This window comes from Frigoribacterium sp. CFBP 8766, assembly GCF_014841435.1.
Lineage (GTDB): Bacteria > Actinomycetota > Actinomycetes > Actinomycetales > Microbacteriaceae > Frigoribacterium.
In genome coordinates this window covers 53,121-107,563 of sequence record NZ_JACYTX010000008.1, presented here as the reverse complement: position 1 = coordinate 107,563, position 54,443 = coordinate 53,121, and the positions used below count along the sequence as shown (strand labels likewise).

Below are 54,443 nucleotides of genomic sequence, written 5' to 3'. Positions count from 1 at the left end.
GTCTGATGGCTCAGCGCGAGGTGTCGCCCGTCCGAGGTGAACTGCGCAGCAGGTCCCGTCTGGTTGTAGCTGAACCGGTCGTCGACGGGAAGCTCGGTGACTGAGCGCCCATGGGTGAGGACGTACTTCCAGTGCGTCGAGTGATCCGGTCCGCTTGCCGTCATCGTGACGTCGAGGACTTCGCCGTTCGGTCCATAGGCTGGCGGATGAGACCTGGGCGCCTTGGTCGTCTGTCGTCCCGTCAGGAGGTCGTGTTCGACGTGCTCGTCGGCTTGAGGAGCTAGGTCACGGACTCGACGCTCGAACCGGAGGCGCGTGCCGTTCGGATCGAGCGAGGACGACGACAAGCGAACGACCCTCCTGTCGCCGATGTCGGTCAACTCGAGCAGGCCACCGTGTGAGCCCCAAGCCCAAGCCCGGCCGGTGCCCCAGATCATCCACGGAATGGGACTGCTGGGCCGGCCAGCGAACGTCCTCGAGGCCCGCGGCCCACCCGCCACGGCTCTTTTGTCAGTCACCATGTCTTCCTGACTCCTGGTCATAGTTGGACATTAGGGGTCTCGAGCAACGACTCTCGAGTCGGCTGGTGCCCGGTGGCCGGTGTATGCAGCGGTGCTGGTCGCCAGGGAGTTGGTTCCTCTACGACGGGCCGGACGCGGAGCAGCCCTTGCGGGTGTCCCGCAAGGGCTGCTCCTTAGCGACTAGACGAGGGTCTAATGCTTCGCGTCGAGAAGGGCTTGGTTCCAGGCGGTGATGTCGAGAGGTTGCGTGGCCAGCAGGTCGATCGAGTCGGGCCGGATGGCCGGCGCAGATCCAGCCGTGGGCATCAGCATTGGAACTCGCTCACGCCGGTGACGACGCAGCCCTCGTCATCCATGGCGCCGTTGGGGGTTCCGCCCTCCGGGGCCGTGTCCGACACGGTGGTGCTGCTCGAGGTCCACGTCGTGGTCGTTCCGGCAGGCATGCCCGACTCGGGACTCAGGAGCACGCGGCGTTGGCCGATGAAGTCACCGGTCGATGGGTTCACGATCATCTCCTGGCGCGTGTTTGCCCTGCCCTCAGTTCGCCCGATCGCCACTCCGGTCCTGCCGTTCAAGGTTGCGCGGTCGTCCTGGATCTCGACGTCGGGGATGAGCGCCGCGGCCTCGTACAGGGCCGATCGCGTCTCAGCGGGCACCGGGTTCTGGGCGAGCGTGTCGATGATGTAGGTCAGAGCTTCGTCGTCTGAGGACACGCCCTGGCCGGCGGTATCGTCACGGATGGCGGCCAGAAGGGCATGAGGCTCCGTGGGCCACGTTTCAGCTTCGGTCGGCCCGCTGCGGGGGCTCCCGGCATAGAACGTGCCACCTGCGGCGCGCACCAGCTCAGCGGTGCCGGCCGGCGCCGTTGCTGCCGCAGCCTCGGAGGCGGGTCCGAAGGTTTTGTAGGGCTTCGTGGCACCTCGGGCCCAGACCCACTCGTCGGCCTGATTTGCGGGGATGAAGAGGCTGTCCGTTGCAATGGTCAGGTAGCTGGTATCGCCGTCGTCACCCGCGGTGGTCGTGGAATTGACGGCCGTGGTGTCGATGCGGAGGTACTGTCCGGGGCCCACCACGGGATCGGTCGTGCGGATGGCAGCCTCGGCCGACTCGTGAAGCACCGACGCCACGGCTGAGTCAGTGGCACCGAAGCCCACGACGTCCGTAGCGACAAGGCCCGTCACGACTGCCGCGGCGGCCAGGCTCATACCGACAGCCCAGCGGACCTTCGGGCGGGCCGGCACGCGTCGAGGCTGCGCCGTTTGCTCAGTCGCAGCGGCGTGCAGCAGTGCTGCGCGGCCGCGGTCCAGAGTGGACTGGTCGGGGGGAGTGACGTCTGTGCGGGTCTCCCGGAGGAGAGTCAGCTCGTCCACGGGGCACCTTCCAATCTGAGGGTCATGTCGTGCTGGGTGGATGCGCGTAGCAGGCGGCGTGCGCGGTTGAGGCGTGACCGGACGGTCCCGACTGGGATGTTCAGGGCTTGGGCGATGCCCTCGTAGTCGAGGTCGGCCCAGGCGTAGAGGAGCAGCGTTTCTCGGTCCCGGGCGTGCATCTTGCGAAGTGCATGCCCGAGGTGTTCCATCGCTCGGTGCGCATCGGCCCTGCCGTCGGCTTCCGAGAAGGCGTCGATTGTGATGTGGGAGGCGTGGTCGGCGTTCAGGCCGTGCCAGGCGCGCGCTTCGGTGCGTGCGTGCTTGCGCAGCAGTGTGGAGGCGATGCCGTAGAGCCAGGGCAGAGCGGTGTCGCGTTCCAGGTTGTAGTCGCGGCGTCGTTCAAACGCCACGAGGAACGTTTCGGACATGACGTCATCAGCGACGTCTGATCCGGCACGTCGGCCCACGAATCGATGGATGGCGGTGGCGTGCCGGTCGTACAACTCGCTGAAGGCTGCACTCGCGGAGAGCGAGCTGCGGATGATGTCACTGTCGGTGGTCACACTCGTCTTTGTTCAAAGGCTCGATTCCGGTTCACGGAAAGTAGCAGCGAGGAGTGTGATGGCGACTTCGCCCAGAAAGGATCGTTTCTGACTACCCGCTAGGGGATCGTGCAGGGAGCTGGCCACAAGGTGGTCTGATACTTAGGGGTGGCCATGAACAAGTACGACCCTCTTCCGGGAAAGACTCACCGCGGGGTTCGTACTGCTGGTTTGACCATGGCTGCGATGGGCGTGCAGGGGACGTTCCTGTACCGAGCCATCTTCGACGTGCCCACCTTTGCCTCGTGGATGCTCTGGCTAGGCGTCTTTGTCGTCCTCCTCGCCGGCTTCATCTACAGAGGCATTAAGGACGCTCGTCTGAATCGGGCAGAACAAGCGGCTTGGGACGCAAAGTTCGAGGAACAGGAACGGCAAAAACGCACCTCGTCATCGCGAGACTCCGAGAAGCGGCTTGGGACAAGCCTGCCTGACGACTGGACCTAGTCAGCCACGATGCCCGATAGGGGATCGTCTAACGAGACTGTTCGGCGCACCTAGTCGCGCCGTCGCCCGTATCTAGCGAGTCGATCACGGTGCAGCTCAGCCGATCTCTTCGTCGTACGCCTCATACGGGAGCGCCCGGAGGTACTGAAAAAGCTTCATCAGGATTAGTACGGCAAAACCACCTGTCACAGTTCCGATCCAGAAGAACCACAGCCCTGTGAATACCGCGGCGAAAGTCACCAGCCCCGTCGCGATGCCGCCGAACATTGCTGCGTAATAAGCAATTTCTCGGGGCAGTAGCCCCCAGATTTTGCGCTCCTCGAGAATTGTCAGACTCATTTGCTCAGTCTCCCCGACGCCTCCCTAAGGCTACGGCCGGCCAGCCATCGTTTCTTGGATACGGCCTCCGACTCGATCGCACTTGCCGCGACGATTGCGTCGATCTTTGTCGACTGACTGGACATGCGGGCCCTTGTCCCTATCGGGGAGCGTTGACCGAAACCGAGCTGTGTTCAAGGAGGCAGCTCGTTGCAGTGCACTTACTTTCCGAGACGGGCTTGTCGGATTCCCAAGAACAAGATGAATCCGCCAATGATCGCGAGTGCAGCTCCGAGACCCCATGTCGGTATGCCAAGCGCTGCGGACCAGGTGCCTCCCTCGGTACCCCCGCTGCCCGGCGCGACAACGAGCAGCATGCCGAGAGCAAGAAAGACTGATCCGATCGCGATTCCGTGCTTTGCGCTCTTGAAATGCTTTCCCTTTTCGGCCATCAGGCGCCTTTCGTTTCGCGAATCGTAACGGTCTAACGCAAACCCGGACGGCTGCCCGCGGATACGCGCGATGAACGACCGTGCCCGAGGTGATCGCCGGAAGACCTAGCGGCCCCTGACCGATCGCTTATCGGACTCCGCACTGCCCATTGCGGCAGTCGACATTGGGGCAAAATGTCACAGGGGTCTCATCTCAAACACCTCTTATGTGGAGGTGAGAGGTGGAGAGAAAAAGTCAGGCTTCGGCACAGCCGGGAGATAGCGATTTGGTGGCCCGTGTGGCGCGGGGAGACGCCACTGCGTTTCATGCCCTGTTCGACCGACACACAAAGACTATTTTTCGCTACGCGTGGGGTCTGGCCGAGAACCGGACCGACGTAGACGATCTGGTCCAAGAAACATTCTTGGTGGCCTGGAAGAAACGCGCTGACCTTCGAGTCATTTCTGACTCCCTGCTTCCATGGCTTCTGGTTACTTGCCGCAACGCTTCACTCAATCTTGCTCGGTCACGTCGACGGCACGAGTCATCTGAGCTCGTCGACGAACTCCCGAACAGTTCCGCGTGGCATCAAAAACAGGACCGTGACAGCGCGCTCGACCAACTCGAATGGGTGCTCGCAGAAATTGAGGCACTCCCTGCTGTGGACCGTCGCCTTTGTGAGCTGTGCCTGATCGACGGCCGCAGCTACGAAGAAGCAGCCACATTCCTCGGGCTCACTCCCGCATCGGCGCGAAAGCGCATTCAACGATCTCGGCAGCGGCTGCGAACAGCTCGCGCCACCGACTACTAGGAGAAGTCATGCGTGATGAATTTGCACCCCCTGTTGGCTCAGCACTCGAAGAAGCAATCACCCCGATCCGCCGAGCCACGTTCAAGGCAGTGACGGACACCAGGCACAAGGCTCGCCGCCGTTTCGTGAGCCTGAGCGTCGTCGCGGCCGTTGCCGCGGGTGCTCTTGTCGCAGGCAGCGCCACCGGCTTCTGGGGCACCTCAACCGGGGGAGCGAGCGCAGAAGCCGCAGCCCTGTTGAATCAGGCTGCGTCGTCAACCATTGAAACGTCGGACTTCGTGGTGGGGCCCGGCGAGTATCTGAAAGTCACGACCAAGGAAGTCTCGATCAGTTTCAGCGGTGTCGGCGAGGCTGACGACCCCGAGAAAACGGTGGCATCGCTGAATCCCCGTACCTCCACCGTCTACATCCCCTACGACCGCGAATCAGGAGTGTGGGTGAAGGAGCAGGAGTGGCCGAAACCAACTGTCTTTTTCGGTTCGCGAGGCGGAGAGAAGGCGCTGGCTGAGTGGGCGTCTCGCCCCGGTGCAGGTCTTTCGCAGGTGATGACTGGTCCCGGTGGGCATCTCGCCTGGACCAATGCCGCGGGGCTCCCACAGTCGGAAACCCTCAGCTCCTACGACTTTTCCGACCTTCCTCGTAACCCGGCGGATTTGCTTTCGCACTTCGGTGTCACTGACTCGATGAAGTCACCATCAGCTACTGAGAAGGCTTACGCCCAGATTGGTGACCTTCTCCGACAAGGCGACGTGCCCGCGGATCTGCGAGCGGCAGCCTACAAAGCTCTCGCCGCCCTCCCTGGTGTGGAGGTTGTTAGTCGAAGCGCGAATTTGGATGGTCGCCTCGGAGTGGCCTTCGCCCTAACCACGGCCAACGGCTCGCTTCGGGACGAGCTGCTGGTCGACCCCGAGTCGGGCTTGTTCATCGGGGAACGATCCGTGTCACTGGAGGCATCTGAGATCGTTCCCGCAGGAACGGCATGGGAATCGACGAGCATCGAAACTTCCGTCAGTTCGACTGCGCCCTAGGTCGCTCACACAGGGCATCGCGGACCAGGCGCGAAGTGTCTTCCTCTTAACTACTCGACGGCCGGCGCGAGGAAGAATCCAACGGCAAAAATAGCGAAAGAGATAAGGAGCACCGGAAAGATGACCTTCTTGTTCCGGTACAGGACGCCAGTCCTCTTGTAGTCGATAAGTGAGTAAATGGCCGCAACCGTGAGGCTGCCGCCGCCGATGATCAAAAGGGCGATCGCGAGAACGGTCATGTCTCTCCTTTTCCCAGGATCATGCTCAGTGTGGCGGACGCCGGGGAGCAGCCTATGGCGCGCCCAGTGACGGAGGGTCGATCTACGCTCCCGCCGTGGGAGTTCGAGGGTCTGGTGAGGCCGCGGCGAAGATTCTGCGCCGGCCGATCCCGACGCACCCGCTTGCGGTGCCGCCGGCACCGGGACAGTTCGGTGTCTGGCAGGTCCGCCGGGTGCGCTCTGCACCCCTTGGTTACGTCCTCTCGCGCCCCGAGCTGGGCGGCATCGCGTACCACTGCTACGCCCACGGCCGAGACGATGCCGGCGGCCGGCCCTGGCTGCGCCGAGAGGGCAGCCTGAACAGCGCCGTTGCGTGGATGATCCAGCACGAGGCCGAGCTGTCAGCCCTGACGGGTCGCCTGCACCCCGAGCCGGATGAGTGGCCGTCGTGACCGCGGGTAGCGCCCGGGCATGAGCTGGTTCGTCAGGCACCGCCCCAAGGGCGACACGAGCGCCGAAGCCGTGGCCGTCGAAGTGAACGCCCAGACGCCGGCCGACGCGATCGACCAGGTGCGCGCCACGCTCCCTGAGGATCGCATCGTGACCTCGGTTGCTCCCTACTGAGCCCGAGAGAGCCGTCAGGGGCCGCGCGTAGCTTGGCTCCGGTCAGCTTCCCCCCGAGCTGACCGAGAGCTGCCGGGCGGTCCCTAATCCGCTAGGCAGCAGCAGCCCCCGCATTCCGGCTCCCCCCCCAGCCGGGCGGGGGCTTCTTCGTGCGCGCGGGCCGTTCTCGAGTCCGGTGCCGGCCAGCGAGGACTGACGTCAGATGACGGCGTAAGCGGTACCGGCTAGGGCAACGAGTACACACGCACCGAGCGTGACGTACGCCCGCCGAGATATCTTCCGGCCGCCCCTCGTGTCAACGACTGCGAAGGCAACTGCGATGAACGCAAGAACGATGGAAATTGCCCAGCAGGTGAGGATCACGGTCACGGGTCGACCGTAGCGGAGGGCCCGCTTTGCGGTCCGGGGGAGTCGCTGCGCTCCCGGGGGAGCCGCTGCGCGGCGCTCAATGCCCTTCGGGCACGTCTTTTTGCCGTGAAGCCTTCGGCGGCTCGGTCGCTGCGCTCCCTCGTAGCCACCTCCGGGTCTCCGTTCAAGTGGCTACGCCACCGGCTCCTCCGAGATTTTCGGCACGCGGTCGCGGGGCTCCCTTATTTCGCACCGAAAGTCTCTCCCCTGCCGCCCTCCGGGTTGCACTGCGCCCTCCGGTCGCTAAGGCGGAAAACCGCCTTCACGGCAAAAAAACGAGAGGGAGAGGAAGCAAATGCAGAAGCAGCAGATCACCACCGTGACCACGTTCGTTCCGGTCGTCGGGGAAGGCGAGTTGCAGCGCCAGCTCCGCAAGTTGGGCGAGCGCGACTCGGACCTTTCGACGTTCGCGCGGAACGGGTGGGAACTCGCCCACACGGCGACCATCACCGGCCCCGAGGTCATGACGTTCGTCGACACCCTCACCCGTACCGACAGCGAGTGACACAGGACGGGAGGGACCTATTCGAACTAGGTCCCTCCCGCTCCACCCATCATCACCGATCGACCCAGGAGCAGGAACCATGACCATCACCGCTACCAAGACCCGCCGCCCCGCCAAGACCGCCGCGCCCCGTAAGACGATCGAGGAGAAGAAGGCCCAGGCCGCCGCCCTCCACGAATCGATCGCGACGCAGGTCGAGGCGCTCCGCGATTCCGACCGCTGGACCGCATTTCTCGACTTCGCGTCCGCGTTCCACGCCTACAGCCTCAACAACGTGTTGTTGATCCTCAGCCAGCGCCCCGACGCCGAGCGCGTCGCGGGATTCCGCAAGTGGCAGAGCCTCGGCCGCCAGGTCCGCAAGGGCGAGAAGGCCGTGCGGATCTTCGGCTACAGCACCAAGAAGGTGACCGAGGAGGACGAGAACGGCGAGAGCCAAGAAAAGCGCATCGCCAGGTTCCCCATCCTCTCCGTGTTCGACATCGCCCAAACCGACGTGATCGAGGGGGAGACCGATCGAACGATCGCCCGGCAGCTCACGGGTGCCGAGGACTACGGCATCGTGGACGCGCTCAGCGCCTACCTCGAGGCTGCGGGGTGGACGACCTCGCGCCAGGACCTCACCGGCGGCCGCAACGGCTACGGCGACCCCGAGGGGCAGCGCGTCGTGATCGGGAACCACCTCAGCCCCGAGCACGCCGCAAAAACGATGATCCACGAGACGGCGCACGTGCTCATGGGCCACGTCGACGACCTCGCGGAGTACGCCGAGCACCGCGGCCTCATGGAGACAGAGGCCGAGAGCGTCGCCTACGTCGTCGCCGGGCTCGTCGGGTTCGACACCAGCGCCTACAGCGTCGGCTACGTCGCCGGATGGGCGGACGCCGACGTCGACTTGATCCGCGGGGCCGCCGCCCGAGTGCTCGCCACCGCGCACCAGATCGCCGCGATTCTCGACCCCGAGGACGAGGACACCGACGAGGCCGACGCCGCCTGACACCGGCCGGGGCCGCGGCTAGCGCCGCGGCCCCCCACCCCGGCGGCCCAGCCGCCACCAGAGCCCCGAGACCCCGCAGGAGAACCGCCGTGCTCATCACCTATAGCCGCCCCCAGGACTTCGACCCCAAGCGGCTCGACCCCGCAGCACCCGCCGCGGACCTTGACCCCGCCGGGTACGAGTGCGAGGCCATACGGTCGACGTGCTCGGCACCCCGTGGAGCTGCACGCGCCGTCGAGTTCATGCCGACGACGAGCACCGCGCCGTGTTTGGCCAGCTCGGAGACGGGCCCGCCGAAGCCGTCGCGATCGCGTGGGCGTACGAGCATGGAGGGGCCGGTTACGGTCCGGCCTCTCCCGAGGCCGTGCACACCATCACCGTGACCGTGACGTTTCCGGAGTCGGCCTCGACCGGCGTCGCGGCCGATCGGATCGCGGCCGACGTGCTGTCGAGTTTCTGGGAGTGCGACCACGACCACGTGCGCGTGGCCGTCACCAGCTCGACCCGCCCGGCCTGACCTATTGGTGCCCGGCCGCCCGCGAGCGGCCGGGCGAGGGGCCCGCCCCTCGCGCTCCCCGGAACGCGCCGTACCTAGTCCAAGCCCCACCGCTGCGGATTGACCCACGCAGATAGGTGAGACGTGAGGTGCCAAGAGCGGCACGTCGAGCACGGATAGATGCCTACTGGCCGTTGCTTGGCATTGGATTTGGCGGTAATCGCCCTTAGGGCGGAACGAGCGGCAAACCTGTTGGGGTAGCTGAGTTTCTGACAATGAGCGCGCAAGTGCATTCCCTCTCTTGGGTATGCACTGCGATCTGGAGTTGCTCATCAGCAACTTGGTCGTCGAAAGCTTATGACAAGGCTGGATGGAGTCCTAGGGCTTGATGCCGAGCACCCGGTTCATCACACCGAGCAGCACCGCACGAGAAGCTGCGAGCTCGGAGTAATCGAGCTCGAGAGCATCGTCCAAGGTGCCGGCTTGAGATTGCTCAACGAAATCCAGAACAAGCACGTGATAGTCCCCAGCGGCGTTCCGCGTCGCGGTTGGCCCCAGGAGCACGACTGTGGTCTGTGCTCTGTTGAGCTCTTCCCGGAGCTCGCCCGCCCGGGTCGCGTACTCCCGCCGAGCCTCGTCGGACGTGTACTTGGCCTCCCAGTAGTCCGTAGCGCCATGCTCACGGAACAGGTCGGCTGCCGTGAGGAAGGCGGCGTACGCCTCTGTGCGCTTATCTCTCAACCATTTTTGGTGCTCATTCCGGCTTCCCACAGATAGAGAAATGAGGAGGGGGACGACTCCAAGGAGTGCTCCCGCTGCGGCGCTGAGCAAGGGTACGTAAAGGGCTGTATCCACACGGTCAGTTTCCCGCGCACCTCCAGTCTGGTGAGTTCTCTCAGAGTGGCGATTCGTCTCGCGATAGTTGGCCCGGGTGCTTCGCGCACCCCAACGGAGCAAGCTCTGCTAGAGGAGCCGGCGTAGACGCCGGCACTGCTGGGCCCCGTGCCGGGGCCGTTTCTTGGTCGTGGAGCCTGGGGCAGCGTACGGACGATCGGGCTCCGCGCAACCGGCTTTCGCGGCATATCCTCCCTCGCTTCGCTCAGTTGCGGTATTCCACGACCAGTTGCACGGCCCCCGCTCGTCCTGCCGGCGATTCCATCGCCTCCACGGCCAAAAAACGTGGGGGAGAGAAGGAAGAAGTCATGACCCAGACCATCGACACCAGCGCCCGAGGTCGTGCAGTTTCTCGACGTGTTCGACGACCAGATGCTCGCCGGGGACGTCGGCCCACGGTTCACCTGTGGCGAGGTCGAGGCCCTAGCCGGGATGCTCCGAGCAGCCGGGGCCGAGGGTGCGGCCGCTGCTTGGATCGAGGGGCACTCGTGGGGAGACGACGATATCGGCGACCTCCACCGCCGACCGGAAGTTGAAGCGAAGTAACACTATCCCCCCTTGTGCATATAGCACTAGAGGGGGTATACTTTTGGTAGGGAAGTCAACCGAGGGGGTTGGAAGCGTGATTACCGTCTACAGCAAGCCGGACTGTCAGCAGTGCCGCATGACCTACCTGGCGCTCGACGCCAAGGGGCTCGACTATCAGGTGGTCGACGTCACCGAGAGCGCCAATGCCCTCGAATTCGTCAAGGAGCTGGGCTACCTCGCAGCGCCCGTGATCGTCGTCTCCGAGCATGACCACTGGACAGGTTTCCGGCCCGACAACATCGCCCGAGTCGCCGCCGGGGGAGCGACTGAGAGCGAAGCGGTCGAGGCCTAGCCGTGGACCTGGATGGATGGGCCGAGGAGGAGGTGCCTCCTCCCACCGACGCTGACGCGCCGCCCCAGTACGACGACCCTGCCAACGAGGTCGAGCCGTGGGAGCTGACCCGTGCCGAGAAGCGCATCTACGAGGCCGGGTTCACGACGGCGTACCTGATGCGAACCAACGAGATCGAACGCCTCACCCAGGCAGTCGACCGCCTCAACAACGAAGCAGACCGGCTCTACCGAATCGCCTTCGACCACCGCCACTGCTCGTGCTGGAAAGGCCGCCACCACGACCCGACCACCAGCCCAGTGTGAAACCCCCACAACCCACAGACCGCCACCAGCCCGAGCAACCAACGAAGAGGAGACACCATGACTGACAGCACCCCCGAAGCGCGCCCCGCGACTGTGACACTCGACCTCACCAACGACGCGTATGCCGTGCTCGTCGGCTCGCTCAGAGAGGCGGCGCGAGCGGCTACCGCGCGTGCCCACCAGGAGGGTGAGAGCTACGCTCCCGACGCAGAATGGGCCGAGGAGCAGGAACGCCTCGCCCAGATCGCCCAAGACCTCGTGCAGGACATCGAGAAGCAGCGCGACCACCAGCTGGTTGCAGCCAGCACGGACCGCCCGTGACCGCACCCCGCCAGCTCACCGCCACCGCCAGGCATGACGGCCGTTGGTGGCTCGTCAGTGTCCCCGAGCTCGACGTCGTGGGCCAGGCGCGCGCTGTCCGCGACATCGCCCCAGCCGCGGCCGAGGTCGCCGCCCTCCACTTGAACGTTCCCCGGGAGGACGTCGACATGCACGTGACCGTGCACGTCTCCGAGGAAGCAGAGCGTCTCTGGGAGGAGGCGCGACAGCTCGAGGACGAGGCGCGCGCCGTGCAGCAGCGTGCCGCCCAGCTACGCCGAGAAGCCGTGCGCCTATCCCGAACGGACGGGTACAAGCTCGATGCCGTCGCGGCCGCCTTCGGTGTCACGCCAGGGCGCATCCAACAGCTCGCCGCCGACCCGGCCGCCTCGTAGTCGGCGATCAGGCTCGACGAGGCGGCCCGGCCACGGCTGAGGCATCGCCCGAATGGGCAGTAGTTCGTAGAATCAATGACAGAACAGGGGGATCCTCATGGTCACCAAGAACGTTCACAGCACCACCCGAAACCTCGACGTCGACCAGGAAATGGCGATGATCGAAAAGGGCCAGCAGCTCGCCGGCCACTTCCCCGACGCCGACGGACTAGGCCGCGCCCGCCGCGTCCTCGAGGGCACCCTCAGCGAGGCCGATGCCTACGCCGAGCTCGACGCCAAGTACAGTCCGACGGCCCACTGACTACGAGAACTGCAACGACACTGGCGTCCATCTGGTCAGGAAGCCCCAACGGGCGGCGATCCGCCAGCAGACTCACCCACGACGCCCTTGGGCCTCAGGATGTAACTAGTCGTGACCGACGTGGGGCTGCTAGCCCTTGATAGCTTCCGCTAGCTCATCGGCCACCGCGACCAGAGCATCCCAGTCGTAAGCGTCAACCTCCCGGGGGCGCAGGAAATTCACCCGGATGCGCAATGGCTCCTCCGTGCCGACGAACAAGGCATTCCCAGACGCCTTTGCCAAGTCGCCCTGCGCATCGAGAAGCGCCCCCGGCCCTGCGATGTCGTGAGCTACAAGCTGTTTCCGCGCCCCAGCGACAGACGCCAGAATGCTCTTCCGCGTCAAACCTTCGAGGTTGTTCGTTCCCCACTCGCGCGCGAGGATGTGGAGGCCGGCTAGGAATTGGGCCGCCTCGGCGTAGACGACGTCGTCACGAGCCGCGACCTTCGTGAATCGGTTGGCCTCGATCGCCACCAGGCCATAGGTCTGCAGCTGTGCGATCGCTTCTCGCACTGGCGTGCGCGATACCCCAAGCCACTTGACGAGCTGGTCATCGTTCAAGCGCTCACCTGGTTCAAGGGTTCCATCGACGATGGCGGCCAGCATCTTGTCGAAGACGACATCGCGAAGAAGTCGGCGAGGAGCTGTATCTGGATTCGAGGCGGGAATCGGCATGCCACCCATCTTGCCACATAAAGAGTCTAATATTCCAAAGGTTTTGCTACGGACAATTGATGTGGCTACGTCGTTCCAACCGCGCCGAAAGGATCGGTTATGGGTGTGGCAGCGGCGGGCTCGGATCAGCTGCTCGGAAACGACGACCGGTTCGAAACGGGGTTTTGAACTGGTCCGGGTTTCTGGGAGACCGCAGGCCGGGCGCCCCTTAGACGGTCCCAAGTCGGACGGTCAGCACTTCGTTGCTCATCTCGCTCGGCGGCTTTCAGGCTTGCTGGGTGACTACCAAACTCGAGCCGCGCCGCTATCGCTCCAATAGGTCATCGGGTCATCGGGTCATCGGGCGGACCTGTTGCCTGGGGCGGCCGTCATCGGGCGATGCCGCGTCCTGGCGCGACGAAGCCCCCTGCGCCGCGGGGCGCAGAGGGCTTCGTCGTGACCTCGCCTAGTTGATGCTGGTGGTCGCGCTCGTGCTCGGCGCCGTGCTGCGGCGGCGACGCGATGCCACGGTCAAGGCAACCCCGGCTCCGACGAGGAGAGCACCGAGGCCGACGAGACCCGACGTCTCAGAGCCCGTGAGCGCCAGGTTCGTCGCGGACGACGTGGCCGGGGTGCGGCCGGCAGAAGGGGCAGCTTCCGCGGGCGCAGTCGGTGCCGCCCCGACAGGCACGGTGGCTGCGACGACCGAGTAGCTGACAAACTCGGAGGCGGGCGACGTGTTCTCAAGGGTGACGGTTCCGTCGGCGTCCCGACGGAACTCGACCGCGAAGGTCGTGTAGTCGCCGGGCGTGATGGCGATAGTCCGCGACCAGGTGCTGTCGGCGGCGACTTGGATCGGGTCGGCGGCGGCGAAGGCATCCTCGATCGGACCGGACGACTGCGGGGGAGTGTCGCCCTCGAAGCTGACCAGCGCGATGTACGCCCCCGGTGTGCCGGTGCCGCGGTAGGTGACCGGGCCCGTGACCGTCTGGCCGTCGGCCGGGCTCGTGATTAGCGGCGCGGGAAGGCGATCGGGGGCGGGGACGATCACGGGGGCTACCGTCACGGTGACCGGTGGGGTCGTCGTGGCCGGTGCGACGCCGTTTGTGGCGGTCACGGTGAAGGTGCTGGCACCGGCTGCGGTGGGGGTGCCGGAGAGGACGCCGCCGGCGGTGAGGGTGAGTCCTGCGGGCAGGGTGCCGCTAGTGACGGTGAAGGTGGGGGGCGGGTTGCCGGTCGCGGTGAAGGTGAACGAGTAGGCCTGGCCGACGGTGGCGATGGTCGGCGGGGTTGCGGCGGTGAACACTGGCGCGAGCGGGAGCCTGATGACGGAGACGGTCGCGTCGCTGGAGTTCGCGACGAAGAGCAGGGCACCGTCCGGGGTGACGCCGACTCCGGCGGGGTCCTGGCCGACCGTGGTCGTGTCCACCACTCGTCGGGTCGCGGTGTCGATCGCAACGACTCGTCCGATGTTGTCGTTGCCGATGACGGCCGCGTATGCCGTGCCGCCGTCGCGGGAGAAGCGGACGCGGTCGGGTGCGCCCGTGAGCGCCACGGTGTCCGTGGTCGTGCCCGTGGCGGTATCTACCAGCGTGATGTCCGAACCGTCGAAGCCCGAGACGTACAGGGTCGAGCTGTCCGGCGTAAGCGCGATCGGACCCGAGCCCGGCACGGCGACGTTCCTCGTGACGAGGTTCGTGGCCGTGTCGAAGAACGCGAGAGTGCCGTCGGAGTCCAGGGCGTAAACCGTGGACCCGTCGGGGTTTACGACGGCAGCGGTCAATCCGCGACCACCAAGGCGGAAGGAGCCCACCACGGTCCGTGTCGTCAGGTCGATGCGACTCAGGCTGCCTGCCCCGAAGGAGGCGACCCAGGCAGTGCGGCCGTCGGCGGTCACGGTGAGATCGGTGGGCAGGAAGCCCACGCCGGGAATTGTTGTGACCAAAGTGTTCGTGGTCACGTCGACCACGTCGATCGCCGCGGCGACGTCGCCGACGAGTACGTAGGCGGTGGAGCCGTCGGGTGAGAACGCCACCTGACGCGGCCGGTCGGTGACGGCGAATGTCGCAGTGACGGCGAGGCTGGCGGTGTCGATGACCGACACCGTCTCGTCGGAGAAGTTCGCGACGAGGACGCGGGCGCCGTCCGGGCTCACGGCGAGGTCGAACGGATCCGCCCCCACCGGGATAGTTGTGCTCACCTCGGCGGCAGAGGCGCTCGGCGCCTCACCGGCCAATGTCAACGGGATCAGAGCAAGGGCTGCGAGGGCGACGGCGAGGGTCGTCCGGAGGGAACGTACGGGGGTCGGGAATGTTCGAGGGCGCGACATGGGCGAGGGTCCAGTTCTCGTGCTGAGCAGCGACACGGCTGCGGAGGAGCGTCGTCCGGGCGCCTTGCCACTTGGGGCCGCCGCTCGGGTCTCTGAGAGGGAGACCTCTCGAGATCGTCTTGAGCTTAGGGCACAGATACCGATCGGTATCAACGGTGAAGATCGAGCAACCGGAGGCGACGTTCCTCCGCTGCGGAGCTACCACCTCCGCCTCGCCTAGCGGCGTGCGCCCGGCCGGACGTGTGGCACATTCGGCCGGGGGTGATCCTTGGTCGGAGGTGGGGTCAACTTCATGCGCCTGGTCTCATTGGCGGCGGGGCGAGCCAGAAACGATCGTTTCTGAGCTGATCCAGGGCAACCGGACTGCTGCCTGATTTTTCGGCGCGACGACCTGCTCGAAACTCGTGACCGAAATCAAAACCACCGAAACGTAGGTATAGCCCTTTTTGACACGGTTTGGTAGACTGAATCGACGAATTAGGGGGTTCTCATGACTGCAGCTGGTGTGAACGTGTCCGAGCTCTACCCCGACCTCTTCGTCGGTGTCGACGAGGCGGTGCGTCGTCGCGTGGTCAGCAACTTCGGGAGCGACGCTCACGAGGGGTGGGAGCCGAACCGGCCCGACGTCGAGCTGATGGTTGGCTACGCCTCCGGCCGGATTTCAAAGGCCGAGTACATGCGTGCTGCGTTCGCCGAGGTCGAGGACTCTCGTCAGCACATCCGCGCCGCCGGCTAGTGGCAGGCGATTCCTTCGACGAGTCGTTTCCCGACTTCGAGAGCACCCTTTACCCGGTCACGCAGCCGCCGTCCCGGCGGGTCATGCGCAACACCGAGAACATTCGCGACGCTGGGCAGCTGCAGCGGTTCGAGTACAAGCTCGCCGGCTTCGTTCGCGAAGAGATCGCTGCAGGACGCGTGCCGATCGAGCGGACCTTCGACCTCGAGCACGCGAAGCAGCTGAATAAGGAGCTCTTTGAGCACCTCTACCCGAACTGGGCCGGCAAAGTGCGGCCGTTCGGGATGACCAAGGCCGACCATTCATTCGCTGACGCGAAGCAGATCCCGCATTACTTCTCCGAGGCGCACAAGACCGTCCAGGCTGTGGAGTGGGCTGACGTTTCTCGGGACGCTTTCGCGGTGAACATGGCGATCGTCTACGCGAACATCAATCAGGCCCATCCCTTCCGGGAGGGCAACGGGCGCACAGGGAAGATGTTCCTCGAGCACGTCGCCGAGCAGTCACCGTTTGAGCTGGACTACTCCGCTGTGTCCGCGGAGGTCTGGAATCAGCGATCGCACTTCTCCGGTCCCGACCGTGGCTACCTCGCGGTGCATCCTGAGGAGCTCATCGACGTGTTCAAGGCGATCACGGTCGAGCGGCGCCCGGCCGAGACGGCCGCACCGAGCCTGAGCCCGGAGCTGCAGAAGCTCGCGGACCTTTACAAGACCCACTATTCGAGCCCGCCAGGGCGGGGGAGTGGTGCGGGCACTGGCGCCGCTCAGCTCTCCGACTACCGGCCCGGGCGGGGCGCCGCGGGGCCTGGCCGACAGAACGGGCGTGAGAGGTAAGCATGGCTGTCATCGGCTATACACGCGTGTCCACCCAGGACCAGAACCTGCACTCCCAGATCGACTCCCTCCGTGGGGCCGGAGCCGAGCGGATCTTCAGCGACAAGCTCACCGGAAAGAACGCGGCTCGACCAGGGCTTACGGAGTGCCTGCAGTACCTCCGGGAAGGTGACGTCTTGCTGGTGTACTCCACAGACCGCCTCGGCCGGTCGATGACCGACGTCGTCACGATCGTGGGTGAGCTCGCCGACAGGGGAGTGGAGTTCCGCTCCCTGACAGAGCCATTCGACACCACGACCGCAGGCGGGGAACTGTTCTTCCACATCTGCGCCGCCTTCGCGCAAATGAACGGCCGCATCATCTCCGACCGCACCCGCGCCGGCCTCGCCGCCGCGGCAGCACGAGGGCGCCGCGGTGGGCGCCCAACCGTGATGACGCCAGAGCGAATCGCGGTGGCGCGACAGATGCGCGCGGACGGAGCGACCTGGGACACGATCGCTGCGACCCTGCAGGTCGGGGCATCCTCAATCCGCAGGGCACTGGACAAAGCGCCCTCCGCCCCGTTGAGCCAGGCGAGCTAGTCCGCCCAGACCGCCTGGCCAGTGTCGTCTACCGCCAAGAAACGTTGTGCCGGCGGCCGCGCCAGCAGGCGCAACTCCGATGATCGAACGCGGCAACGTAGAGCCGATCGGACTCGTGGTTCAGCTGATCGATCTCCCGCTGACGCGCCGCGAACCCGGTGTGGAACCCGAGCTCGTAGACCACGCGCTCGCGCTCCGTCAGCTCCCACACCCTGACGTCGAAGATCGGATCGCGATCCAGCGAGTAAGCCATCGGCCCCGGCGCCGCTGTGTTGGTCAGCGTCATGACGCCACCTGTGACGCCTTCCACGCCGCGACCTCGGCCGGTGAGTACCGCACCACTCGACTCGTCAGTGCGAACGCTGCTGGGCCGTTGCCGGCGACGCGCATCGCGTCGAGCTCGGGCACGCTGACACCGATCGAGCGTGCTGCCTGTACCGGGGTCAGGAGTCCCATGAACGTCTTCTGACGACGCGGTGGCTCAAGCATCAGCATCGGCTTTATCGGCGCGCTCACGAGCCCAGCCCCTTGGCCAGGGCGGCCAGCTTGTCGGGACGGAAGTCCGTCCAGTGATCGTCGCTCGTTTCGATCACCGGAGTGTGCTGGTAGCCCAGCTCCCGCACGTGCTCCAATCCCTCCGGGGATGTCGTCACGTCCACGTAGACGTACTCGATCCCGGCACGCTCGAGCGCCGCCTTGACCGCCACGCACGGACCGCAACCCGGCTTCCCGTACAGAACCACTGTGTGCTGCTCCATCAGATCCACTCCCTCTCGTTGTTTTGCCGTGAAGGCGACTTGTCGCCGGTAGGACGTGGAGGTGGAGTGCAACCCTCTGTGGCGGGGTGGGGAAGAAGTTCGGGGCGAAACAAGGGAGCGCAGCGACCGCGTCCCGAACTTGTTCCCCGCGCCGGCGGCTTGCCGCTTGCACGGAGCCGGAGCGTCCGTACGCTGCCGAAGGCTTCACGGCAAAAGAACGAACTTCGGCCGGCTACGCCGGCTCCTCCCTGCCGCTTGCGGCTCCCGCGCAGCGGAGCTCTGGCTGTAGACCCATGCGCCCAGCGAACGTAGGAAGGCCCCGCCGAGCTGCACTCGACGGGGCCTTCCTGTGTGGTCAGAGCCGACGGCTCATCCCTGCTCGATTTACCCTTCGGGACTCGTCGCCGCTCGTCGTGGACGGCGCTTGGGTGCCGCGGGACCGGGCGCACGTGCGCCCGTCTGGCGGAGGTCCTTGTCGGACCAGCCGGCCTTGAGAGCGGCGTCCCACGCCCGCGTGTGACGGTCACGTGCCTCGGCTGCAGCGCGCTCGCTCGCCTCCGCCTCGTTCGCCGCTTCCGCGAGGTCGCGCACGGCCCTGACGCGCTCGTTCACGTTTGCTTCGAGGAGACGGCGCGCCGCCTCCGCTGCCTGATCCGGGCTCACAGTTGCATCGCTCATGAGAACCACCGTACTGGTGCACGGCGTTTCGAGGCTCGCCTCTCGCCCCGCACCGTTCTGACGCATCCCCACGTCACCGGTTGCTCCGCTGGGGTGGTGCCCTGCGGAGCAAGCTATAGGTTTAGGTGACCTAAACCGCTTGGCCTCTGGACGCGGTGCGTTCTTGGCGGCATACTTGTCGTATGAAGCCCCGGAGATCCGGGGTTGCTGCGCTGGGCTGGGGGTGGGTCATGTCGGAACCGAACGAGCGTCAGTTGTTCGGCCGTCAGCGCCGCGCGAACGCGGAAGACGGTCCCCGTCAGAAGCGCTACACCGTGAAGGTGACGCGCGAGGAGGACGTTCAGCTCATCGCCCGCGCTGTCGCTCGGAGCGTGACCGTTCCGCGCCTCATGGTCGAGACCGCTATGAGTGCGCACATCGAGACCGACACCGATCGCAAGGCTGCGATCGCGGAACTGTTTGCCGTGCGCCGGCTCCTGGCCAACGTTGCGAACAACGTCAACCAGGTCGCTCGCTTTGCGAACGAGGAGAAGCAGTTCCCCGCCGACGCGCGCGCCATCGTGGAGGAGTACCGCGCGCTTGTCCCGCGGATCAGCGCCGCCATCGAGGAGCTGTCTGGCTCATGATGCCGAACATCACCCGCGGTGGGCGCATGGGCGGCCTGATGGTCTACCTCGCCGGCGAGGGGCGCACCAACGAGCACGAGGATCAGCACCTCGTCGCGGGTGACCCGGCCATCATGACGATGTACGGCGACGACGTCCTCGACCAGGCAACCGCCCTCGCGATCGCCCGCGACCTTGACGAGCCGCACCGCGTCTACGGGACCGAGGTCACCCAGCTCAAGAGCATCACCGACCCGGAGACCGGTGACGTGCACAAGGAGCGTATCGATGCGCACGTGTGGCACTGCTCCCTTTCGCTCGCGGCCGAAGAGGGGCAGGTGTCCGACGAGAAGTGGAACGCCATCGCCACCGACTTTGTCGATGCGATGGAGTTCACCGAGACGACCTCCGGGCGCTCTCCGGCGCGGTGGGTTGCCGTGCGTCACGGACTGTCGAAGAACGGTAACGACCACGTGCACATCGCGGTGTCTCTCGTCCGCGAGGACGGAACGAAGGTCAGCGTGCACCGCGACCGTCAGCGGTCGCAGGATGTCGCCCGGGAGCTCGAGGTCAAGTACGGACTGCAGCTCACGACGTCACGGCTGTCGGCCTCGGCTGAGCGTGGTGAGAAGCCCGCAGAGCGTCAGATAGCCGAGCGCTCCGGCGCGTCGGAGGTCAAGGCGCACCGCCTCGAGCGGGGTGTCCGTGCAGCCGCGGGAGCTGCGCAAACCGAGGGCGAGTTCGTTCGCCGGCTGCACCAGATGGGCATCGTCGCCAAGCCCCGCTTCGCCGCTGGCCGTGACGACGTCGTGGCCGGGTACTCCGTCGCGATCCGCCCTCAGAAGGGCGAGCCGATCGTCTGGCACGGCGGCGGCCGGCTTGCTCGTGACCTCACACTGCAGCGCCTCCGCGAGGGATGGACTGACAGCCCCGAGGCAGCGTCCGAGGGTGCCGCCGAGTGGCAGGCCACATGGCGGAACCCAGTCCGGTACAAGCCCGTCAGCCCCGGTATCGAGATGCGCGAACCGACACCGGAGATGTGGCAGGACTACACCGCCGACATCGGTCGCCTCCGCAAGCAGCTGGGCGACGTTCCCCGCGAGGACCGCGCCACGTGGGCCATCATCGCCAAGGAGACCAGTGCAGCATTCGCGGCATGGTCCGAGCGTGTTGAGGACACCCCGGGACCGCTGGCGGACGCGTCCCGTGTGCTTGCGCGCAGCGCTCAGCTCCGCAAGCACCAGGTGAAGCCCAAGCCCGCCGGCATGGCCTCCGCCTCGGGCGCCGCGATGCTGCTGCTCATGGCGACCAAGGGCGGGAAGGGAACGATGGCCGAGGCCATCCTGTTCCGCCAGCTCATTGCCACCACGCGCGCCCTCTACGAGTCGCACACGGCGATCCAGGACGCCCGCCAGGCGACACAGATCGCCGACGCGGTCGGCGCGAAACTCGACAGCGTGCGTGCACGACTGCCCGAGATCCCGAAGGCACCGAAGCAGGCTCCCAAGCGTGCAGCGACGTCGACGGCCACGCTTGACCCGGCCGCAGAAGCTGCCCATCGAGTCATCGAAGCGCAAAACGGCGCAGCCGCCGGACGCCCCTTGAACCCACTGCCGAACCGGATCGAACCGGCCAAGCCGGTGACACCAACCGTCCGCCCTGAGCGTGACGACCGAGACCGATAGAAACCGTGAGAGATAGGGGAACACGATGACTGATGTGGGGAACGTGAACAGCAACGAAGTCGAGCTCGAGCTCGACGGCGTGATGCGGACTTTGGTCGCGGCCGCAGGCCGCATGGGCGAGAACATGGCCCGGATGCGCGAGGAGCAGGCGAGGCGAGCGGAAGCTGTCAGCGTGCAGCGCGCACGCGAGACTGCCGCGCAGTTCGACCAGGAGCGCGCGATGGCGCGCGCTCTCGTGCAGCCGACTCGGGAACCGGCCTGGTGGGAGCGTGCCCGTCCCGAGGAAGTCGCGCACCTCTACGAGACGACCGCGGCGTGGAAAGACCACGACGGTGCGCTCGCCCAGGTGCACGCGCACATGGGGACCGTGCTCCGTGAGCGTTACGGCATCGACGTCGACAACATCGGTGCCGACCCCCGCCGTGTCGCCCAGGTGATCAAGGACCGCGTGGCCGAGGCCGACGGGGTCCCCGCCGAGGGCTCGACCGGGCAGGAGCGCCGTGAGGCGGAGCAGCTGCTGGGCGCCGCCGACCAGCACGACCGCAACGCGGAGACCGCACGCGGCGAGGCAGCGGCGGAACAGAGTGCCGGCGACGAAACTCCGAAGCTTAACGACCAGACGCCCTACGTCACGGTGAACCTCACCGCGGCCGAGGCAGGCACTCTCCACGAAGCCCTCAAGCAGACGCAGGACCGCCACGACCGAGCGGCCGACCCGCTTCAGTACGGACGCGAGTACGACGAGGAGGAGGCCCACGACCTCGTCAGCGCCGCTCAGGAGCAGAGCGGCATCGCCGGGCGGGCTGGCGACAAGGTCGACCAGGCCATGACCGAGCACGTCCCGGCCGCTGAGCCGCCCGCGATCGACCCGCAGACGGGCCGCCCTGTCGGGGTAGGTGCGAACGGTGAGATCGGCGCCGGCTACGTCGATGAACACCCCAAAGCCAACGACCGCGACGCGGTCATCCCGGTGACCCTCACCGAGGCCGAGGCGAGCACTGTCCGCGACGCCCTCGGTCGTCATAAGCGCGCCACGCAGGGAAGTATCGTCCGCCTCGAGGACCGAGCTGAGGGCGAGGCCCCTGACGTTGACCACCTCCGCATCTCGGAGGCGAAGATCGACCGCAGCACACGGGTCGGTCAGAAGCTCGAAAAGGCCGCTACCGAGCGCACTGCCAGCACCGCGGACCGCGACTCGGGACTCAACGCCTGGAACAGCAGCGACCGCCGCGACAACCACGCGGCCGAGATGGCGGCACAGAACGTCGCCCCAGAAGCCGTGCAGGCTCAGTACGGCGCCGACGTGTCCAACACCAAGCACCCCCGCTCGGCCGTGACCACGACCCGCGGCGTTGCCAAGGCCCGCAAGGCAACGACCCGCTCGATAGGCGCGCAGCGCGAGCGTGGGGAGCGCGGGCGATGAACACGCCAAAGCAGATGCTCGGCCCCGACGACAAGTGCGTCGACAACTGGAGCATCGTCAACCGCGTCCGTCCCGAGGATCGTCAATTGGTTTGGCTCTACAAGGACGAAGAACTGTTCTGGGATGAGCTAGTGACGGTGAGCGAGGCTTCAGATAAGAAGGTCCTTTACTACTGTGCCGGCGAGGACCAGCACTCGCACCGAGTGCCCCGCGCCGCAAGACGCAAGGAGGGGTACGACCTGGTCCTCAACGATTAGAGCTTTGACCGGCGAATGAGGCCACTCCCCATTGAAGGTATTGATCAGCTATCCATTCCGACTGGTAGAGAGCCGTCGTACTGACAGATGGCCTGGACCTTCTCGGCTGATGCGCTTGTCGTGTCGAATTGATAGCCCAGCCACTCCTTCGCCATGCGGCGGGCGACCTCGAGACCGATGACGCGCTGGCCCATGCAGAGCACCTGAGCATCGTTCGAAAGCACGCTTCGCTCGACGGAGAACGAGTCGTGCGCAGTGACGGCGCGGATGCCGGGAACCTTGTTCGCTGCAATCGCGACGCCGAGACCCGTGCCGCAGATAAGGATCGCGCGGTCGGCTTTTCCCTCGGCCACCATTCGCGCCGCGTCGACTGCGATATGGGGGTAGGTGGTGTGACCGTCGGCGTCGACGCCCACATCGGTGATGATCGATACCCGAGGGTCGGTCAACAGGTCGGCCTTGATGGCCTCTTTGTAGTCGAACCCGGCGTCATCCGAGCCGACGACGAGGCGATACGTGCGGTTGGCGCTCATGATGCTGTTCCTTCTTTCGAAGCGGTTGACCAGTTGAGGACTTCGCCGACGACCGTGACGATCATGGCCATGGACGTTGCTCCGGCATCGGGGGTGCCGACGCTCTTTTCCGCGAGCGGACGGGCTCGTCCCACCTTGGGTCGGAGTTCTGCGGTGGCCGACGCGGCGGCGACGGACACCTGAGCCGCCGCAGTCCAGGCCACCAGCAGAGAGTCGCCTGCGTCTACTCGCTCGCGCAGCGACCGCGCGAACGGCAGCAAGGCATCAAGCATGGTCTTGTCGCCTTCGCTCGCCCGGCCCAGGTCGACGATCGACTCGGCGAACGCGTCGACGCCATCGACGATCTGCACGGCCGCGTAGTCTTTACGGTCATCGGTCAGTGAGGTGGCGAGGGCTTCGAGCGCTGAACCCCAGAGGACCCCGGAGGTACCGCCGGCGTGCTCTGCCCAGGCCAAGCCAGCGCGGCTGAGCAGCCACGCGCCTCCTGCCCCGTCAGCAACGCCGTCGACCCGTGAGACGGCCGCGCCGATGCCCTTCAGCATTCCGCGTCCGTGATCGCCGTCGCCGGCCACTGCGTCGATCCGGCCGAGGGTTTCCTCTTCGCGGCGCAGCAGATCATGGATCGCGCCGAGCGCCGTGCGGACTCTGCCACCCAGCCGCGCCGCTGCCTCGGTGGCGGCAGGGGCGGTGTCGTCGACTCCGGCTGCGAGTTCGTCTGGTGAGGGCACCACGAGCTCGTCGAGTGGAGCTCGCAGTTTGCGGTACGCGGGGGTGTAGGCGTCGGCGCGCCAGAGCCGCTCGAGCTCATCGTCGAGCCACTGCAGAGTCAGCGAGACACCACCCATGTCGAGGCTGGTGACGAGCTCGCCCACCTCGGGTTCGACGACCTCGACATGGGCGTCGGCCAGTCTGCGAGCGACGTGACCCCAGAGCAGGAACAGCTCTTCATACTTGGTGGTGCCGAGGCCGTTGAGAATCGGAGCGACCTTGGACGAGGCACGGCGGGGCCGGTCCGCGAGCAGCCGGTCGACGAAGAGGTCGGCCAGGTCGGTCGCACGCATCAGCTCGACGTCGCGGATGCCCGGTTCGCCGTGGATGCCGAGCCCCAGGCCGAGGTGCCCCTCGGGTACCTCGAACAGCGGCTCAGTGGCGCCGGGCATCGTGCAGCCCGAGAAGGCTACGCCGAGTGTGCGAGTCGCGTCGTTCGAAGCATTGCCGATGCGCTCGACCTCGTCGAGCGAAGCGCCCTCGGCCGCTGCGGCGCCCATGGCCTTGAAGACCGAGAAATCACCCGCAATTCCGCGGCGCTTCGAGGGTTCGTCGGCGGAGGCGATGTCGTCGGTCACGACCACGATGCGAGTGTCGACACCTTCTTTGCAGAGGCGTTCGGCGGCGATGCCGAAGTTCATGATGTCGCCGGCGTAGTTGCCGAAGCTAAAGACGACGCCCTTGCCCTGGTCGGCAGCCTTCGCGACCGAGTAGGCCTGCGCGGCCGACGGCGAGGTGAAGATGTTGCCGACCACGGCCCCGGTGGCCAGGCCTGGGCCGACGGTGCCGCTGAAGGCGGGATAGTGGCCCGAGCCGCCGCCGATGACGACGGCGACCTGCGGGTCGCCCTGGCCGCGGTGGGAGACGACGCCGCCGGGCACGCCGCGAAGACGATCGGCGTACAGGGCGAGAAATCCGGTCAGTTGATCGTCGGCGAACTCGTCGGGATCGTCGTAGATGGTGGTCATGAGATGGTGCTCTCTCTACTGGTGGGTCGGCTGTGGCTGCGGCCGCCCTGGGGAACGTTGAGGAAGTGGATCATCACGAATGCGATGGCGTAGAGAGCGACGAAGGTCCACACGACTCCGACGCCCGAGCCGCCGAGCCCGAAGACCATGGCCACGACGCCCGAGCCGAGGAATGCGGCTCCACCCGCCGCCGTGGTGTACATCGCCATGGCGGCGCCTTTGTGGTCGGGCGCGAGGGCGGGCATGATCGCGCCCATCGGCACGAAGCCGGCGAGCAGGCAGCCGAAGACGCAGCCCGCGATCACGGAGAGCACGTAGCCCCAGTCGCTGCCGGCAGGGACGAGCTGGGGCACGTACCACCACAGCAGCAGGCCAAGGGCGGACCCTGCGATGCCGAACCACTTGACGGTGCGCTGCCAGCCGAATCTGTCGCCGATCGCGCCGAAGAGAGCGTTGACCAGGATGTTCGTGGCATAGACGCAGACCGTCATGAGCAGCCAGCGTGATTGACCCCAGCCGCGGTCTTCCGCGATGATCACCGGCAGCACGATGAACATCGCGTACTGCGGGGCTGTGTTGATCAGCCGGATGAGGAAGCCCATGAGGATCTTGCCTCGTGTGAAGGTGAGACGCAGCCCTGAGGTGAGTACCGCAGTGGCGCTCTCGCCGGCCGGCGCGATCCTTCGCCGCCCTCGCACTTCCTTCACCCCGAACCAGGCGATCAAGAACCCGATCACGACGAGGCCGATGGAGGCGATCATGGCACCGGTCTCGCCTATGGTTCCGCCGCCGAAAGTGGGGATGGCTCCGATGGCGAAGAGCGATCCGAGGGTGGGCAGGCCACCGGTGAAGGCGACGTAGAACCAGCCGACGGCTGAGCCGTTGCGCTCAACCGGCGTGATGATGTTGACCCACACCAGGAAGGCGAACGCGAAGATCGGGTAGCCGAAACCGCGGAGTGTGTAGGTCAGGGCGGTCAACGGGATGCTCTGAGCCTGGAGGCTCAGCAAGAACACCACCTCGAAGACGATCCAGATGAGGAACCCGATCAGCATGACCTTGCGCGGACCGATCAGGTCGGCGAGGGCCCCTGAAAGGTAGCTGCCCACGAGGACGGCAAGACTGTACCCGGTGATGATGTTGGCGACCGTTGCCTCGGGGGAGCCAAGGACCTCGATCATGTGCGGGGTGATGAAGTTGGATTCGACGCCGTTACCAGTCATGAAGACCAGCACGGCGACGAAGCCGGGGAATAGCACACGTGGCATGCCGAGACGGTCAAGGCGGCCCTGAGGGGTTGAGAAAGGACTAATGGTCGTTTCCGTTGTCATACCGCGACTCCGAATCCTTCTCAGGCGTGGACGGCGGCGGAGGTGGTGGCCTCGGTGAGGGAGGGAACGATGCTGACCTTGACGGAGCCGCCTTCGCTGTCGGCGACGAGGTCGAGGGCTTCTTGGAAGCGGTCGAGAGGGAACTGGTGGGTGCAGATCTCGTCCATGGGGAGCTTGCCGCTCTCGAGCAGCTTGATGGCGGCGGGCCAGCAGTGCGGGCCGAGGTGTGCGCCCAGCACGTTGAGCTCTTTGTCGTCGCTGATGATCGACCAGTCGACCGACGCGTTGGAGCCGAAGACTGAGTACTCGACGTAAGTGCCGAGTTTCCGCAGAATGTTCAGGCCCTGCGACACGGCGGAGGGGTGGCCGGTCGCCTCGATGTAGACGTCGGCACCGTATCCGTCGGTCAGTTCTTTGACCTTGGCGACGGCGTCCTCTTTCGTGATGTTGATCACGAGATCGGCGCCGGCCTTAGTGGCGAGGGCGAGCTTGTCGTCGCTCATGTCGAGCGCGATCACGAGCTTGGGGTTTTTCTGGCGGGTGCCGGCGATGGCTCCGAGGCCGATCGGTCCGGCGCCAGCGATGACGACGACGTCGTCGAACTTGATGTTGCCGCGTTCGACGGCGTGCATCGCGCATGACAGTGGTTCGGCGAAGGCGGCCACGTGCGGGGCGAGGTCGCGGCTGACTGGGTGGGTCAGCGCTCGGGTGGGTACGAGCACGTACTCAGCCATGGCGCCGTCGAAGCCCTTGAAACCGAACATGTCGTGCGGGCCGCACATCCAGTAGGCGCCCATCAGGCAGTAGCGGCATTCCCAGCAGGGCACGATCTGTTCGCACGCAATGCGGTCGCCGAGACTCACGCCTCGCTTGGCAAGGGCGGCGTCGTCGCCAGAGACGACGGTTCCTACGAACTCGTGGCCAGCGATGCGATCGCGCTCGGCCCAGGCCGGGCGGTTCTCGTCGCCCCAGAACTTGGCCGCGCCGTGGTAGCACTTGAGGTCGCTCGCACAGACGCCGACGGCGTCGACCTTGAGCAGCAACTCGCCGGGGCCGGGGGTCGGGACGTCGACGGTGTCGAGTCGGTAGTCCTCGGGGCCGTGCACGACGACTGCTTTCATCGTGGCCGGAACGGCGCTGGCGGAGTTGTCAATTTCGGAAATGGTGGCTGTGGACATCGTTGGTGGCCTCCTGCGTTTCGGCTGGCCGCGTCGTCGCGGCTTAGTCGCATCAGCGCGACTTTTTTAAGGCTACATCGGCCGGAACAAAAGTCAAGAACAGAATTTCCGCACGGCGAGAAATCGAACGTTTTTGCGCGAAAGACTTGCGGAAATTCTGTGAGGAACATAATTTCTTTTTGAGCCCCTCAGCGTGTGGGCTCAGGCAACGGCGGTGCGCCCCCCAGGTCACACCGCCGTTGCCGACCGATACCCGCATATCGAATGGAATTTTCGCAATGATGCGTTCCGCCTTCGTCGAGGGCATATGTGCTCTCGAGTCGTCCTCAACCCGTCTGGCATCGGTGCAGCTGTGACGGCTCTCGAGACCGCTCGTGGCCGAAATCAGCATGCGCGCGGCAACAACCGGAAGCGCAATCGTGCGATCGCCACGGGCGCGGTAGTCGTCGCCTTGCTTGTGGCCATGGGCCTCAGCACCACCGTTGTCGGAGCGGACTCAGACCTGGGCGCCGGTCCCGAAGCGTTCTCGGCCGAGGCGTGGGGCGCCGAGAACTTCCCCACGATCCAGCAGGGCATCGCCGAGCGAGCCGTCCCGGCCGACGAGCTAGCCGCCGCCGTGCTGGCTGACCCTGCCGCCGCGGGCGAGGAGTACGGCGTCGACGCCGGCACCGGTCCCGAGATCTCGACCACCTTCACCGGCACGGTCGGTGCCGGCCAGGCGGGTATCTACCCAGTCACCATCGAGGGTGTGCCGAGCGACATCTTGATCCGCGTGCAGACCGGCCCCGCGATCAACGGCACCGACCTGCGCGACGCGACCGGCACCGTCGAGTTCGGGCAGTTCACGAACCAGATCGACTACCAGGACGCTGCGTCCGCGCTCAACGAGCAACTCAAGTCCACCGTGCTCGGCGACATCGACACGACAACGCTCGAGGGGAAAACGGTCGAGGTCACCGGGGCGTTCCAGCTGATCAACCCGGCTGGTTGGCTCGTGACCCCGTCCGACCTGGTCGTCCAGTGAGCACCGTCGAAAGCGCCGAGCCTGCCACGGGTGACGTCGTGCTGCGGGCGGTCGACGTCGTCAAGACCTACGGCGCCACGCGAGCCCTCAAGGGCGTCGGGTTCTCCATCCACCGCGGGCAGGTGACCACGCTGTTCGGCGAGAACGGCGCGGGCAAGTCGACGCTGATGAAGATCCTGTCGGGAGTCGAGCAGCCCACCTCGGGCGAGATCGTGCTGCACGGCGAGCCGGTTGTGTTCGCCAACACGGTCGACGCTCGGGAGCGCGGCATCTCGATCATCCATCAGGAGTTGAGCCTCGCCCCGAACCTGTCGGTGCGCGACAACATCTTCCTCGGGCGCGAGATCCAGGGGCCGACCGGTGTCGACTACGCCGAGGAGGCGCGCCAGGCCAAGGCCGTCCTCGACGAGCTCGGCGAGGACATCGATCCTCTGACCACCGTGGCGGACCTCCGGCTCGGACAGCAGCAACTGGTCGAGATCGCTCGCGCCCTGTCGGTCGACGCGCGCATCCTGATCATGGACGAACCGACCAGCGCGCTCAGCGCCGCAGAGGTCGAGGTCCTATTCACGGTCATCCACGATCTGACCTCGCGCGGCGTCTCCATCGTCTACATCTCTCACCACCTCGAGGAGGCGCTGGAGATCACCGACCACGCCGTCGTGCTCCGCGACGGTTCGGTCACAGCAACGGCGGTCGCCGCCGACATCGATCTCGCCTGGGTCGTCCGGGCGATGGTCGGCGAGGGGTTCGACCTCGGATCGCCGCCCTCCGGATATGAGTTCGGCGAAGTCGCCCTCTCGATCCAGGGCGTGACGGTACCCGACCGCGACATCGCCGACCGCAACGTGGTCGATCATCTCGATCTTGACGTCCGGGCCGGCGAGATCGTCTGCCTCTACGGGCTGATGGGAGCCGGACGTACCGAGCTGCTGGAGGCAGTCGCCGGCCGCAGCTCAGTAAGCGAGGGGCGCATCCTGAAGAACGGGCGCGACCTAGCCGGGCTGTCGATCGCCGAGCGAATCGACGAGGGTCTCGGACTCGTCCCGGAAGATCGACAGCGCGACGGTCTCGTCCAGACCATGACGGTCGGTCGCAACATGTCGCTGGCCAGCATCGGATCGTTCGTCAGAGGTCTTTTCCTCTCGGGCCGCCGCGAGGTCGACCTTGTCACCGACTCGATCCGAACCGTTCACGTCAAGACCTCGGGCGGCGGCGCCATGATCGGCTCGCTCTCGGGCGGCAACCAGCAGAAAGTCGTCATCGGCAAGATGCTCGCCACCGAGCCCGACGTGATCCTGCTCGACGAGCCCAGCCGCGGGATCGACATCGGCGCCAAGGCTGAAGTTTTTCGTCTGCTTGCCGAGCGCGCCCGCAATGGTCTCGCCGTCGTCTACACGACCTCGGAAGTCGGCGAGTGCCTCAGCATCGCCCACCGCATCGTCGTCATGAGTCGCGGCCGCATCGCCGCCGAGTTCGGAGCCGACACCACCAAAGAAGCCATCATGGCCGCCTCGGGCGAGGCCGTGATCTCGTGACCACCACCGAACGGAAGTCCATCATGACCACCACCGCGCCCGGACAGCGACGCCCCTCCCTCTTCGCCGACGGGTTCGACCTCGGCCGATTGTTGCTGCAAGGGCGGGCATTCTTCGCCCTCATCGCCATCATCATCGTCTTCTCGGTGCTGTCGCCGAACTACTTCACGATCGGCAACCTGCTGACGATGTCCTCCCACGTCGCGGTGTACGCGATCCTCGCGATCGGCATGCTGCTCGTCATCCTGAACGGCGGCATCGATCTCTCTGTCGGATCAACGCTCGGCTTCTCGGGCGTGATCGCCGGCTTCTTGATGAACGGTGTCGCAATCGGCGGCACCACCCTCTACCCGGCACTCTGGGTCGTGGTCGTGCTCTCATGCGCAATGGGCGCCTTCATCGGGCTCCTCAACGGCATACTCGTCGCCCGGTTCAAGGTCGCGCCATTCGTGGCGACGCTCGGCATGCTCTACGTCGTCCGCGGCGTCGGTCTGCTGATGACCAACGGCCTCACGTACAACGACCTCGCAGGCGACCCGGCCCTCGGGAACACCGGCTTCGACTGGCTCGGCTTCAACCGGCTGCTCGGGCTGCCCATCGGCGTGATCGTGATGATCGTGGCCGCGATCGCGGTCAGCCTCCTGCTGAACCGCACCGTCTTCGGTCGCTGGCTGTACGCCTCGGGCGGCAACGAACGTGCCGCCGAGCTGTCCGGCGTGCCGGTCAAGCGGGTCAAGGTGCGCGTCTACGTGCTCTCCGGCCTGTTCGCCGCGATCGCCGGACTGATCCTGTCGTCCGAGCTGACGAGCGCCAGCCCCACGGCCGGCAACTCCTACGAGCTCACGGCCATCGCCGCCGTCGTCATCGGCGGAGCCGCTCTCTCAGGCGGTATCGGCAACATCCGGGGCACCCTGCTCGGCGCGTTCGTTATCGGATTTCTCTCCGACGGCCTCGTCATCATCGGCGTCTCGTCCTACTGGCAGACCGTCTTCACCGGCGCCGTCATCGTCCTCGCCGTGCTGCTGAACGCCGTGCAGTACAAGGGCAGGCCCCGACGCTCCCGTGGCGGTGGTCGCTCCGGCGACGCCGCCGCCCCCTCGACCCCTTCTCCCGCCACGAACGCTGCGGCTCCCGCCAGTGCCGTTCCAGAGAAGATCCACGGTTGACTCCCGTCGACCGTGACACAGCGAAAGGAAACACAATGAACCGCAAGCTGGCAACGGTGCTCGCCGCGGGCGCGGGCCTCACGCTCGTCCTCTCGGGCTGCGCCTCCGGAGACACCTCCGACGCCGGATCGGGTGCTTCGGGCGACGCGGCCGAGGGCGGCCTGATCTCGATCATCGTCAACGACCCGTCGAACCCCTACTGGCAGACCGAGGGCAACGTGGCCGAGGCCGAGGCGAAGGCGCTCGGGTACGAGGCCAACGTCGCTGCCTCGAAGGGCGACACGAACACCGAGAGCAACCTGATCGACACCGCCATCACCAACAAGTCGGTAGCAATCATCCTCGACCCAGCCAACGCCTCCGGCTCGGTCGGTGCCGTCAAAAAAGCCGACGCAGCTGGCATCCCAGTGATCCTGGTCAACGCCGAAATCAACGAGACCGGGCTCGCCAAGGCCCAACTCGTCTCCAACAACGCCCAAGGTGCCGCCCTCGGTGCGCAGCAGTGGGTAAAGGATGTTGGAGACAGCGGTTCCTACGCCGAGCTTTTCGGCGCACCGTCGGACAACAACGCTCAGACCCGTTCGAACGGTTACGCGACCGTCATCTCGCAGTACCCGGGGCTGACCGAAGTCGCCGAGCAGGTCGCCAACTGGGACCGTACCCAGGGCCATGACAAGATGCAGTCCATCCTGCAGGCGAACCCGGATGTCACCGGTGTGATTTCGGGTAACGACGAGATGGCCCTCGGCGCCATCGCGGCCCTGAAGGAAGCCGGCAAACTCGAACAGGTCAAGGTCGGCGGCTTCGACGGCTCGCCCGACGCAATCGACGCTGTGAAGGCGGGCGAGCTTCAGTACACCGTCCTCCAGCCGGTGGCGACTTTCGCCAAGGAGGCAGTCCAGCAGGCCGACTCCTACATCCGCACCGGCGAGACCGGTGCCTCAGAAGAGAAGCAGGCATTCGACTGCGTCCTCATCACCAAGGAGAACGCGGACCAGGTCACCGAGCCCTTCACTCTCTCCGAGTAGCTAGCTCTCTGCCCGTCGAGATGCCACCTATGCAAGCCTCTGTAGATTGAGGGGGCGCTAGGTGGCATCTCGCCGGCAGCACCGCATCAGCGCGACGCCAGGAAGAGAGCACCATGTCGCCCGTCAACTCACCGCCTGACGCCCCCGGGCGCGCTGCCGTCAGGTTTCCCCTAGATGTCGTCTACCAAGCAGCACGGATGTACTACCTCGAGGACGCGACCCAGGTCGAGATCGCGCAACGACTCGACGTGTCTCGCCCGACTGTTAGCCGCCTGATCGCGGAAGCTCGTCGACTGGGCTTAGTTCATATCAGCGTCACCGATCCGTTCGTTGACGAGAACGCCGGTCTCGCCGACGCTCTCCGTGACGCTCTCGGGCTGAAGGCCGTCTACTTAGCACCCGTGACGCACGCTTCAACGCTCGGTAGCGACCTTGCCATCCCCGTCGCTGCTGCAATCGCGGACATGCAATTGGGGGCAGGGGACACGCTCCTTATGTCACTGGGCCGAACAGTGCATGACCTTGTCTTCTCGAGATCGCTCCCGCCCCTCAGCGGAGTGACGATCGTGCCTGCCGTCGGAGGTCAAGCCGAGCCGCAGCCATGGTTCCAGACCAACGAGATAACCCGGATGGCGGCCGAGGTGTCGGGAGCCCGGTCAAGGTTCCTCTTTACTCAATCCTTCCCCAGCGCGGGAATGCGCGCAGGTCTGGAAGCCGATCCGACGTTCCTCCAGGTGACGAATTCTTGGAAGACCGCCAAGGGTGCGCTCTTGGGGATCGGAGCTCCCACAGCCACGCGTGAAAATCTGTCGACGGGACTCCCAGAAGACAAGCACCTGTTCGACGAAGCAGCGGGAGACGTCTGCCTCAACTTCTTCCGGGCCGACGGCTCCGCGGTCGACTTCCCGGGAAGCGAACGCATGGTCCGCGTCTCACGCGAAAACCTTGCCAATCTCCCACACGCCGTAGGCGTGGCCGTCGGTGAGGACAAGGTCCTCAGTATCACGGGCGCCATTCGAGCCTCACTGATCAATCACCTAGTAACGGACCCCGCGACAGCCAAAGCTTTGTTACTTGGCCCCGAAGGCGGTCTTAGCGCGATTGATTACGGGCGGAGCGGCCCGGCCGGAGGGTCACGCGAGGGTCACCGAGGAAATTCTGGCGCGAAGGGCTTCGACGAGAGCGGTCACGGACTCGTCTGATGAGGCTCGAGTGATGGCCAGGATGGCGCGTTCGAGTGGCGGTTGCAGTCCCACGGCAACCGTTCCGGGTGGGAGGGCGCTCCTCGGGACGGGGGCGATGCCAAAACCCGCTGAGGCCAAAGCTGCGGCTTGCTGTACGGAGCGGGTCTGCAGTTTGTAGGCGACAAGTACTCCGGCGCCGGCGAGGCGTTCGGCTAGCCAGGAACTGTAGCCGTTTGACGCGTCCACCCCGATCAGGCCCGCCCCGTCGCCGAGCGCCGCGATCGGTGTCCGGCCCGGCGAGTCCTCTCCAACGGTGCGGCCGACGACGACGATCTCCTCCATCCCCAGACGCTCTACATGCAGCCCGTCCAGCGTCGCCGGACCCGGGACGACGACGAGGTCGAGAAGGCCGGCGCGCAGGTCGACGATCGAGGCGGAGGCACTGGTCGTCTCGACGAGCTGCAGAGGCGTGCGTCCCTCGGCGTTCCACCGGGTGACCACGGGGACGAGAAAGGGCAGGGTGAAGCTCTCGGCCACGGCAAGCCGGATTGGCTGCTCCGCGTTCGCTGTCCGCGCGGCCGACACAGCGCGCTCGGCGGCGTTGACAGCAACGCGGGCGTGATCGACAAGTGCGCGGCCGCGTCGGGTGAGTACGGCGCCGGCAGGGTTCCGGTCCACGAGAGGCACCCCGACCTCGCGCTCCAGGGACGCAACCTGATGGGAGACCGCGGGCTGCGAGAGATGTAGTGCACGAGCGGTCGCGCCGATCGACCCGAGCCGGGCTAGCACCACCATTACCTCGAGGGCGCGCAAACTAGGCATAGACAAACCTTATGCCTAAACCTCAATAAATGAGGGCCGTTTATGGATTGAGCGTGTCCGTCCCCTGGTTGTGTCGAAGGAGGGAGCCGCACGGGCTCCCGTCGAGGAGGCCACCATGACCAAGAAAAAGAACCGCGTGCTCATCGTCGGCGGGGGATCTGGCATAGCCCGTGCTCTCGTGCGCGAGCTGCTCGCGAGGGGGGACGAGGTGATCGTTGGCGGTCGTCACCCTGAGACACTCGGTGACGACGTCGGAGAGGCCGGTGACCGGCTCCAGTCTGTCCGGATCGACCTCGCCGATGAGGCAAGCATCGCGGCGGCCGCCGATCTCGGACCGCTCGACTTCGTCGTGTCATTCGCCGCGGCACACGCGAACGGCCCGGTTCACGAGCTGAAGCGCGACGCAGTCGTGACGGCGTTCGACGCGAAGGTCATCGGGCCGATCCTGCTCGCCAAGCACCTCGCCTCCTCGATCCGGCCAGGTGGAGGCTTCCTGCTCTTTTCCGGCGTCGCAGCCTGGAAGCCGTCGGCCGGACTCGCGGTGATGGCGACGACCAACGGAGCGGTCTCCTTCCTCGTCGAGGCGCTGGCGGTCGAGCTCGCCCCGGTCCGCGCCATCGCGATCTCGCCCGGGATCATCGACTCCGGCTCCTGGGACACGCTGGGCGAGAAGGAGAAGTCGAAGATGTTCTCCGAGACGGCAGCAAACAATCCTGCTCGCCGAATCGGCTCGGTCGACGACATCGTCTCCGCCGTGCGCTTCGCGATGGACAACACGTTTATTACAGGGACGACACTGCACGTCGACGGCGGCGGGCGGCTCGCATGAACCGCCGCGCACCCCTGCTCGCCGTCGGTCTCGCCGCGCTCCTCGCCACCGCCGGCTGCGCGAGCACGGCAGCGACCGAGGACCCGGCTGCAGCAGTAAGCCATGACGACGGCCTCGTGCAACCCGGAACTGTGCATCTGGGGGACTCGAGCGTCGAGACGAGCAGACCCGTCGTCCTCCGCGCACAGCAGCTCTACGCTTTCTGGAACACGGGAGACCCGTCGTGGCTCGAGCTCGCCGTCGACGACTCTTTCCTTGACCGCACCCTTCCCGAGGGGCGACCCCAGGGACCCGAGGGGCCGATCGCCGCCTCGGAGCAATTCCGCGCAGCGGTGCCCGACCTGGCTTGCTCGCTTGACGACCTGTACGTCACGGGTGACACCTTCACCGCGCGCCTCACCTTCACGGGCCACTTCACCGGCGTCTCCGGGGGAGTCCAGGGCCAGGGCCAGCCGATCAAGTTCGGCGCGATCGACATCCAGCACATCGGCACGAGCGGGCGGATCGTCGAGGACTGGCACCTCGAGGACAACCTCGCCTTCCAGCAGCAGGCAGGCCTCCTGCCGAAACCGACCTCCTAACCTCAGCCTCTGAAAGGCGATCATTATGAAAGATCCCCAGCATTTCTGGCCCTCCGGAGCTCGACTCGCAGTCACGGTATCGGCCCAGTTCGAGGCTGGCGGCCAGCCAATCTCCGGCGCCCCCGGCCCCATCACCGAGCCCGTCATCGACGGCTTCCCCGACCTCGGACAGAACTCCTTCTACGACTACGGCGCGCGCGAGGGAATGCCGCGCATTTTCGATCTCCTCGACCGCCACGACATCCGCATGACGTCGTTCATGATCGGCGACACCGTCAGGCGGCACCCTGACCTAGCCGCCGAGATCGTCAGACGCGGACACGAAGCCGGAGCGCACGGACGCAGCTGGCAGCGTCAATACCAGCTCGACAGGGACGCCGAGACCGAGTGGATCCTCGACGGAGTCAGGGCGATTCAAGAGGTCACCGGCACCACGCCGACCGGCTACAACAACTACTGGATCCGACCAGGCGTGAACACCCTCGAGATCCTGCAGGAGAACGGCTTCGACTACCACATCGACGATCTCTCCACCGATGAGCCGTTCCTCCAGCTCATCAACGGGGACCCTTTCGCCACCGTCCCCTATTCCGTGCACCTCAACGACATCGCCAGCTTCGACTTCCCCAGCTTCTCGCCGTCCGACTACGAGCAACAGATCGTCGATGAATTCGACCAGCTCTACGAGGAAGGCGCCACGCGTCGCCGGATGATGACGATCGGGCTCCACGACCGCATCTCAGGCCACCCCTCCCGAGTCAGAGCACTCGACCGGGTGCTCAGCCGACTGCGGGAGCGGGAGGACGTCTGGTGGGCTCGACGCGACGAGATCGCTCGCTGGACACTCGATCACCCGGAGACGGCGCTCTGGGTCGACCGGGACCCCGCACCAGTCAGCGGGCTCCCGGGGAGGAGCGCATGAGTGCGCCGGTCGCATCCGCCGCCGAGCGCTTTATCACCTCGTTCATCGCCCGCGACTGGCAGGTCATGCGTGCACTGCTCTCGAAGGACTGCGTCTGGAGCATGCCAGGTACCGGACGTCTCAGCGGCGACGCCGAAGGCTCCGATGCAGTGATCGCGCGAGCGCGTTTCATCACCGGGGATGGGCTGCACACCGAACTGCTCCACGCCCTTACAGGAGCGTCCGGCTCTGCCGTCATCCTCCGGAACACGGCAGCCGTAGGCGATCGCACGCTCGATGAACACCTCGCAACCGTCGTCACTTCGCTCCACGACCGCATCGTTCGGATCGACACCTATCTCTCCGACGTCGCCGGTAAGGACCCGTTCTTCGGATGACCCCGCGCCGAGCGGACTCGTCCGCCCCTCACCAGAAAGACACCGCCATGGACTTTGCCCAGAAGATCCTCCACGACGCGGCCCGCAATCGCGGCACCGCCTTCACCATTGAGGAACGTCGCGCCCTCGGCCTCGTGGGCCGCCTTCCAGCAGCCGTCGAGACTCTCGACCAACAGGCTGCCCGGAGCTATGCCCAGCTCGGCCGTCAGCCCACCGACCTGGCGAAGTACCTCTGGCTCGATGCGCTGCACGACCGCAACGAGATCCTTTACTACCGGCTCCTCACCGACCACCTCGCCGAACTGCTGCCGATCGTGTACGACCCCACCATCGGCGACGCGATCCAGCAGTGGTCGCACGACTACGAGCGCTCCCGCGCCGTCTACCTCTCCATCGACTCGCCCGACGAGATCGAGGCCGCCTTCCACAGCCTCGGCTTCAGTCCGGACGACGTGGACCTCATCGTCGCGTCCGACGCGGAGGAGATCCTCGGTATCGGCGACTGGGGTGTCAACGGGACCGACATCGCCATCGGCAAGCTCGCCGTTTATACCGCCGCCGCCGGCATTAACCCCCGACGCGTGATCGCCGTGAATCTCGACGTCGGGACAGACAACCAGAAACTCCTCAACGACGACGCCTACCTCGGCAACCGGCACGAGCGCATCCGCGGGAACCGCTACGACGACTTCATCGACGCCTACCTGACAACCGCGGCGCGCCTGTTCCCCCGGGCGCTTCTCCACTTCGAGGACTTCGGCCCCTCCAACGCGCGGCGCATCCTCGTGGAGAACGCTGACCGCTACCGCGTCTTTAACGACGACATGCAGGGCACCGGCGCGATCGTGATGGCTGCGGTCATCTCCGGTCTCAAAGTTACCGGCGAGACATTCGCTGATCAGCGCCTTGTCGTGTTCGGGGCAGGAACTGCTGGTACGGGCATGGCCGACCAGATTGCCTCCGCGATGCGCCGCGCCGGGCTCAGCCGCGAGGAGGCGGCCGCGCGAGTGTGGCTCGTCGACCGTCACGGTCTAGTGACGGACGCGATGGAGGATCTGCCCGACTACCAGCAGGCCTACGCGCGACCGGCGGGAGAAGTTGCCGAGTGGGGGGACGCTCCGATCGATCTGCTCACCGTCGTCCGCCGTGTCCGTCCGACGATTCTCATCGGCACCTCCACCGCGCACGGTGCCTTCACGCAGGACGTCGTGGAAGCCCTCGCTGCCGGAGTGGAGCGCCCGATCCTCCTCCCGCTGTCCAACCCCACGAGCCGCATCGAGGTGATGCCCTCGGATGCCGTGCCGTGGTCGAAAGGACAAGCCCTGATCGCGACCGGTATCCCCGTCGACCCGGTCGAGTACGAGGGGGTCAGCTATCGGATAGGTCAGGGCAACAACGCTCTGCTCTATCCCGGCCTGGGTCTCGGCACGATCGTCTCGGGCGCGAGGCACGTTACCGACGGAATGCTGCTCGCGGCCGCCGAGGCCGTCGCCGACCAGGTCGATGTCTCCGAGCGGGGCGCTTCGCTCCTGCCCGAGGTCGCCGACCTCCGCGAATCCTCAGCGCTGGTCGCCGCCGCGGTCGCGAATGCCGCGACCAAAGATGGCGTCGCGACAATCGAGCACGACGACCTCGACAGCGCCGTCCGCCACGCGATGTGGCAGCCCACGTACCCGGACGGAGGCGCGCACTCGTGAACGACCGCGTTCCGACTCTGCACGACGTGCCCCTCGGGCTCACTGCCGAGGGCACTCGGCAGGAGTTCGACAGCATGGGCACTGTGGAGGTCCCGGCGAACCGCTACTGGGGAGCCCAGACCCAACGCTCCCTCGAGCACTTCTCGATCGGCGATGACCGCATGCCCAAGGAGGTCTACCACGCCTACGGTGTCGTCAAAAAGGCTGTCGCTTTGGTGAACGGCGACGCTGGACGCCTGCCCCGCTGGAAGGTCGACGCGATCGTGCGCGCTGCAGAGGAGACCATTGGCGGCCGCCTCGACGAGCACTACCCCCTCTACGTCTGGCAGACGGGCTCCGGCACTCAGAGCAATATGAACGTCAACGAGGTGCTGGCGAACCGGGCGATCCAGCTGCTCGGCGGAGAGCTTGGCTCGCAGCGGCCGATCGGCCCCAATGACGACGTCAACATGGGCCAGTCCAGCAACGACACTTTCCCCACTGCGATGCACATTGCAGCACTGGAGCTCATCGACAGTCGTCTCCTCCCGCAACTGCGACACCTCCGCGACACCATCGAGCACAAGGCCAAGGGATGGAGTGACGTGGTCAAGATTGGCCGCACCCACCTCGAGGATGCCGTGCCGCTCACCGTCGAGCAGGAGTGGTCAGGGTGGGCCGCGCAGCTTGATCAATGCGAGACCGAGATCGATCATGCCCGCGCAGGTCTGCTGCAGCTCTCGATTGGCGGCACTGCCGTGGGCACTGGGCTCAACGCTCCGAAGGGCTTCAGCATCGATGTCGCGCGCCGGATCGCAGAGCTCACCGGCAAGGACTTCGTGACGGCGCCGAACAAGTTCGCCGCTCAGGGATCGCTCGACGCAATCGTCCGCGCCCACGCAGCGCTTCGAGGCCTCGCTGTGGCGTTGATGAAGATTGCGAACGACATGCGGTGGCTGGCGTCGGGCCCGCGTACCGGCTTCGCTGAGCTTCGCCTCCCAGCGAACGAGCCCGGCTCCTCGATCATGCCGGGGAAGGTGAACCCCACCCAATGTGAAGCAATCGTCATGATCGCGATCCACGTCCTTGGATCCGACACCGCCGTGGCCTTTGCGGGGTCTCAGGGCAACTTCCAGCTGAACGCCATGCGCCCAGTGATTATCGACGCGTTCCTTCACTCGGCACGCGTGCTCGCCGACGGCATGGAAAAGTTCCGCCAGTTCTCGGTCGACGGCACCGACCTTGATCGCGAGACAATCCACGGATACGTCGACCGGAGCCTCATGCTCGTGACAGCCCTCAGCCCAACGATTGGCTACCAGAACGCAGCTCACATCGCCGAGGAAGCACTTAGAAAGGGCCTAACGCTCCGAGAGGCGGCGATCAACTCCGGCCACGTGGACGGTGCGACCTTCGATTCCATCGTGCAACCGACTTCAATGGTCGGCTCGGGATATGGCGGCGCTTAGGGCGCGTTGAGCCCCGTTTGAGCTGGCGGCTGTGCATGGAATCGGAAGATGCCGTCACGGTCTTCCGCCGTCGGCGTGAGAGAGGCGTGACGCGCGTGCCTGATTGCTTCGTCTCTCGGCCCGGCGGAGGATCAGGGCAGGAATGCAGCTGCCAGTGTGTCAACGCTCCGCGCCACGAAATCCAGTAGGATCGCGTCTTCGTTTGGGAAGAACCAATATAGTCAAATAATCCGCACGTGAGCCGGCGCGCAATTTTTGACCCCAATGACGTACAGCTTCGTACAAAGGGCCAATGCGTCATTCGAAGGGATCGACTGCTTCGCGAGAAGCGCGCCGGCCAAAGTGAGCGATCAAGTGGTGCTGGGCACGACGCGAGACGCTACTCGGAGCACGCTGCATTGCTGTTAAATCGATCGCAACTCCCGCCGTAGGAAAGGCAAGATGGCGTCCGCGACAGCCTGAGGAGCTTCACGCTGGACAAAGTGGCCGACGTTGCTCAGTACCTTGATCTCAATTCCTGCCGGGAACGACGTCTCTGACGCGTGAGCGGCAGGGACTGTCTCGCATCCGTCATCGGCTCCGACGAGGAAGGTTGTGGGAACGTTGATGTCGGGCCATTGATCAAGCTGAGCCTGCAAGTCCGCATAGACGGCTGACCCGATTGCTTCGGTGGCGCCGTGTCGGTAATAGTGAATGACGGTCTCAATGAACTGTCTGTTGTCGAAGAGCGGCAGAAGCATTTCCCGTTCGCGAGGGGTTATGACGCCAGGAGCCGACCAGTGGCCCCACGCCCAGCTGATGAGCGCGCGAGGGTCGGCGGCGAACGACGATGCTCCGACATCCGTGCATAGCCAGTAGCGGTACCAAGCGACCGCAGCATCATCGAGCGCTTCGCTCGGAGTCAAAGTCGATCGAGGTCCATAGGCAGTGGCGAGGGTGACCAGACTACGAATTCGTCCTGGAGCGATAGCTGCCGCTGCATGTGCAGCCCGCGCACCCCAGTCATGCCCCACGAGCACTGCCTCCTCAATCGACAGTGCGTCGAGAAGTTCTAGAAGGTCGCTCGCGAGAGCCGCGATCTGGCCGGATCGTGCTCCGTCTGAAGCAATAGAATTGCCCACTCCCCGAAGCGACGGCCGGATGACGCGAATATCGTCGGGAAGCAACGCCATGACACGCTCCCACGTCGCCGGCCCGTCAGGGAACCCGTGTACGAGCATGAGAACAGGACCGTTTGCCGGCCCCTCGTCGATGTACTCCAGTTGAGCATTCGGGGTTTGCGCAAGGGCGGCATGCGGCTCGAACCTTCGCATTGCTTGCCCGTTGGTCGCCTTATGAACGGAAGTTGAGGGGCGCTGATCGGTCACATGGACTTTCATACTCGTCCGAGAGAAATAGATCACAATTGGAGCGGCTCTTCAGCGGTTGGCTCCACCGAATGTGCCGTCGACTTGACGGTGGTATGAGGCCACCGCCGACGAGGATTCATCGCGGCGTCTTCGAGAACCCCCGGGGAGTGGTTCTGCTCCGATCTGACATAATCAATATTATCGGCGCCTGGTCTGTGGCATTTGTTGGACCACTGGTCTGCTCAACCTGTTTGGAAGGCCCGAATGGCGCCGGGGCCGGCCAGCCACGCCGAAAGTCGTTCTCGACGGTGAATGAGTCCACGTAGATCGTCCAAAGTGATAGCGAAGACAATTCCGACGCCTCGGCCTTGGACCGCTTTCAGGCGCTCCCCAAAAGGTTTCGTGTACCCGGCGGCAGAGATGAAAATGCCAATCCGAGCCATCGATTTGCGGTCTTCCATTTTTGATTCCAAAACCCGTAGTGGTTCGACGCCAATGGGCTTTGCCCAGTTCTTGCATTCCACGAGGACAAAGGGACTGTTCTGGGCTGTCCAGAATGGGCTTGGGAGGTCGTTTCGAAGAATCAAGTCGATCTCCTCTTCGGGTACGCGGAAATTCTTCGTCACAACGGCTAGCTCGGGCGACTCGGTATTGATGAGAACTTCGACTAGACGCTCAAGAGCGTCTCCGCGTTCCTTGTGGGTCGACGTCTTTCGGTCGGCGTTGAGTTGGTCCAGATGGCCTAAGGCTGCGGAGGCTTGTCCGAGCCAGTACTGCGGGGCTAATTTGCTCTCGAAGGCAGCAAGCGCGCCAAAAATCGAGCCAAGTTTGTGGGCATAGCCAGCGAGAAACTCACCCGTTTCTTCCCACCAGCTATCGACAAACCGAATAGCTGCTGCAGAGTCGTTGAGACCAAACTCGTCGATTCCTTCAGTGAGAACGTATCGAACCGGAAGATCTTCAGGCAGGTGCTCGAGGAGGACCGCCATGAGAGCGGGCCAAGCGGCTAGTGGTGCGTCTCGGAAGAAGAGCACAAATGTTTCGACAGCTCGGCTGACCGGGAGCGGCTCGCGGTCATTATTACGGGCACTTCTAGCAGCTTCGAAAATGACAGAACTGGTTGTTGGAGGCACCTCGTCGTAAACCAGAGAGTCAAACAAGAGGACGGCTTGAGAGGTATCCAGCCACTGCGCTGCTAGCACCGCACCTAGTTCGCGAAGATCATGCTCCGGGGTTCTCGTTCGTTGCGGCGCTAGGAGGCGCTCAATTCTCTCTTCTGCGATTGACGGGTCTGGGTCGAGCTCGTAGGCCTCTGCGGCGTACATGCCCCACATACCTGCTTCGGCGTGGTGGCCCGAACGAATACTCGCGTAGGTTGCAATGCTGGCGTGCCAGCCGAGCCCTTGCGACGCGAGAACTCTCCGAGCTCCCCCGACAGTTCCCTCGAAAGCGAGGGCATCGGGGCGGCCGTTCGGTCCGTCTTTCCCCGGAGTCACAACCAGCTCGTTGCGTGAGAAGAGGAATCGGCCGAGGTCGCCCATTCGTTTGCGGTACTGGACGACGGTGCGGTCGGCAGCGTCTACATACGTGTCAAAACCCATGCCTGATCCCGTCACGATCTGGAGCCACATCGGAGGGTTCGCGCACCCGATGCCACCCCGCAAAGGCTTAAAGAAAGGGACCCCGGAGGCTTCACCGCTCAAGTCGGGAGAGGCCAAATCCGGGGACTACTCGGCTAGTTTAGGGTCCATGCGGCTGAAATTCAAGCAAGGGGAAGCTCTCGACAAGGCGATATCGAGCGACAGGCTTCAGACCTATCTGAATGAAGCTCACAACGACGTGCGCCTTGCGCGTGCTCTTTATGTCTGGGACCGAGATCTCGCCGCGGCGGTTTTCGCCGATATCGCCGTCATTGAAGTCGCGCTCCGCAATGCGATCCATCGCGAGCTGTCTAACGAGTACGGTCCCCGGTGGTACGACACTGGAGGGCTCCCCCTCGATGATCGAGAGACATCGACTCTTCGGCGCACCTGGGACGAACTGCCTGGCCACGTGAAACAGCATCCAGGATCACCCGACGTTCCCGGGCGATTGGTGGCTCGCTTCATGTTCGGGTTCTGGCGAAACTTGTTCGACGCAGGGGCATATCTGGGCAAGGCGCCTCGGAAAGTCCGCGTCAATTACGACGACAACTGGCGAGATGCACTGCACAAAGTCTTCCCCGGCGGAAAAGCGGAAGCTCGCCGGCAGGGGGTTCAGTACACCCGCGACTGGGCCCTGAAGCAAGTCAGCATCGTCCATGCGCTCCGCAACCGGGTAGGACACCACGAGCCACTGGTGCGAGGCCTCCCTCTCCCGGGACAGGGACAACCACGTTTGACAGCTTCGCAGTGCCATGAGGCTTGCTTACGGTTAGCGCGAATGCTGGATAGAGACCTTGCCGAGTGGCTGCAGCGAAACTCGTCCGTCCGATCGCTCCTCGAAGCACGACCAGCACATGTGCGACGCCCTGTAGGTCGTCTACGCCTTCGTATAGGACGCCTTCCTCGTGCGTAGAACAACGATTCCGATGGAGACGGAGCGCCCGAGTAAGCGGCTTTATCTGGCGCGCCTGGGACTCCCGGTGGCAAAGTCCTCCTGATCATGAGCAAGAAGTCAAACACTCCACTCGCCAGCAAGCACGTCCCGTACCTCAACGATCGAGTACTCGAACAGGCAAGACCCTTTCTTCCCACGGGGCCAACCTCTGCGCTGAGCAGCCGCGACGTGGACACCTTCGTGTCGAGAACCGTTGACGACCCAGACACCCGCATGGCCGTGCTAGGCGTCCTCCGAGCACACGCCAACAATGGCGCCGAGGTTATCCTCAGTTTGTTCGCTCTCCTGCTTTCAGTCCTTAGTGTCGCCTTCAGCCTCCTGCGCCCCGCGGAAGCCCCATCTTGGGTGGGCAGGCTCATCGTCATCGCTCTAGCGATCTTCATTCTTGTCGCCGTCATGCAGGTGATCCGGATGGCCGCGGCTGCGCACGCGAGGAAAATCACGGCCATTGCCTGGCTGGGGGCCTACGAAGACGGCCTCAGACAAATGCCTACACGGCCAGTTCCAACCGCTGGAGAAGACGCCACTAGGCGGTGGCAGCGATGGTTCCGCCGCCATGCGTCTCCCTGAACCTGAGCGATTCTGGTCCTACGTCGGTCAGGGGCCATCCACTGCTGACTGCTGCCTGCAAGCAGCAGCGATCGCCGACCATGGGTGCGGCCGGTTCTGAACCCACATAGGTGTTCGACAGACGGCTGTTCGACCACAGCGACACGACTAAGGGTTCGCAATCAGTCTCAGAGGGCCCTATTGACTGCCGAAGTAAGCCGGCTCCACCCGTCTCGTTCATCGCTTGTCAGTGCGGTAAATCCGTTGGCACCCAAATAGCTCATGAACGCCCTCGAGAGCTTCCACTTCGAGACCGCTTTCCCATGCTCGGCGGTGAGAATATTCATGAGGGGCCGAGCCGGTTGAGCGGTGATGGTGGCTGAACTGTCCCAGCCCAAGCTTGTCGCAACCGTAGTAAGCGTGACGCGGAAAAGGTCTTCAATTTCTGCACCGGCGACGGGAGTCGTTAGGAAGTCGGCTACTCGCAGAACGGCCTTTTTCGGGAGGAGCGCCACCAGTGCATCTTGCTGAGCGGCGAGGTCTCCTGCTCCATCCGAGTCGAGTAGGGCTGCAACGTCGAGATTTTGGCCGGCATAGATCGTGCAGAAGTAGGCGACCTTGCTCGCTGTTCCGGCTGGGATGATTGCCGGTGAATTTCTAAAGGTTGTGGTGCCTTCGGCCGTGGCTGCGTCGTTGACCGCGTTCAGGTAGAACATGTCGGTGACGCCTTCGCAAACGAGGTTCTTCTTCTGCGAGAACATGCTTTGCGCGAGCTCGTAGCCAAGGGCTGCCTGAAGCGGGAACACGGAGCGGGGGTCATCCACTTGCAAACGTGAATGGATCTTGGTTCCGGATGTCCGGTCTTTCATCTCTGCGATACGAACGAGATCGAGTTCGTCTGAGCCGACCATGAATGGTGAGTGCGTCGAGTAGATGATTTGGTTGTCTTCTCCGAGCAACGAAATCGTCTTGCGGAATTCCTGCTGCTTCAGAGCGTGGAGACTCAGGCCGGGCTCGTCGAGCAGGAGGATCGCGCCTTCCAGTGCGTCTTCGGCCTGGGAGCGGAACACGACGAAGAAAGAGACCAGCCAGCGGAAGCCCTCGCTCCTTTGGTCGAGCTCGACCTCAACTCCTAGGTCGTCGACGACCATGACTTTCAGGTATTGACCGTCTGCCACGATGCGGAGTTGCAGCGTCTCATCACCCCATACTCGGCGCAGGTCCTCAGTGAGGGTGACGCTCGCGGCATTGAGTTGATACTGACGGCTATCAAGCTGGCGTTGATGTGCCACGACCGCTTTGTCGTGATTCTCTCGGGTGCCGGCATCGGTCTCGTAGTAGGTCGGTTTCACTGGTGGCCCGCTTGCCAAGGCTGAGAGCTCAGCAGCAGTGAAACCGAGGAGCTTCAGCAGGCAGAGGTTGCCGAAGTCGTATTCATTGTCGAGGTCGCCCCGGCTTTGTCGGGCAGCAAGCGATTCGAGATCGATGCGCGGGCGAACAGTGAAGTATGTCGAGTAATAAACGAGGAGAGGGATACGGGTCCGCAGGATCTCGATCGCCTCGGGGATCGCGTTGCCTTTGCTTAAGGACTCATCGATCTTGGTCCAGCGAGTTGTCTCTTTTTCGTCGTCCTCGTCAATGAGAGGTAGCGCCGTGGTCAGCGCGGTTTTGATCTCAGCGGCCAGATCTCCGTCGATGCTCTCGCTCGTATCGGTGCTGTTAATTTCGTCGAGCTTGGTCAAGAGAGCCGCCGGCGCTTCATGGGTGGCCAGATAGCTGCGAAGTCTGATGAGATCCTGCTTGACGTCGCCGAAGGTTGGAGCGGTCGGGAATCCACTCGTGCTGTACTTCAGCTTATTGTCGAGGTATCGGTGCCATGTGATGGTGGCTGAGTCGTCCAGCTTGACCTTGGAGGCGACAGCCGCTCGATCCGCGTCGCTCAGGGCAAATGTCGCTTCGGCGACCCTGATGTCGGCCACCTTCTTTTTGCCGCGTTGAATTTCGTTTAGGCGAGATCGCGGGTAGTCAAAGAGGAAATCCAATGGTGGCGTGTCTGTGGGTGCGTTGATCGATTGCAGCGCTTTTAGAACCGCCGTTTTACCGGCTTCGTTCACGCCCACAAGAATCGTTTTTCGCGGCTCGACTTCGAAAGATTCCGAGTCGATGACGGAACGGTAATTGGTGACTCGTGCGCGCGTGATCAGCATGAAACTCCCTCATTGGCTGAGTCGACGCTACCTCACCTCCATAGGCCCGCGACCTAGCTACGAAGTGTCCTCACATCGACGAATAGCCCGGGAGGGGGAGCCGTATACGGCAGGCATTCGCCGGGGTCCGTTGTCCCTGATGATTTCGCGAAGGGGCCCGCGGGGCTCAGGAGGATGCCCATGTGGTGATCCGCGTGGTCTCGCCACCAGACGCTCATCCCGGTCGCGCCGTCGTTACGGAAGTGCTCCCAGGTGCGCCAGAGGGCGTCGAGGCGGGCGACAGCTTCCGGGTGCATCCACCACTGGGGGTCCCACCGGAAGTCGCCCTTGGGGCTGACCTCACGGCGGTACGTGACGATCAGGAACTCCCGCACGAACTCATCAGCCGAGCCGTAGAACGTCTCCGGCTGCTCGAGGGCATCGTCCTCATCGGCGTCGTCAACGTCGACGTCGTCCCACTCGGCCACGTCGCTCATCGGCCGTCCTCCGTCTCGAGCGGCGTCACCGTCGACGCGTTCAACCACGGGTTGCTCTCTGCGGGTGTCGAGGCCGCGGTCGGCGTCGGGCCCGCGACTTGGGCCGTGGCTTCGTGCGCGGCGATCGACGCGTGGATCTTGTCGGCGTCGGGGCTCTCGTACCAGGGCGCTGTCTTGACCATCGAGGTCCGAAGACCTGAGGCCAGGAGAATCGCTCGGCCCCGAGGCAGCTCCGCGAGCTCGGAGATGTCGAGGATGCGGCGCCGACTGTTGTTCACGTTCGTCGACCGGACTCCCTTGTTCATCGAGTACGAGACGGCCTCGTGGTCGTAGTCCCCGATCAGCTCGGAGAGCTCACGGAGCCACTCGGTCTCCTTCACTCCCCCGAGGTACACGACCTCGTTGGCGGCGCTGAAGAGCTTTCGCATGCCGGCGAGGGTGAACACGTCGACGCCCTGCGACCAGGACTGGAAGATGGACATGATGGGGATGCCCCGGGAGCCGTAATGCGAGTAAAGGTCCGGCAGGTCCTTCCACCGGCACACGTTCGCTGCTTCGTCGAGGATGCAGAGCAGAGGCGTCGTCAGGCGGCCGCCGGGTTGGGTCTTGGCCAGGCGTTCGCCGGCCTCGACGACTGCGACGGTCAGCGCGGTCACCAGGGGGGCCGCGGTGCCCTCGCCCTCCTTGGAGAGCGAGTACAGGGTGTCGGTGCCGCGCACGAACTCGTCGGGGTTGAACTGCGGGCGCATGTCGCCGGCCATGTTCTTTCCGAGGGGCGTCACCCACCGGCCGATGCTGCTGTTCTTCAAGCACGCGGCCATCTTGCGGGCGGTGCCGTAGACACCGTCGCGCTGCTTGGGCGAGGTGCGGGACGCGCTCTCGACGTCGTCGGCGATGAGCTCGAAGCCGCCCTTGCGGAGGATCGAGACCATTTCGCGGTTGTCAGGGTCGGTGAGCCACCCGAAAACGTCGGTGATGGGGCGTTGGTCCAGGGACGCGGCCAGGAGCATGCCGGTGAGGAGGTCCTTACCGGCGGGATCGAAGAACGCATCGCCCTTGTCGCCGGCCTCGCGAGAGCCGGCCGCGAAGTGCCCGGCGAGGCGGGCGGCCGTGGTGTCGTCGGTGACGTACGAGAGCGGGTTCCACCACCAGGTGGGCTCCTCGTCGACGAGCTGCTGCGGGTCGAACACCCACGTCGTGCCGACCTGGTCTCGCATCTTGCGAGTCGTCTCGACGGTGTCGGGCTTGTTCGACGTCGTCAGGAGGGCGCCGGGGGCGGCGAGGATCGCGGGGACGACCAGCGAGGTCGTCTTACCCACGCGGGGCCCGGCGATGCCGATCGTGACGTCCTCCCACGAGGCGTAGAGCATCTTCCCCGAGCGCATGTCCTTGCCGAGGGGCACGCCGGGTCGGCCGGGCACTCCGAGGCGTGCGGCCTTCTCGAGCGAGCGCTTCTCCTGCAGGTCGAGAAGATCCTTCGTCGAGCCCATGTACCGGGCGGACGTGTCGACGCGGGTCTTGTTCTTGCTCGACGGGCGGAAGATCTTCGCTGCCGCCACGACGAGGATGAGCAGCACCACGGCGACGACGATTGAGAGAACCGTCGACAGCGACGTCCACTCGACCGTGCCGTTCTTGATGCCGGTGGCGATCTTGAACGGGTCGCGGGGCAGGTCAGCATTCGTGCCGTCGATCTTGGACGCCGCCGAAAGGCCCACCCATGCCGACGCGACCGCACCGGCGACGATGCAGAACATGTACGTGTAGAGCACGGTGTTCGGGTTGGACCGGCCCGGCTCGGCACGGCGGTTCGTCTGCTGAGTGCTCACGCTGCACCCTCCTCGAGCGCGTCGCCCTCGTCACCGACGACGACCGCCAGCTCCGGGGCCAGGCCGATCATCTCGTCAGGCTCCGGGAAGACTTCGGTGGCGTGCCACGCCTTGTTGGTGTCGTTGATGTACCGCTCCTCCTCAGTGAGCTCGACGTGCACCGGGATGCCCGGGTGCCCGCCGACCTTGATGAGGAACTTCCCGCGCCCAGGCGGCTCCTGCTCCGGGGACCATCCGGGCGGGTTCTGCCAGGACATGACGAGGTTCTGCTCCGAGCGGGACAACGCGACCGCCTGAGTGAGCATCGCCATCTCGGCACGGGGCAGCCCGCCCGCGACGATCATCCCGGCGCGCTCGACGAACCCGCGGGCCTTCATGCGGTCCTGCTCGTCGGGCAGCGCCAGGAGGTCCGACATGGTGTGCGTGATCATCGCCAGGCCCACACCGCGCTGACGGTTCAGGCGGGTGAGCGAGTCGATGCGGTCGACGATGCCCTTGCCGACACGCAGCGCCCGCCACAGCTCGTCCATGACGATCAGGTAGTGCCGGCGCGGCTGCAGCTTCGCGTCCGCAAGAGCCGTGGCGACGTTCACCGTGCCGAAGCCCTGCGACCAGCACGCCAGGAGGACGGCCGCCTGCAGATCGGTGTCGGACTCGTCGATGCTCGACACGTCGTAGACCACCGGCTTGTCGTGGCGCATCGCGACGTCGGTCTGCTGGGAGAAAATCTCGCCCAGCCGCCCGCCGCGGGTCAGGCTAATCAGCGACGCCTCGAGGCCTCGAGTGATCTCCTGGTACGCGCGCATGTCGCCGCGGTCGACCGCGACGTCCCGGACGGCGGGATGGGCGTCCTGGATGACCTTGAGCAGATCCGCCAGGACAGGGATGCCCTCGAACTCGTCATCAAGCACCCGCAGCGCAGCATCGATCATCGACTCCTCGACGTCGTTCGGCGGCTGCTTCCGCAGGATCGTCAGGAGCGAGGACACCATCGTGTTTCGGCGACCGTGGGCGTCGGCGATGAGCTGCTGACGCTGCTCCTCGAAGCCGGCAACGCGCAGCTGCTCGGCGGCCTCGATCGCGCCGCCTGGGTCGAGGATGTTGAGATGCCCGCGGCCTCGGCCGAGGGTGATGACCTGCCCGCCGAGAGCGCGAACCATGTCGACGTAGTCCGGTTTGAGGTCCCCGAGGACGAGCGGCAGGTAGCCCATGCCGTCGCCGCCGACGCCCATCCGTCGGATGAGCGTCGACTTCCCCAGGCCCGGCAGGCCCAGGGCGAAGATCGAGGGGTTGGAGATGATGCCGGCCTGGAACCACGAGATCGGGTCCGCACAGACCGTGGCCCCGGTGTCGAGGTGCAGCCCCAGCGGGACACCGCTGATCGGGCTGCCTGAGCCGACGGCGTACGGCCAGAGGCCGCACACCTGCACCGTCGTACCGCGCCACTCCGGCGCGGGCTGAACGATGACGGTCTCACCGCGGCCACGGCCGATCCAGCCACGGGGCGTGGGCCGCTTGAACGACTGACCGACAGCACGGAGCGCCTGGCGCTCCTTCTTCGTCAGCTTCTTCTTCGACTCGGACTTCGCCTCCACCTGAGCAGGGGTGAGCGTCTTCGCTCGCTTCTTGGTGACCCGACGGGTCCCCTGGTCAAGCGCGGGCATCGGTAGTCCCTTCCGTCTGGTCGCTCATCAGAGCTGGTCGCGGATGTCATGCGGGATGGCCAGGTGCCGAGGGAGCACCACGCCGAGGGGCAGGCCGGCCGCGAAGGCGGAGTCCTGCGATCCGTACACCGGCCGCAGCCGGATGCGGGCCTGAGCGGAGAGGCTGTTGATCGCGGCATGCGCGTCTTCGATCGTGGCCGGGTCCTCGACGGTCGCCGTGACGACCATGCCGAAGTTCACAAGTCCCGCGCCGCCGGACTCCTCCGACTCGTTCGCGAACGCCGCAAGGGCGTCCTTTCGTGAACGGCCAGTCGGCCGACGGGACGAGCCGACGATGAACTCGGCGTCACGCTTGTCGGCCTCGACGATTGCCGCGGCCCGTGCCGGGTCGATAGGGCGGTAGAGCATGGTCACGCGCTTGCGAGCAATGTCGCGGTGCGGGGCGAGCAGGCGAGCCAGGATCGACTCACCGACGTTGCCGCGCGGGGCCTGCGACATCATCCACGACACCGACAGGGCGGAGTCGTGGCGGTAGGAATCCCACGACGCCTGGTGGGCGGTCGGGCCGACCTCAGGCCAATACAGCTCTGGCGGCTGACCGGCAGCGTTGGCCTGGTCGATCAGGATCGCGGCCGCCGGGTCGTAAGCGACCCGGACGACCTCGCACAGCTCCTGAGCGGTCAGGGGGCGGGCAGAGCCTGCACCCGTCGACGACAGGCCCTGGGTCAGGCCCGGGAGCCGGTACGCAAGCTCCCGGCCCATCTCCTCGGCGGTGCGCTTGTTCCCGCCGGTGCGGGTCGCCCCATTGAATGTGACGGCCACATACGCCTTAATCGTCGCAGCCCCCGCCGGGTACGTCGCGACGATCTTCCGCAGGACACGCTTGGAGAACTCCGAGCCGCGCTCGTCGATTCGTCCGAGGACTTCGGACTCAAGGCGAGTGCCCGTGTCGGGTGCGGTTTCGAGCGTCACCGACGCGGCGACCAGGCCCGGCTCATCGGCCAGGGCCTCAAGCCAAGCGCCCCACTCGGAAACCCAGATATCGACCTGCTCTTGGTCGACCAGGGCCGACCCGTCCGGCTCGGCGCCGAGGACGATCGTGAAGTCATTTTTGGACGGGACCTCGATCAGAGCGAAGGGCCGTCCGTAGGAGTCCTGCTGCTCCGTGAGGCGCGACCCGGCGGCGAGGCCCGGCAGCTGCGCCGTGCCCCACTCGGCGAAGCCAAGGGGGCCCGAGCGGTAGAGGTGCGAGCCTCGGTTCTTGGCGAACATCCACCCCGTGCGGTTCATCATGCGGATCATCCCTGACTCTCCGTGCTTGTCCTTGACCGCCACGGTGGCGAGCACCCCGGCGAAGATCGCCGCGGTGATCAGGCCAGCGGGCAGGCCTTTGTTGGTGGCGACGACGATGACCATCACCGCGCCGGCGAAGCCGAACATCGTGGGGAACATGCCGAGCGCGCCCACACCACGGGTGCGGGGCTTGCGCCAGTTGCCGTATGTCCGGGCAGACGCGCGTCCCTCGAAGTTGCTCATGACCTACCCCTTACTTGGACCCCGAAGGGCCCTCTCCGGCCGAATCCTCGGCCGTGGACTTGACGCCATCGGCCACCTTCTTGGCGCCCGCTGCGACCTTCTGAGCACCGATCACGGCGATACCCGCGGGGCCCGCAGCGGCAGCCGCGCCGGAGGCACCCGCAGCGGCACCACCAGCTGCAGCACCACCGCCCGCACTCGCGGCCGCTCCGGCACCGGCACCGGACGCGGCAGCTGCCCCTGCCGTCTGAGCCGCTGCACCCGACTGCGCGCCGGTGGCGCCCGCCTTCGCACCAGCCGCACCACCCTTGGATGCGCCAGTACCTCCGGCGCTGCGAGCACTCGAGGACGTCGACATAGAGCCCGATGCCGACGAGCCCTCACCGCCACCGCCACCGCCTTCGCTCGCCGTGCGGCTTGCGCTGGAACCCAGCTTGCGGACGGCGCCCGAGGCGCCCTGCCCGGCGATGGCTCCGATGCCGCCAGCAATCGCGGCGCCGGCAGCACCGCCGCCAGCGGGGGCGACCATCGGCGCGATGAAGCGCATGAGTGCCGGCAGTGCGACGAGTGCGATGACCATGAGGGCCAGGCCCGTCATGATCGACCAGACACCGCCGTCGTCTTTCGCGAACAGATCCGTGCCGACGAGTCGGAACGCCGCCGCGTATATCAGAGCGGCCGCGGGCTTGTAGAGGATGAACGCGATGAGCCACCCCAGCGACTTGCGGAACCACTGCTCGCCAGTCGGGGTGTTCGTGAAGCTCGCAGTCAGGGGCAGAACGCCCGCGAGCAGCACGAGCATGGCCGAGCGGACGACCATAAGGGCGACCTGGACGAACGTCATCAGGATCGCGATCAGGGCCAAGATCAGCACGCCGATCGTGCCGATGGGTGACGATGCGGCGAGGCCGATCATTCCGTAGACGTTGGTGCCGAAGCACGACGACGTCCCGGTGTCGGCCGCGACGTTGCAGTCCGTGGCGGCATTGAGAATGCCGACCGAGAACGCGTCGCCCGCGGAGACTGCCAGCTGGATGACGGTGAGGCCGATGGTCGAGACCATGATGAGCGTCAGCATCGACTTGAGCAGGTCGCGGACCGGCTCGCCTCTTTGTGTCCACGCGATGCGGATGCCGGCGATGATCACCGACGCGACGGCCATTGTGAGCACGACGTACCAGGTTGAGCTCTGCAGGAACCCAACTGTTGTCGACGACCCGCTCGGAGCCGTGGTCGGGATCAGCCAGGCCACGAGCGACGAGGCACTGGTGACAAGGAACACGCCTCCGAAGATCAGGCCGAGGCGCCCAAGGCTGTCCAGCCCGGTCTCCTCGGAGCGGGCGCGCATGAACATGATCGCGAAGCCGATGATCGAGAGCACGGCAACCAAGAGCCCGATCCATGCGACGTAGCCGAGGATCGTGTCGAAGCTCGACGTGACGGTCTCGGTCGGGGTGTAGCCCGAAGCGTCTGCGTCGCCGCGCGTAAGCTCGGGGCTCGGGACATTGACCCACAGCGTGCCGAGAGAGCCGACGATCTTGCCAAACGTCTCGAGCGCGTTGTTCATGAGCTGCTGGACGGTGTCGTTCGCAGCCTTAGAGACGACGTCGCCAACGGCTTCTGTGGCGCACTCCTTAGCGTGCGTCCCGGCGTAGACAAGGTCTGAGCAATCCCAAGCCATATTCAGACGCCGGAGAACGGAATGTAGCCACCGAGGCTACTGAGGGACGCCGGGCCCACCGGAGCTCCGTTCGGCGTGATGAGAACCTTCCAGTCCCCGCTCTCCCACTTGACAACGACGGGGAGGCTCAAAAGCTCGCCGTCGTCTGTGCCGCCCGCGTAGGTGAGTGCCAGATCGACGGTCGCTTCCGATGCCGTGTAGCTGTCGATCTTGAATCCCGAGACCTGGGCGCGGGTTGTGTCGCCAGAATCGGAGGCAGGAGGCGGGGACGCCTCGAGCTTGTCCTTGAAGTCGCCCTCGGCGAAGAGTTCTGACAGCTGCCCAACATTGCGGGCGTCGCTGCTCGTGGCAAGGTAGTTGATGCTCGCGAAGAGAGCGCCGGTGGGCGTGTGCGCGAAGCACGTCCCGAAGGTGCCGTCTTCGTTGGTCTCACCCGGCCCGACGCCCTCGGCCTGAGGCGTAGCCATGTTGCCGACGATCTTCCACGTGGCCGACGGCGCAGCCGTGAGGTTGTTCTCGGTCTCGTAGCCCCCGATCCCGCACGCGGACTCGGCGCCGGCGGGGAGCTCGGACGTCGCCGAAGGCGTCGCCGTGGGCTCTGCGGTGTTGTTGTCGTCACCGCCGCCGAAGACGCCGGTGACGGCGGCGATGCCGCCGCCCACGAGGATGACGGCAAGGAAGATCGCCACAACGATCCACACGGGGCGGCGGTAGAACG

At 65.3% G+C, this 54,443-nt stretch carries 62 protein-coding genes (2 of these 62 cut by a window edge); 33 read left to right on the top strand and 29 right to left on the bottom strand.

Annotated elements, in window-relative coordinates:
- The 3 genes from IFT90_RS16015 to IFT90_RS16005 all read right to left on the bottom strand — a co-directional run.
- Nucleotides 1-437, bottom strand: the 5' end (the start) of a protein-coding gene (locus tag IFT90_RS16015) for a hypothetical protein (RefSeq protein ID WP_192043204.1). Its footprint begins 445 nt before the window's first position; only the first 437 of its 882 coding nucleotides appear in the window; its start codon is at nt 435-437; its stop codon lies off the left edge, out of view.
- A 389-nt stretch (nt 438-826) separates the two neighbouring features.
- Complete coding sequence (locus tag IFT90_RS16010) at nt 827-1,891, bottom strand: CU044_5270 family protein (RefSeq protein ID WP_192043203.1); 1,065 nt, start codon at nt 1,889-1,891, stop codon at nt 827-829.
- A complete protein-coding gene (locus IFT90_RS16005; RefSeq protein ID WP_192043202.1) occupies nt 1,879-2,454 on the bottom strand; it encodes a sigma-70 family RNA polymerase sigma factor in 576 nt (191 codons plus the stop codon). The genes IFT90_RS16010 and IFT90_RS16005 overlap by 13 nt, the downstream gene beginning before the upstream one ends.
- A 153-nt stretch (nt 2,455-2,607) precedes the next feature.
- On the opposite strand from IFT90_RS16005, the gene IFT90_RS16000 reads away from it, so the two are divergent.
- The gene (locus IFT90_RS16000) at nt 2,608-2,937 is read left to right on the top strand and encodes a hypothetical protein (RefSeq protein WP_192043201.1); all 330 of its coding nucleotides are present in this window, start codon (nt 2,608-2,610) and stop codon (nt 2,935-2,937) included.
- A 96-nt stretch (nt 2,938-3,033) separates the two neighbouring features.
- On the opposite strand, the gene IFT90_RS15995 is transcribed toward IFT90_RS16000, so the two are convergent.
- A complete protein-coding gene (locus IFT90_RS15995; RefSeq protein WP_192043200.1) occupies nt 3,034-3,276 on the bottom strand; it encodes a hypothetical protein in 243 nt (80 codons plus the stop codon).
- Between the two features lie 652 nt (nt 3,277-3,928).
- Here IFT90_RS15995 and IFT90_RS15990 point away from each other — a divergent pair.
- A complete protein-coding gene (locus IFT90_RS15990; protein ID WP_192043199.1) occupies nt 3,929-4,498 on the top strand; it encodes a sigma-70 family RNA polymerase sigma factor in 570 nt (189 codons plus the stop codon).
- An 8-nt stretch (nt 4,499-4,506) separates the two neighbouring features.
- Nucleotides 4,507-5,526, top strand: coding sequence for a CU044_5270 family protein (locus IFT90_RS15985; protein WP_192043198.1), 1,020 nt, complete (start codon nt 4,507-4,509; stop codon nt 5,524-5,526).
- Nucleotides 5,527-5,576: 50 nt separating this feature from the next.
- Here the strand turns inward: IFT90_RS15985 and IFT90_RS15980 are convergent, their stop codons facing one another.
- A complete protein-coding gene (locus IFT90_RS15980) occupies nt 5,577-5,765 on the bottom strand; it encodes a hypothetical protein (protein ID WP_192043197.1) in 189 nt (62 codons plus the stop codon).
- A gap of 212 nt (nt 5,766-5,977) precedes the next feature.
- On the opposite strand from IFT90_RS15980, the gene IFT90_RS15975 reads away from it, so the two are divergent.
- Both IFT90_RS15975 and IFT90_RS15970 read left to right on the top strand, forming a co-directional pair.
- Nucleotides 5,978-6,196 (top strand): hypothetical protein, encoded by a 219-nt coding sequence (locus IFT90_RS15975; protein ID WP_192043196.1) that lies wholly within the window; start codon nt 5,978-5,980, stop codon nt 6,194-6,196.
- Nucleotides 6,197-6,215: 19 nt separating this feature from the next.
- A complete protein-coding gene (locus IFT90_RS15970; protein ID WP_192043195.1) occupies nt 6,216-6,368 on the top strand; it encodes a hypothetical protein in 153 nt (50 codons plus the stop codon).
- A gap of 198 nt (nt 6,369-6,566) precedes the next feature.
- Here IFT90_RS15970 and IFT90_RS15965 read toward each other — a convergent pair whose 3' ends face one another.
- Nucleotides 6,567-6,737, bottom strand: a complete 171-nt coding sequence (locus tag IFT90_RS15965; protein ID WP_192043194.1) for a hypothetical protein — start codon at nt 6,735-6,737, stop codon at nt 6,567-6,569.
- Between the two features lie 334 nt (nt 6,738-7,071).
- Between IFT90_RS15965 and IFT90_RS15960 the strand changes: the two genes are divergently transcribed.
- The 3 genes from IFT90_RS15960 to IFT90_RS15950 all read left to right on the top strand — a co-directional run bounded on the left by IFT90_RS15960 (nt 7,072) and on the right by IFT90_RS15950 (nt 8,792).
- The gene (locus IFT90_RS15960; protein ID WP_192043193.1) at nt 7,072-7,281 is read left to right on the top strand and encodes a hypothetical protein; all 210 of its coding nucleotides are present in this window, start codon (nt 7,072-7,074) and stop codon (nt 7,279-7,281) included.
- A 79-nt stretch (nt 7,282-7,360) separates the two neighbouring features.
- A complete protein-coding gene (locus IFT90_RS15955; RefSeq protein ID WP_192043192.1) occupies nt 7,361-8,275 on the top strand; it encodes an ArdC-like ssDNA-binding domain-containing protein in 915 nt (304 codons plus the stop codon).
- A gap of 202 nt (nt 8,276-8,477) precedes the next feature.
- A complete protein-coding gene (locus IFT90_RS15950; protein WP_192043191.1) occupies nt 8,478-8,792 on the top strand; it encodes a hypothetical protein in 315 nt (104 codons plus the stop codon).
- A 357-nt stretch (nt 8,793-9,149) separates the two neighbouring features.
- Here IFT90_RS15950 and IFT90_RS15945 read toward each other — a convergent pair whose 3' ends face one another.
- Nucleotides 9,150-9,626, bottom strand: a complete 477-nt coding sequence (locus tag IFT90_RS15945; RefSeq protein ID WP_192043190.1) for a hypothetical protein — start codon at nt 9,624-9,626, stop codon at nt 9,150-9,152.
- 381 nt (nt 9,627-10,007) lie between these two features.
- Here IFT90_RS15945 and IFT90_RS15940 point away from each other — a divergent pair, with 381 nt between their 5' ends.
- From IFT90_RS15940 to IFT90_RS15915, 6 genes are all read left to right on the top strand, one after another.
- The gene (locus tag IFT90_RS15940; protein WP_192043219.1) at nt 10,008-10,211 is read left to right on the top strand and encodes a hypothetical protein; all 204 of its coding nucleotides are present in this window, start codon (nt 10,008-10,010) and stop codon (nt 10,209-10,211) included.
- A 76-nt stretch (nt 10,212-10,287) separates the two neighbouring features.
- A complete protein-coding gene (gene nrdH / locus IFT90_RS15935; protein WP_192043189.1) occupies nt 10,288-10,545 on the top strand; it encodes a glutaredoxin-like protein NrdH in 258 nt (85 codons plus the stop codon).
- A 2-nt stretch (nt 10,546-10,547) separates the two neighbouring features.
- Complete coding sequence (locus tag IFT90_RS15930) at nt 10,548-10,850, top strand: hypothetical protein (protein ID WP_192043188.1); 303 nt, start codon at nt 10,548-10,550, stop codon at nt 10,848-10,850.
- A gap of 57 nt (nt 10,851-10,907) precedes the next feature.
- Nucleotides 10,908-11,171: a hypothetical protein gene (locus IFT90_RS15925; protein ID WP_192043187.1), complete on the top strand. Its 264-nt coding sequence runs from the start codon at nt 10,908-10,910 to the stop codon at nt 11,169-11,171.
- Nucleotides 11,168-11,563, top strand: coding sequence for an XRE family transcriptional regulator (locus IFT90_RS15920; RefSeq protein WP_192043186.1), 396 nt, complete (start codon nt 11,168-11,170; stop codon nt 11,561-11,563). The genes IFT90_RS15925 and IFT90_RS15920 overlap by 4 nt, the downstream gene beginning before the upstream one ends.
- Before the next feature lie 97 nt (nt 11,564-11,660).
- The gene (locus tag IFT90_RS15915) at nt 11,661-11,864 is read left to right on the top strand and encodes a hypothetical protein (protein ID WP_192043185.1); all 204 of its coding nucleotides are present in this window, start codon (nt 11,661-11,663) and stop codon (nt 11,862-11,864) included.
- A gap of 129 nt (nt 11,865-11,993) precedes the next feature.
- Here the strand turns inward: IFT90_RS15915 and IFT90_RS15910 are convergent, their stop codons facing one another.
- Together IFT90_RS15910 and IFT90_RS15905 are read right to left on the bottom strand one after the other, a co-directional pair.
- Nucleotides 11,994-12,578, bottom strand: a complete 585-nt coding sequence (locus IFT90_RS15910) for a GntR family transcriptional regulator (protein WP_192043184.1) — start codon at nt 12,576-12,578, stop codon at nt 11,994-11,996.
- A 445-nt stretch (nt 12,579-13,023) separates the two neighbouring features.
- The gene (locus tag IFT90_RS15905) at nt 13,024-14,757 is read right to left on the bottom strand and encodes a beta-propeller fold lactonase family protein (protein WP_192043183.1); all 1,734 of its coding nucleotides are present in this window, start codon (nt 14,755-14,757) and stop codon (nt 13,024-13,026) included.
- A gap of 619 nt (nt 14,758-15,376) precedes the next feature.
- On the opposite strand from IFT90_RS15905, the gene IFT90_RS15900 reads away from it, so the two are divergent.
- From IFT90_RS15900 to IFT90_RS15890, 3 genes are read left to right on the top strand one after another with little or no spacing between them, the layout of a single operon-like run.
- Nucleotides 15,377-15,622 carry a hypothetical protein gene (locus tag IFT90_RS15900; protein WP_192043182.1) on the top strand — a complete coding sequence of 82 codons (246 nt, stop codon included), beginning with the start codon at nt 15,377-15,379 and terminating at the stop codon, nt 15,620-15,622.
- Nucleotides 15,622-16,455 (top strand): Fic family protein, encoded by an 834-nt coding sequence (locus tag IFT90_RS15895; protein ID WP_192043181.1) that lies wholly within the window; start codon nt 15,622-15,624, stop codon nt 16,453-16,455. The genes IFT90_RS15900 and IFT90_RS15895 overlap by 1 nt, the downstream gene beginning before the upstream one ends.
- A 2-nt stretch (nt 16,456-16,457) precedes the next feature.
- Nucleotides 16,458-17,036 carry a recombinase family protein gene (locus IFT90_RS15890; protein WP_192043180.1) on the top strand — a complete coding sequence of 193 codons (579 nt, stop codon included), beginning with the start codon at nt 16,458-16,460 and terminating at the stop codon, nt 17,034-17,036.
- Between the two features lie 28 nt (nt 17,037-17,064).
- On the opposite strand, the gene IFT90_RS15885 is transcribed toward IFT90_RS15890, so the two are convergent.
- The 4 genes from IFT90_RS15885 to IFT90_RS17715 form a co-directional block, all read right to left on the bottom strand.
- Nucleotides 17,065-17,322, bottom strand: coding sequence for a hypothetical protein (locus IFT90_RS15885; RefSeq protein WP_192043179.1), 258 nt, complete (start codon nt 17,320-17,322; stop codon nt 17,065-17,067).
- Nucleotides 17,319-17,552, bottom strand: a complete 234-nt coding sequence (locus tag IFT90_RS15880) for an AlpA family transcriptional regulator (RefSeq protein ID WP_192043178.1) — start codon at nt 17,550-17,552, stop codon at nt 17,319-17,321. The genes IFT90_RS15885 and IFT90_RS15880 overlap by 4 nt, the downstream gene beginning before the upstream one ends.
- Nucleotides 17,549-17,794: a glutaredoxin family protein gene (locus IFT90_RS15875; protein ID WP_192043217.1), complete on the bottom strand. Its 246-nt coding sequence runs from the start codon at nt 17,792-17,794 to the stop codon at nt 17,549-17,551. The genes IFT90_RS15880 and IFT90_RS15875 overlap by 4 nt, the downstream gene beginning before the upstream one ends.
- Nucleotides 17,795-18,602: 808 nt before the next feature.
- A complete protein-coding gene (locus IFT90_RS17715; RefSeq protein ID WP_371812353.1) occupies nt 18,603-18,704 on the bottom strand; it encodes a hypothetical protein in 102 nt (33 codons plus the stop codon).
- Here IFT90_RS17715 and mobC point away from each other — a divergent pair.
- Genes mobC through IFT90_RS15855 form a run of 4 tightly spaced genes read left to right on the top strand, consistent with a single transcriptional unit; the run spans nt 18,703 to nt 22,442 of the window.
- Nucleotides 18,703-19,098 carry a plasmid mobilization relaxosome protein MobC gene (gene mobC, locus IFT90_RS15870; protein ID WP_197982464.1) on the top strand — a complete coding sequence of 132 codons (396 nt, stop codon included), beginning with the start codon at nt 18,703-18,705 and terminating at the stop codon, nt 19,096-19,098. The genes IFT90_RS17715 and mobC overlap by 2 nt on opposite strands.
- A complete protein-coding gene (locus tag IFT90_RS15865) occupies nt 19,095-20,762 on the top strand; it encodes a relaxase/mobilization nuclease domain-containing protein (RefSeq protein ID WP_192043177.1) in 1,668 nt (555 codons plus the stop codon). The genes mobC and IFT90_RS15865 overlap by 4 nt, the downstream gene beginning before the upstream one ends.
- A gap of 43 nt (nt 20,763-20,805) precedes the next feature.
- On the top strand, nt 20,806-22,185 hold the full coding sequence (locus IFT90_RS15860; protein ID WP_192043176.1) for a hypothetical protein: 1,380 nt from the start codon (nt 20,806-20,808) through the stop codon (nt 22,183-22,185).
- Entirely contained in the window at nt 22,182-22,442 is a 261-nt protein-coding gene (locus IFT90_RS15855; RefSeq protein ID WP_192043175.1) for a hypothetical protein, read from the top strand. The genes IFT90_RS15860 and IFT90_RS15855 overlap by 4 nt, the downstream gene beginning before the upstream one ends.
- 44 nt (nt 22,443-22,486) lie before the next feature.
- Here the strand turns inward: IFT90_RS15855 and IFT90_RS15850 are convergent, their stop codons facing one another.
- The 5 genes from IFT90_RS15850 to IFT90_RS15830 all read right to left on the bottom strand — a co-directional run bounded on the left by IFT90_RS15850 (nt 22,487) and on the right by IFT90_RS15830 (nt 27,527).
- Nucleotides 22,487-22,975, bottom strand: coding sequence for a ribose-5-phosphate isomerase (locus IFT90_RS15850; RefSeq protein WP_192043174.1), 489 nt, complete (start codon nt 22,973-22,975; stop codon nt 22,487-22,489).
- Nucleotides 22,972-24,711: a dihydroxyacetone kinase family protein gene (locus IFT90_RS15845; RefSeq protein ID WP_192043173.1), complete on the bottom strand. Its 1,740-nt coding sequence runs from the start codon at nt 24,709-24,711 to the stop codon at nt 22,972-22,974. The genes IFT90_RS15850 and IFT90_RS15845 overlap by 4 nt, the downstream gene beginning before the upstream one ends.
- Entirely contained in the window at nt 24,708-25,979 is a 1,272-nt protein-coding gene (locus IFT90_RS15840; protein WP_244645019.1) for an RbtT/DalT/CsbX family MFS transporter, read from the bottom strand. The genes IFT90_RS15845 and IFT90_RS15840 overlap by 4 nt, the downstream gene beginning before the upstream one ends.
- 83 nt (nt 25,980-26,062) lie before the next feature.
- Entirely contained in the window at nt 26,063-27,220 is a 1,158-nt protein-coding gene (locus IFT90_RS15835; protein WP_192043171.1) for a zinc-binding dehydrogenase, read from the bottom strand.
- A 52-nt stretch (nt 27,221-27,272) separates the two neighbouring features.
- Nucleotides 27,273-27,527 (bottom strand): hypothetical protein, encoded by a 255-nt coding sequence (locus IFT90_RS15830; RefSeq protein ID WP_192043218.1) that lies wholly within the window; start codon nt 27,525-27,527, stop codon nt 27,273-27,275.
- Nucleotides 27,528-27,572: 45 nt separating this feature from the next.
- Here IFT90_RS15830 and IFT90_RS15825 point away from each other — a divergent pair, with 45 nt between their 5' ends.
- The 5 genes from IFT90_RS15825 to IFT90_RS15805 all read left to right on the top strand — a co-directional run bounded on the left by IFT90_RS15825 (nt 27,573) and on the right by IFT90_RS15805 (nt 33,178).
- The gene (locus IFT90_RS15825) at nt 27,573-28,244 is read left to right on the top strand and encodes a DUF2291 family protein (RefSeq protein ID WP_207106328.1); all 672 of its coding nucleotides are present in this window, start codon (nt 27,573-27,575) and stop codon (nt 28,242-28,244) included.
- A complete protein-coding gene (locus IFT90_RS15820) occupies nt 28,241-29,782 on the top strand; it encodes an ATP-binding cassette domain-containing protein (RefSeq protein ID WP_192043170.1) in 1,542 nt (513 codons plus the stop codon). Before IFT90_RS15825 ends, IFT90_RS15820 begins: the two co-directional genes overlap by 4 nt.
- On the top strand, nt 29,779-30,948 hold the full coding sequence (locus IFT90_RS15815; RefSeq protein ID WP_371812351.1) for an ABC transporter permease: 1,170 nt from the start codon (nt 29,779-29,781) through the stop codon (nt 30,946-30,948). The genes IFT90_RS15820 and IFT90_RS15815 overlap by 4 nt, the downstream gene beginning before the upstream one ends.
- Nucleotides 30,949-30,983: 35 nt before the next feature.
- Complete coding sequence (locus tag IFT90_RS15810) at nt 30,984-31,976, top strand: D-ribose ABC transporter substrate-binding protein (RefSeq protein ID WP_192043169.1); 993 nt, start codon at nt 30,984-30,986, stop codon at nt 31,974-31,976.
- A 197-nt stretch (nt 31,977-32,173) separates the two neighbouring features.
- Nucleotides 32,174-33,178: a sugar-binding transcriptional regulator gene (locus IFT90_RS15805; RefSeq protein ID WP_199861920.1), complete on the top strand. Its 1,005-nt coding sequence runs from the start codon at nt 32,174-32,176 to the stop codon at nt 33,176-33,178.
- Here IFT90_RS15805 and IFT90_RS15800 read toward each other — a convergent pair.
- The gene (locus IFT90_RS15800; RefSeq protein ID WP_192043167.1) at nt 33,110-33,982 is read right to left on the bottom strand and encodes a LysR family transcriptional regulator; all 873 of its coding nucleotides are present in this window, start codon (nt 33,980-33,982) and stop codon (nt 33,110-33,112) included. The two genes, IFT90_RS15805 and IFT90_RS15800, sit on opposite strands and share 69 nt — an antisense overlap.
- Nucleotides 33,983-34,097: 115 nt before the next feature.
- On the opposite strand from IFT90_RS15800, the gene IFT90_RS15795 reads away from it, so the two are divergent.
- The 6 genes from IFT90_RS15795 to fumC are packed head-to-tail and all read left to right on the top strand — an operon-like array spanning nt 34,098 to nt 39,836.
- The gene (locus IFT90_RS15795) at nt 34,098-34,811 is read left to right on the top strand and encodes an SDR family oxidoreductase (RefSeq protein ID WP_192043166.1); all 714 of its coding nucleotides are present in this window, start codon (nt 34,098-34,100) and stop codon (nt 34,809-34,811) included.
- Complete coding sequence (locus IFT90_RS15790) at nt 34,808-35,392, top strand: ester cyclase (protein ID WP_192043165.1); 585 nt, start codon at nt 34,808-34,810, stop codon at nt 35,390-35,392. The genes IFT90_RS15795 and IFT90_RS15790 overlap by 4 nt, the downstream gene beginning before the upstream one ends.
- A gap of 25 nt (nt 35,393-35,417) precedes the next feature.
- The gene (locus IFT90_RS15785) at nt 35,418-36,314 is read left to right on the top strand and encodes a polysaccharide deacetylase family protein (protein WP_192043164.1); all 897 of its coding nucleotides are present in this window, start codon (nt 35,418-35,420) and stop codon (nt 36,312-36,314) included.
- A complete protein-coding gene (locus tag IFT90_RS15780) occupies nt 36,311-36,691 on the top strand; it encodes a nuclear transport factor 2 family protein (RefSeq protein WP_192043163.1) in 381 nt (126 codons plus the stop codon). Before IFT90_RS15785 ends, IFT90_RS15780 begins: the two co-directional genes overlap by 4 nt.
- Before the next feature lie 47 nt (nt 36,692-36,738).
- On the top strand, nt 36,739-38,388 hold the full coding sequence (locus IFT90_RS15775) for an NAD-dependent malic enzyme (protein ID WP_192043162.1): 1,650 nt from the start codon (nt 36,739-36,741) through the stop codon (nt 38,386-38,388).
- Nucleotides 38,385-39,836, top strand: a complete 1,452-nt coding sequence (gene fumC, locus IFT90_RS15770; RefSeq protein ID WP_371812349.1) for a class II fumarate hydratase — start codon at nt 38,385-38,387, stop codon at nt 39,834-39,836. The genes IFT90_RS15775 and fumC overlap by 4 nt, the downstream gene beginning before the upstream one ends.
- 404 nt (nt 39,837-40,240) lie before the next feature.
- Here the strand turns inward: fumC and IFT90_RS15765 are convergent, their stop codons facing one another.
- The 3 genes from IFT90_RS15765 to IFT90_RS17195 all read right to left on the bottom strand — a co-directional run bounded on the left by IFT90_RS15765 (nt 40,241) and on the right by IFT90_RS17195 (nt 43,126).
- Complete coding sequence (locus tag IFT90_RS15765; protein WP_192043161.1) at nt 40,241-41,203, bottom strand: alpha/beta fold hydrolase; 963 nt, start codon at nt 41,201-41,203, stop codon at nt 40,241-40,243.
- Between the two features lie 224 nt (nt 41,204-41,427).
- On the bottom strand, nt 41,428-42,786 hold the full coding sequence (locus tag IFT90_RS15760) for a restriction endonuclease (protein WP_192043160.1): 1,359 nt from the start codon (nt 42,784-42,786) through the stop codon (nt 41,428-41,430).
- A 139-nt stretch (nt 42,787-42,925) separates the two neighbouring features.
- Nucleotides 42,926-43,126, bottom strand: a complete 201-nt coding sequence (locus IFT90_RS17195) for a hypothetical protein (RefSeq protein ID WP_244645018.1) — start codon at nt 43,124-43,126, stop codon at nt 42,926-42,928.
- 702 nt (nt 43,127-43,828) lie between these two features.
- Here IFT90_RS17195 and IFT90_RS15750 point away from each other — a divergent pair.
- Entirely contained in the window at nt 43,829-44,353 is a 525-nt protein-coding gene (locus IFT90_RS15750) for a hypothetical protein (protein WP_192043158.1), read from the top strand.
- A gap of 167 nt (nt 44,354-44,520) precedes the next feature.
- Here IFT90_RS15750 and IFT90_RS15745 read toward each other — a convergent pair whose 3' ends face one another.
- The 7 genes from IFT90_RS15745 to IFT90_RS15715 all read right to left on the bottom strand — a co-directional run.
- Nucleotides 44,521-46,539: an AAA family ATPase gene (locus IFT90_RS15745; protein WP_192043157.1), complete on the bottom strand. Its 2,019-nt coding sequence runs from the start codon at nt 46,537-46,539 to the stop codon at nt 44,521-44,523.
- Between the two features lie 53 nt (nt 46,540-46,592).
- Nucleotides 46,593-47,015 carry a DUF4913 domain-containing protein gene (locus tag IFT90_RS15740; protein WP_192043156.1) on the bottom strand — a complete coding sequence of 141 codons (423 nt, stop codon included), beginning with the start codon at nt 47,013-47,015 and terminating at the stop codon, nt 46,593-46,595.
- A complete protein-coding gene (locus IFT90_RS15735; protein WP_192043155.1) occupies nt 47,012-48,844 on the bottom strand; it encodes a TraM recognition domain-containing protein in 1,833 nt (610 codons plus the stop codon). The genes IFT90_RS15740 and IFT90_RS15735 overlap by 4 nt, the downstream gene beginning before the upstream one ends.
- Nucleotides 48,841-50,508 (bottom strand): ATP/GTP-binding protein, encoded by a 1,668-nt coding sequence (locus IFT90_RS15730; protein ID WP_192043154.1) that lies wholly within the window; start codon nt 50,506-50,508, stop codon nt 48,841-48,843. Before IFT90_RS15730 ends, IFT90_RS15735 begins: the two co-directional genes overlap by 4 nt.
- A gap of 27 nt (nt 50,509-50,535) precedes the next feature.
- Nucleotides 50,536-52,044 (bottom strand): SCO6880 family protein, encoded by a 1,509-nt coding sequence (locus tag IFT90_RS15725; protein ID WP_192043153.1) that lies wholly within the window; start codon nt 52,042-52,044, stop codon nt 50,536-50,538.
- A gap of 10 nt (nt 52,045-52,054) precedes the next feature.
- Complete coding sequence (locus tag IFT90_RS15720; protein ID WP_244645017.1) at nt 52,055-53,611, bottom strand: type IV secretion system protein; 1,557 nt, start codon at nt 53,609-53,611, stop codon at nt 52,055-52,057.
- Between the two features lie 116 nt (nt 53,612-53,727).
- On the bottom strand, nt 53,728-54,443 hold the 3' portion of the coding sequence (locus IFT90_RS15715; protein ID WP_192043151.1) for a hypothetical protein. It continues 19 nt past the right edge of the window; the window shows 716 of its 735 coding nt (coding positions 20-735); the start codon falls outside the window, past its right edge; it ends in the stop codon at nt 53,728-53,730.

Excerpts from the sequence above, each read along its gene's own strand:
- IFT90_RS15850 (WP_192043174.1), bottom strand. The coding sequence starts at position 22,975 with ATGAGCGCCAACCGCACGTATCGCCTCGTCGTCGGCTCGGATGACGCC.
- IFT90_RS15900 (WP_192043182.1), top strand. The coding sequence starts at position 15,377 with ATGACTGCAGCTGGTGTGAACGTGTCCGAGCTCTACCCCGACCTCTTC.
- IFT90_RS15835 (WP_192043171.1), bottom strand. The coding sequence starts at position 27,220 with ATGTCCACAGCCACCATTTCCGAAATTGACAACTCCGCCAGCGCCGTT.
- IFT90_RS15795 (WP_192043166.1), top strand. The coding sequence starts at position 34,098 with ATGACCAAGAAAAAGAACCGCGTGCTCATCGTCGGCGGGGGATCTGGC.
- mobC (WP_197982464.1), top strand. The coding sequence starts at position 18,703 with ATGTCGGAACCGAACGAGCGTCAGTTGTTCGGCCGTCAGCGCCGCGCG.
- IFT90_RS16000 (WP_192043201.1), top strand. The coding sequence starts at position 2,608 with ATGAACAAGTACGACCCTCTTCCGGGAAAGACTCACCGCGGGGTTCGT.
- IFT90_RS17715 (WP_371812353.1), bottom strand. The coding sequence starts at position 18,704 with ATGACCCACCCCCAGCCCAGCGCAGCAACCCCGGATCTCCGGGGCTTC.
- IFT90_RS15800 (WP_192043167.1), bottom strand. The coding sequence starts at position 33,982 with ATGCCTAGTTTGCGCGCCCTCGAGGTAATGGTGGTGCTAGCCCGGCTC.
- IFT90_RS15730 (WP_192043154.1), bottom strand. The coding sequence starts at position 50,508 with ATGCCCGCGCTTGACCAGGGGACCCGTCGGGTCACCAAGAAGCGAGCG.
- IFT90_RS15740 (WP_192043156.1), bottom strand. The coding sequence starts at position 47,015 with ATGAGCGACGTGGCCGAGTGGGACGACGTCGACGTTGACGACGCCGAT.
- IFT90_RS15915 (WP_192043185.1), top strand. The coding sequence starts at position 11,661 with ATGGTCACCAAGAACGTTCACAGCACCACCCGAAACCTCGACGTCGAC.
- IFT90_RS15890 (WP_192043180.1), top strand. The coding sequence starts at position 16,458 with ATGGCTGTCATCGGCTATACACGCGTGTCCACCCAGGACCAGAACCTG.
- IFT90_RS15960 (WP_192043193.1), top strand. The coding sequence starts at position 7,072 with ATGCAGAAGCAGCAGATCACCACCGTGACCACGTTCGTTCCGGTCGTC.
- IFT90_RS15725 (WP_192043153.1), bottom strand. The coding sequence starts at position 52,044 with ATGAGCAACTTCGAGGGACGCGCGTCTGCCCGGACATACGGCAACTGG.
- IFT90_RS15865 (WP_192043177.1), top strand. The coding sequence starts at position 19,095 with ATGATGCCGAACATCACCCGCGGTGGGCGCATGGGCGGCCTGATGGTC.
- IFT90_RS15750 (WP_192043158.1), top strand. The coding sequence starts at position 43,829 with ATGAGCAAGAAGTCAAACACTCCACTCGCCAGCAAGCACGTCCCGTAC.
- IFT90_RS15885 (WP_192043179.1), bottom strand. The coding sequence starts at position 17,322 with ATGACGCTGACCAACACAGCGGCGCCGGGGCCGATGGCTTACTCGCTG.
- IFT90_RS15925 (WP_192043187.1), top strand. The coding sequence starts at position 10,908 with ATGACTGACAGCACCCCCGAAGCGCGCCCCGCGACTGTGACACTCGAC.
- IFT90_RS15840 (WP_244645019.1), bottom strand. The coding sequence starts at position 25,979 with ATGCCACGTGTGCTATTCCCCGGCTTCGTCGCCGTGCTGGTCTTCATG.
- IFT90_RS15810 (WP_192043169.1), top strand. The coding sequence starts at position 30,984 with ATGAACCGCAAGCTGGCAACGGTGCTCGCCGCGGGCGCGGGCCTCACG.
- IFT90_RS15980 (WP_192043197.1), bottom strand. The coding sequence starts at position 5,765 with ATGACCGTTCTCGCGATCGCCCTTTTGATCATCGGCGGCGGCAGCCTC.
- IFT90_RS15780 (WP_192043163.1), top strand. The coding sequence starts at position 36,311 with ATGAGTGCGCCGGTCGCATCCGCCGCCGAGCGCTTTATCACCTCGTTC.
- IFT90_RS15720 (WP_244645017.1), bottom strand. The coding sequence starts at position 53,611 with ATGAACAACGCGCTCGAGACGTTTGGCAAGATCGTCGGCTCTCTCGGC.
- IFT90_RS15805 (WP_199861920.1), top strand. The coding sequence starts at position 32,174 with ATGTACTACCTCGAGGACGCGACCCAGGTCGAGATCGCGCAACGACTC.
- IFT90_RS15845 (WP_192043173.1), bottom strand. The coding sequence starts at position 24,711 with ATGACCACCATCTACGACGATCCCGACGAGTTCGCCGACGATCAACTG.
- IFT90_RS15775 (WP_192043162.1), top strand. The coding sequence starts at position 36,739 with ATGGACTTTGCCCAGAAGATCCTCCACGACGCGGCCCGCAATCGCGGC.
- IFT90_RS15790 (WP_192043165.1), top strand. The coding sequence starts at position 34,808 with ATGAACCGCCGCGCACCCCTGCTCGCCGTCGGTCTCGCCGCGCTCCTC.
- IFT90_RS15830 (WP_192043218.1), bottom strand. The coding sequence starts at position 27,527 with ATGCCCTCGACGAAGGCGGAACGCATCATTGCGAAAATTCCATTCGAT.
- IFT90_RS15745 (WP_192043157.1), bottom strand. The coding sequence starts at position 46,539 with ATGCTGATCACGCGCGCACGAGTCACCAATTACCGTTCCGTCATCGAC.
- IFT90_RS15785 (WP_192043164.1), top strand. The coding sequence starts at position 35,418 with ATGAAAGATCCCCAGCATTTCTGGCCCTCCGGAGCTCGACTCGCAGTC.
- IFT90_RS15760 (WP_192043160.1), bottom strand. The coding sequence starts at position 42,786 with ATGGGTTTTGACACGTATGTAGACGCTGCCGACCGCACCGTCGTCCAG.
- IFT90_RS15910 (WP_192043184.1), bottom strand. The coding sequence starts at position 12,578 with ATGCCGATTCCCGCCTCGAATCCAGATACAGCTCCTCGCCGACTTCTT.
- IFT90_RS15985 (WP_192043198.1), top strand. The coding sequence starts at position 4,507 with ATGCGTGATGAATTTGCACCCCCTGTTGGCTCAGCACTCGAAGAAGCA.
- IFT90_RS15970 (WP_192043195.1), top strand. The coding sequence starts at position 6,216 with ATGAGCTGGTTCGTCAGGCACCGCCCCAAGGGCGACACGAGCGCCGAA.
- IFT90_RS15955 (WP_192043192.1), top strand. The coding sequence starts at position 7,361 with ATGACCATCACCGCTACCAAGACCCGCCGCCCCGCCAAGACCGCCGCG.
- IFT90_RS17195 (WP_244645018.1), bottom strand. The coding sequence starts at position 43,126 with ATGGATCGCATTGCGGAGCGCGACTTCAATGACGGCGATATCGGCGAA.
- IFT90_RS15995 (WP_192043200.1), bottom strand. The coding sequence starts at position 3,276 with ATGAGTCTGACAATTCTCGAGGAGCGCAAAATCTGGGGGCTACTGCCC.
- IFT90_RS15855 (WP_192043175.1), top strand. The coding sequence starts at position 22,182 with ATGAACACGCCAAAGCAGATGCTCGGCCCCGACGACAAGTGCGTCGAC.
- IFT90_RS15875 (WP_192043217.1), bottom strand. The coding sequence starts at position 17,794 with ATGGAGCAGCACACAGTGGTTCTGTACGGGAAGCCGGGTTGCGGTCCG.